The organism is Streptomyces sp. NPDC007872, assembly GCF_042868165.1.
GTDB lineage: Bacteria > Actinomycetota > Actinomycetes > Streptomycetales > Streptomycetaceae > Streptomyces.
Map to the genome: position 1 here is coordinate 57,093 of NZ_JBIAEA010000005.1, position 56,570 is coordinate 113,662.

The 56,570-nt window shown below is 70.3% G+C and carries 51 protein-coding genes, 2 tRNA genes, 1 other RNA gene and 1 pseudogene (1 of these 55 only partly in view); 29 read left to right on the forward strand and 26 right to left on the reverse strand.

The window, feature by feature from the left end; translation table 11 throughout:
- Positions 1-98 precede the first annotated feature (98 nt).
- The 5 genes from ACFYNX_RS18845 (at position 99) to ACFYNX_RS18865 (ending at position 4,004) form a co-directional block, all read left to right on the forward strand.
- Entirely contained in the window at positions 99-1,073 is a 975-nt protein-coding gene (locus ACFYNX_RS18845) for an ABC transporter ATP-binding protein (RefSeq protein WP_365544423.1), read from the forward strand.
- Positions 1,070-1,876 (forward strand): ABC transporter permease, encoded by an 807-nt coding sequence (locus tag ACFYNX_RS18850; RefSeq protein WP_388662654.1) that lies wholly within the window; start codon positions 1,070-1,072, stop codon positions 1,874-1,876. Before ACFYNX_RS18845 ends, ACFYNX_RS18850 begins: the two co-directional genes overlap by 4 nt.
- A 21-nt stretch (positions 1,877-1,897) precedes the next feature.
- A complete protein-coding gene (locus ACFYNX_RS18855; RefSeq protein WP_388662656.1) occupies positions 1,898-3,301 on the forward strand; it encodes a sensor histidine kinase in 1,404 nt (467 codons plus the stop codon).
- Positions 3,298-3,906 (forward strand): response regulator transcription factor, encoded by a 609-nt coding sequence (locus tag ACFYNX_RS18860; protein WP_125660873.1) that lies wholly within the window; start codon positions 3,298-3,300, stop codon positions 3,904-3,906. Before ACFYNX_RS18855 ends, ACFYNX_RS18860 begins: the two co-directional genes overlap by 4 nt.
- 22 nt (positions 3,907-3,928) lie before the next feature.
- Positions 3,929-4,004: transfer RNA gene (locus tag ACFYNX_RS18865), tRNA-Gly, on the forward strand.
- 47 nt (positions 4,005-4,051) lie between these two features.
- Here ACFYNX_RS18865 and ACFYNX_RS18870 read toward each other — a convergent pair.
- From ACFYNX_RS18870 to ffs, 6 genes are all read right to left on the reverse strand, one after another.
- Positions 4,052-4,963, reverse strand: coding sequence for a phosphoribosylaminoimidazolesuccinocarboxamide synthase (locus tag ACFYNX_RS18870; protein WP_365544432.1), 912 nt, complete (start codon positions 4,961-4,963; stop codon positions 4,052-4,054).
- A 118-nt stretch (positions 4,964-5,081) separates the two neighbouring features.
- Complete coding sequence (locus tag ACFYNX_RS18875; RefSeq protein WP_388662659.1) at positions 5,082-6,542, reverse strand: N,N-dimethylformamidase beta subunit family domain-containing protein; 1,461 nt, start codon at positions 6,540-6,542, stop codon at positions 5,082-5,084.
- A gap of 251 nt (positions 6,543-6,793) precedes the next feature.
- A complete protein-coding gene (locus tag ACFYNX_RS18880) occupies positions 6,794-8,719 on the reverse strand; it encodes a hypothetical protein (RefSeq protein ID WP_388662661.1) in 1,926 nt (641 codons plus the stop codon).
- Between the two features lie 251 nt (positions 8,720-8,970).
- Positions 8,971-10,221, reverse strand: coding sequence for a phosphoribosylamine--glycine ligase (gene purD, locus ACFYNX_RS18885; RefSeq protein WP_388662663.1), 1,251 nt, complete (start codon positions 10,219-10,221; stop codon positions 8,971-8,973).
- Positions 10,222-10,282: 61 nt separating this feature from the next.
- Positions 10,283-12,421: a DNA polymerase III subunit gamma and tau gene (locus ACFYNX_RS18890; protein WP_388662665.1), complete on the reverse strand. Its 2,139-nt coding sequence runs from the start codon at positions 12,419-12,421 to the stop codon at positions 10,283-10,285.
- 134 nt (positions 12,422-12,555) lie between these two features.
- Positions 12,556-12,654, reverse strand: an RNA gene (gene ffs / locus ACFYNX_RS18895) — signal recognition particle sRNA small type.
- Positions 12,655-12,772: 118 nt separating this feature from the next.
- Here ffs and ACFYNX_RS18900 point away from each other — a divergent pair.
- A tRNA-Ser gene (locus tag ACFYNX_RS18900) sits at positions 12,773-12,860 on the forward strand.
- 88 nt (positions 12,861-12,948) lie between these two features.
- On the opposite strand, the gene ACFYNX_RS18905 is transcribed toward ACFYNX_RS18900, so the two are convergent.
- The 6 genes from ACFYNX_RS18905 to ACFYNX_RS18930 all read right to left on the reverse strand — a co-directional run bounded on the left by ACFYNX_RS18905 (position 12,949) and on the right by ACFYNX_RS18930 (position 18,140).
- On the reverse strand, positions 12,949-14,211 hold the full coding sequence (locus tag ACFYNX_RS18905) for a hypothetical protein (protein WP_388662666.1): 1,263 nt from the start codon (positions 14,209-14,211) through the stop codon (positions 12,949-12,951).
- Positions 14,212-14,339: 128 nt separating this feature from the next.
- Complete coding sequence (locus tag ACFYNX_RS18910) at positions 14,340-14,516, reverse strand: hypothetical protein (protein ID WP_388662668.1); 177 nt, start codon at positions 14,514-14,516, stop codon at positions 14,340-14,342.
- Positions 14,517-14,615: 99 nt separating this feature from the next.
- Complete coding sequence (locus tag ACFYNX_RS18915; RefSeq protein WP_388662670.1) at positions 14,616-15,266, reverse strand: hypothetical protein; 651 nt, start codon at positions 15,264-15,266, stop codon at positions 14,616-14,618.
- A gap of 129 nt (positions 15,267-15,395) precedes the next feature.
- Positions 15,396-17,162, reverse strand: a complete 1,767-nt coding sequence (locus ACFYNX_RS18920; RefSeq protein WP_388662671.1) for a tyrosine-type recombinase/integrase — start codon at positions 17,160-17,162, stop codon at positions 15,396-15,398.
- The gene (locus ACFYNX_RS18925; protein WP_388662673.1) at positions 17,159-17,455 is read right to left on the reverse strand and encodes a helix-turn-helix domain-containing protein; all 297 of its coding nucleotides are present in this window, start codon (positions 17,453-17,455) and stop codon (positions 17,159-17,161) included. Before ACFYNX_RS18925 ends, ACFYNX_RS18920 begins: the two co-directional genes overlap by 4 nt.
- Before the next feature lie 142 nt (positions 17,456-17,597).
- Positions 17,598-18,140 (reverse strand): helix-turn-helix domain-containing protein, encoded by a 543-nt coding sequence (locus ACFYNX_RS18930; protein WP_388662675.1) that lies wholly within the window; start codon positions 18,138-18,140, stop codon positions 17,598-17,600.
- Positions 18,141-18,414: 274 nt separating this feature from the next.
- On the opposite strand from ACFYNX_RS18930, the gene ACFYNX_RS18935 reads away from it, so the two are divergent.
- The 6 genes from ACFYNX_RS18935 to ACFYNX_RS18960 all read left to right on the forward strand — a co-directional run bounded on the left by ACFYNX_RS18935 (position 18,415) and on the right by ACFYNX_RS18960 (position 25,213).
- On the forward strand, positions 18,415-19,944 hold the full coding sequence (locus ACFYNX_RS18935) for a DnaB-like helicase N-terminal domain-containing protein (protein WP_388662676.1): 1,530 nt from the start codon (positions 18,415-18,417) through the stop codon (positions 19,942-19,944).
- A gap of 249 nt (positions 19,945-20,193) precedes the next feature.
- Positions 20,194-21,516, forward strand: a complete 1,323-nt coding sequence (locus tag ACFYNX_RS18940) for a hypothetical protein (RefSeq protein WP_388662678.1) — start codon at positions 20,194-20,196, stop codon at positions 21,514-21,516.
- Positions 21,517-21,839: 323 nt separating this feature from the next.
- Positions 21,840-22,181: a plasmid mobilization relaxosome protein MobC gene (locus ACFYNX_RS18945; RefSeq protein WP_388662680.1), complete on the forward strand. Its 342-nt coding sequence runs from the start codon at positions 21,840-21,842 to the stop codon at positions 22,179-22,181.
- Positions 22,178-23,896, forward strand: coding sequence for a mobilization protein (locus ACFYNX_RS18950; protein ID WP_388662682.1), 1,719 nt, complete (start codon positions 22,178-22,180; stop codon positions 23,894-23,896). The genes ACFYNX_RS18945 and ACFYNX_RS18950 overlap by 4 nt, the downstream gene beginning before the upstream one ends.
- Before the next feature lie 112 nt (positions 23,897-24,008).
- Positions 24,009-24,374, forward strand: a complete 366-nt coding sequence (locus ACFYNX_RS18955; RefSeq protein ID WP_388662684.1) for a hypothetical protein — start codon at positions 24,009-24,011, stop codon at positions 24,372-24,374.
- A gap of 317 nt (positions 24,375-24,691) precedes the next feature.
- On the forward strand, positions 24,692-25,213 hold the full coding sequence (locus ACFYNX_RS18960) for a hypothetical protein (RefSeq protein ID WP_388662686.1): 522 nt from the start codon (positions 24,692-24,694) through the stop codon (positions 25,211-25,213).
- A gap of 153 nt (positions 25,214-25,366) precedes the next feature.
- On the opposite strand, the gene ACFYNX_RS18965 is transcribed toward ACFYNX_RS18960, so the two are convergent.
- Complete coding sequence (locus ACFYNX_RS18965) at positions 25,367-26,383, reverse strand: hypothetical protein (RefSeq protein WP_388662688.1); 1,017 nt, start codon at positions 26,381-26,383, stop codon at positions 25,367-25,369.
- Entirely contained in the window at positions 26,377-26,748 is a 372-nt protein-coding gene (locus ACFYNX_RS18970; RefSeq protein ID WP_388662690.1) for a hypothetical protein, read from the reverse strand. The genes ACFYNX_RS18965 and ACFYNX_RS18970 overlap by 7 nt, the downstream gene beginning before the upstream one ends.
- Here ACFYNX_RS18970 and ACFYNX_RS18975 point away from each other — a divergent pair.
- Positions 26,749-27,086 (forward strand): annotated as a pseudogene (locus ACFYNX_RS18975) (hypothetical protein); the annotation flags it as partial.
- A 314-nt stretch (positions 27,087-27,400) separates the two neighbouring features.
- Here ACFYNX_RS18975 and serS read toward each other — a convergent pair.
- The 5 genes from serS to ACFYNX_RS19000 are packed head-to-tail and all read right to left on the reverse strand — an operon-like array spanning position 27,401 to position 32,519.
- Positions 27,401-28,693, reverse strand: a complete 1,293-nt coding sequence (serS, locus tag ACFYNX_RS18980) for a serine--tRNA ligase (RefSeq protein ID WP_388662692.1) — start codon at positions 28,691-28,693, stop codon at positions 27,401-27,403.
- Positions 28,686-29,402: a histidine phosphatase family protein gene (locus ACFYNX_RS18985; RefSeq protein WP_388662694.1), complete on the reverse strand. Its 717-nt coding sequence runs from the start codon at positions 29,400-29,402 to the stop codon at positions 28,686-28,688. Before ACFYNX_RS18985 ends, serS begins: the two co-directional genes overlap by 8 nt.
- Positions 29,399-30,325 (reverse strand): phosphotransferase, encoded by a 927-nt coding sequence (locus ACFYNX_RS18990; protein ID WP_388662696.1) that lies wholly within the window; start codon positions 30,323-30,325, stop codon positions 29,399-29,401. Before ACFYNX_RS18990 ends, ACFYNX_RS18985 begins: the two co-directional genes overlap by 4 nt.
- Complete coding sequence (locus tag ACFYNX_RS18995) at positions 30,325-31,575, reverse strand: methionine adenosyltransferase (protein WP_388662697.1); 1,251 nt, start codon at positions 31,573-31,575, stop codon at positions 30,325-30,327. Before ACFYNX_RS18995 ends, ACFYNX_RS18990 begins: the two co-directional genes overlap by 1 nt.
- 50 nt (positions 31,576-31,625) lie before the next feature.
- Positions 31,626-32,519 (reverse strand): phosphotransferase family protein, encoded by an 894-nt coding sequence (locus ACFYNX_RS19000; RefSeq protein WP_388662698.1) that lies wholly within the window; start codon positions 32,517-32,519, stop codon positions 31,626-31,628.
- Between the two features lie 208 nt (positions 32,520-32,727).
- Here ACFYNX_RS19000 and ACFYNX_RS19005 point away from each other — a divergent pair, with 208 nt between their 5' ends.
- The 3 genes from ACFYNX_RS19005 to ACFYNX_RS19015 all read left to right on the forward strand — a co-directional run bounded on the left by ACFYNX_RS19005 (position 32,728) and on the right by ACFYNX_RS19015 (position 36,494).
- Positions 32,728-33,930, forward strand: coding sequence for a hypothetical protein (locus tag ACFYNX_RS19005; protein WP_388662699.1), 1,203 nt, complete (start codon positions 32,728-32,730; stop codon positions 33,928-33,930).
- 26 nt (positions 33,931-33,956) lie between these two features.
- Positions 33,957-34,661 carry a creatininase family protein gene (locus ACFYNX_RS19010; protein ID WP_388663388.1) on the forward strand — a complete coding sequence of 235 codons (705 nt, stop codon included), beginning with the start codon at positions 33,957-33,959 and terminating at the stop codon, positions 34,659-34,661.
- A gap of 156 nt (positions 34,662-34,817) precedes the next feature.
- The gene (locus ACFYNX_RS19015; RefSeq protein ID WP_388662700.1) at positions 34,818-36,494 is read left to right on the forward strand and encodes a PE-PGRS family protein; all 1,677 of its coding nucleotides are present in this window, start codon (positions 34,818-34,820) and stop codon (positions 36,492-36,494) included.
- Here ACFYNX_RS19015 and ACFYNX_RS19020 read toward each other — a convergent pair.
- The 4 genes from ACFYNX_RS19020 to ACFYNX_RS19035 form a co-directional block, all read right to left on the reverse strand.
- The gene (locus ACFYNX_RS19020; RefSeq protein ID WP_388662702.1) at positions 36,424-37,266 is read right to left on the reverse strand and encodes a PE-PGRS family protein; all 843 of its coding nucleotides are present in this window, start codon (positions 37,264-37,266) and stop codon (positions 36,424-36,426) included. The two genes, ACFYNX_RS19015 and ACFYNX_RS19020, sit on opposite strands and share 71 nt — an antisense overlap.
- A 266-nt stretch (positions 37,267-37,532) precedes the next feature.
- Positions 37,533-38,375 (reverse strand): Eco29kI family restriction endonuclease, encoded by an 843-nt coding sequence (locus ACFYNX_RS19025; RefSeq protein ID WP_388662704.1) that lies wholly within the window; start codon positions 38,373-38,375, stop codon positions 37,533-37,535.
- Between the two features lie 118 nt (positions 38,376-38,493).
- Complete coding sequence (locus tag ACFYNX_RS19030; RefSeq protein WP_388662706.1) at positions 38,494-39,144, reverse strand: very short patch repair endonuclease; 651 nt, start codon at positions 39,142-39,144, stop codon at positions 38,494-38,496.
- 140 nt (positions 39,145-39,284) lie between these two features.
- Positions 39,285-40,598 carry a DNA cytosine methyltransferase gene (locus ACFYNX_RS19035; protein WP_274031092.1) on the reverse strand — a complete coding sequence of 438 codons (1,314 nt, stop codon included), beginning with the start codon at positions 40,596-40,598 and terminating at the stop codon, positions 39,285-39,287.
- Positions 40,599-40,714: 116 nt separating this feature from the next.
- On the opposite strand from ACFYNX_RS19035, the gene ACFYNX_RS19040 reads away from it, so the two are divergent.
- The 6 genes from ACFYNX_RS19040 to ACFYNX_RS19065 all read left to right on the forward strand — a co-directional run bounded on the left by ACFYNX_RS19040 (position 40,715) and on the right by ACFYNX_RS19065 (position 46,113).
- The gene (locus ACFYNX_RS19040) at positions 40,715-41,554 is read left to right on the forward strand and encodes a GIY-YIG nuclease family protein (RefSeq protein WP_388662708.1); all 840 of its coding nucleotides are present in this window, start codon (positions 40,715-40,717) and stop codon (positions 41,552-41,554) included.
- A gap of 83 nt (positions 41,555-41,637) precedes the next feature.
- Entirely contained in the window at positions 41,638-41,826 is a 189-nt protein-coding gene (locus tag ACFYNX_RS19045; RefSeq protein WP_388662710.1) for an AbrB/MazE/SpoVT family DNA-binding domain-containing protein, read from the forward strand.
- Between the two features lie 587 nt (positions 41,827-42,413).
- The gene (locus tag ACFYNX_RS19050) at positions 42,414-42,830 is read left to right on the forward strand and encodes a hypothetical protein (RefSeq protein ID WP_388662712.1); all 417 of its coding nucleotides are present in this window, start codon (positions 42,414-42,416) and stop codon (positions 42,828-42,830) included.
- 66 nt (positions 42,831-42,896) lie between these two features.
- Positions 42,897-43,571: an ABC transporter ATP-binding protein gene (locus ACFYNX_RS19055; protein ID WP_125663130.1), complete on the forward strand. Its 675-nt coding sequence runs from the start codon at positions 42,897-42,899 to the stop codon at positions 43,569-43,571.
- Positions 43,568-45,823 (forward strand): FtsX-like permease family protein, encoded by a 2,256-nt coding sequence (locus ACFYNX_RS19060; protein WP_388662714.1) that lies wholly within the window; start codon positions 43,568-43,570, stop codon positions 45,821-45,823. The genes ACFYNX_RS19055 and ACFYNX_RS19060 overlap by 4 nt, the downstream gene beginning before the upstream one ends.
- A gap of 77 nt (positions 45,824-45,900) precedes the next feature.
- Entirely contained in the window at positions 45,901-46,113 is a 213-nt protein-coding gene (locus ACFYNX_RS19065; RefSeq protein WP_388662716.1) for a DUF4287 domain-containing protein, read from the forward strand.
- Positions 46,114-46,117: 4 nt separating this feature from the next.
- On the opposite strand, the gene ACFYNX_RS19070 is transcribed toward ACFYNX_RS19065, so the two are convergent.
- Positions 46,118-47,308, reverse strand: a complete 1,191-nt coding sequence (locus tag ACFYNX_RS19070; RefSeq protein WP_388662718.1) for an MFS transporter — start codon at positions 47,306-47,308, stop codon at positions 46,118-46,120.
- A gap of 150 nt (positions 47,309-47,458) precedes the next feature.
- Between ACFYNX_RS19070 and ACFYNX_RS19075 the strand changes: the two genes are divergently transcribed.
- The gene (locus ACFYNX_RS19075) at positions 47,459-48,436 is read left to right on the forward strand and encodes a DUF5937 family protein (protein ID WP_388662720.1); all 978 of its coding nucleotides are present in this window, start codon (positions 47,459-47,461) and stop codon (positions 48,434-48,436) included.
- A 28-nt stretch (positions 48,437-48,464) separates the two neighbouring features.
- Here the strand turns inward: ACFYNX_RS19075 and ACFYNX_RS19080 are convergent, their stop codons facing one another.
- Complete coding sequence (locus ACFYNX_RS19080) at positions 48,465-49,094, reverse strand: MarC family protein (RefSeq protein ID WP_388662722.1); 630 nt, start codon at positions 49,092-49,094, stop codon at positions 48,465-48,467.
- A gap of 378 nt (positions 49,095-49,472) precedes the next feature.
- Between ACFYNX_RS19080 and ACFYNX_RS19085 the strand changes: the two genes are divergently transcribed.
- The 3 genes from ACFYNX_RS19085 to ACFYNX_RS19095 all read left to right on the forward strand — a co-directional run bounded on the left by ACFYNX_RS19085 (position 49,473) and on the right by ACFYNX_RS19095 (position 53,300).
- Positions 49,473-51,620, forward strand: a complete 2,148-nt coding sequence (locus ACFYNX_RS19085) for a TerD family protein (protein WP_388662724.1) — start codon at positions 49,473-49,475, stop codon at positions 51,618-51,620.
- A gap of 190 nt (positions 51,621-51,810) precedes the next feature.
- Complete coding sequence (locus tag ACFYNX_RS19090) at positions 51,811-52,098, forward strand: metal-sensitive transcriptional regulator (protein WP_125659506.1); 288 nt, start codon at positions 51,811-51,813, stop codon at positions 52,096-52,098.
- A 557-nt stretch (positions 52,099-52,655) separates the two neighbouring features.
- Positions 52,656-53,300 (forward strand): TetR/AcrR family transcriptional regulator, encoded by a 645-nt coding sequence (locus tag ACFYNX_RS19095; protein ID WP_388662726.1) that lies wholly within the window; start codon positions 52,656-52,658, stop codon positions 53,298-53,300.
- Positions 53,301-53,309: 9 nt separating this feature from the next.
- Here ACFYNX_RS19095 and ACFYNX_RS19100 read toward each other — a convergent pair whose 3' ends face one another.
- Complete coding sequence (locus tag ACFYNX_RS19100; RefSeq protein ID WP_388662728.1) at positions 53,310-54,419, reverse strand: erythromycin esterase family protein; 1,110 nt, start codon at positions 54,417-54,419, stop codon at positions 53,310-53,312.
- Positions 54,420-54,470: 51 nt separating this feature from the next.
- Here ACFYNX_RS19100 and ACFYNX_RS19105 point away from each other — a divergent pair, with 51 nt between their 5' ends.
- From ACFYNX_RS19105 to ACFYNX_RS19115, 3 genes are all read left to right on the forward strand, one after another.
- Positions 54,471-55,055: an RBBP9/YdeN family alpha/beta hydrolase gene (locus ACFYNX_RS19105; RefSeq protein ID WP_388662730.1), complete on the forward strand. Its 585-nt coding sequence runs from the start codon at positions 54,471-54,473 to the stop codon at positions 55,053-55,055.
- A 110-nt stretch (positions 55,056-55,165) separates the two neighbouring features.
- Positions 55,166-55,927 carry an alpha/beta fold hydrolase gene (locus tag ACFYNX_RS19110; RefSeq protein WP_388662732.1) on the forward strand — a complete coding sequence of 254 codons (762 nt, stop codon included), beginning with the start codon at positions 55,166-55,168 and terminating at the stop codon, positions 55,925-55,927.
- Positions 55,928-56,086: 159 nt separating this feature from the next.
- Positions 56,087-56,570, forward strand: partial view of a M28 family metallopeptidase gene (locus tag ACFYNX_RS19115; RefSeq protein ID WP_365544550.1) — the start only. It continues 1,070 nt past the right edge of the window; the window shows 484 of its 1,554 coding nt (coding positions 1-484); it begins with the start codon at positions 56,087-56,089; its stop codon lies beyond the right edge, outside the window.

The window sequence follows — 56,570 nt, forward strand, 5'->3', positions numbered from 1 at the left end:
GCTTCCCTTCCACCGCTCCGCTTCCTCATGACATTTGTCAGCAGGGGTCGTGACAGCGCGCACTGCCGACGGGCGGGGACCGCCGGGAGTCTGGACGCATGACACCAGCGATCGAGGCGACCGACCTGCGCCGTACGTACGCCGAGGGATCCGGCCGGGGAGCCGGCGGCGGCTTCGAGGCCGTGCGCGGAATCTCCTTCGCCGTCCCCCGGGGCGAGATCTTCGCCCTCCTCGGGACCAACGGCGCCGGCAAGACCTCCACCGTCGAACTCCTGGAGGGCCTCGCCGCGCCCAGCGCCGGCACCGCCCGCGTCCTCGGCCACGACCCTTTCCGGGAGCGGGCCGCCGTCCGCCCCCGGATCGGCATCATGCTCCAGGAGGGCGGCTTCCCCTCCGACCTCAGCGTGGCCGAGACCGTACGGATGTGGGCGGGCTGCACCAGCGGCGCCCGCCCCGTCGGAGAGGCACTCGCCGCCACCGGCCTCGCCGGGCGCGAGCGCGTCCGGATCAAGCAGCTCTCCGGCGGTGAGCGGCGCAGGCTCGACCTGGCGCTCGCGCTGCTCGGCCGCCCCGAGGTGCTCTTCCTCGACGAGCCCACCACCGGCCTCGACGCCGAGGGCCGCCGCGACACCTGGGAGCTCGTCCGGCGGCTGCGGGACGGCGGCACCACCGTGCTCCTCACCACGCACTACCTGGAGGAGGTCGAAGCCCTCGCCGACCGCCTCGCGATCATGCACCGGGGCGAGATCGTCCTCTCCGGCACACCGGCCGAGGTCACCGCCGCCCGCCCCGCCCGGATCCGCTTCACCCTCCCCGAAGGCGTCCTGGCCGCACACCTCCCGCTGCGCCTGCGGGCCGCGGAGACCGGCGGCCGCGTGGAGATCCGCACCCGTGACCTCCAGGAGGACCTCGCCGTCCTCCTCGCCTGGGCCGGGGACGGCGGCATACGGCTCGACGGACTCGACGCCCGGTCCGCCTCCCTCGAAGAGGCGTTCCTCGACATCGCCTCGCAAGGCGTCCCGCCCCACGGCACCGCAGACCGTACCGACCGGCAGGAGGCCGACGCCCGATGAGCAGCACCACCACGATCACGCCCGGGGACACCGGGCCCGCCTCCACCGTCCGGAGCCGGCTCACCGCTCTCGGCCGGGCCGAACTGACCCTCCTCCTGCGCAACCGGAACAACCTCTTCATCGCGCTGCTCATGCCGCTGCTGATGGTCTTCCTGCTGCGCTCCTCGCTCACCCAGCTCGACGAGGACGCCCTGCCGATGGGCGCCGGGGCGGCCACCCTCATCGGCGGCACCGGCATGGTCCTGCTCCTCGTCGCCTACATGAGCCTCGTCTCCGCGCTCGTCGCCCGCCGCGAGGAGCTCGTCCTCAAGCGGCTGCGGACCGGCGAGGCGAGCGACGCGGAGATACTCACCGGCTGCGCCCTGCCCGCCACCGCCATCACGCTCGTGCAGTGCGCCGTCCTCACGGCCGGCGGGATCGCCGTCCTCGGCGTGCCCGCCCCCGCCCGTCCCGACCTGCTGCTGCTCGGCGTCGTCGCCGCGATCGCCCTGCTCGCCGCGATCGCCGCGCTCACCACCGTGATCACCCGGTCCGTCGAGAGCGCCGGACTGACGACCCTGCCGCTCTTCCTGATCTCCTGCTTCGGCTCGGGCCTCTTCGTACCCCGCGACGCCCTGCCCCCGCTCGCCGCCGACCTCTGTGGACTGCTGCCGCTCAGCGGCGTGATGGAGTTCGTACGGGCGGGCTGGCTCGGGACCGCGCAAGCGGAGAGCCTGCTGGGTGCCGGGCTCAATACAGTGGCCTGGGGCGTCCTGACGGGGTGGGCGGTCCGCCGGTGGTTCCGCTGGGAACCGCGGCGCTAGGGCTCGGAAGGGGGAGGGCTGATGTCCAGGCTGACGGGATGGTGGTCCCGGCGCAGCAGTGCCGGCAAGGTCGAGCTGTACACACGGTGGACCTTCCACCTCTTCGTGCCGATCGAGCTGTTCCTGCTCGGCGGCAGTCCGTTCAGCCACGGCGAACACGGCGACCTGTCCACGGAGGCCGCGGTCGGGCTGGTCCTGTGGGTCGGGGTCCACTCCGTGCTCTGTGCCTTCCTCGCCTCCCGCGCCCTGGACCACGCGACCGGGAAGCGGGAGCGGCCGGTCCGGCTCGCGGCCGCGGTGGTCGGCACCACCTTCTGCGCCGACCTCTTCCTGAACCTCCTCTGGGTGGGCGGAGTGCTGCCCGACCCGGGAGTGAACGTGAGCGTCATCGCGGGGACCTCGATCTTCACGCTCTGCGCGGTCGTCCTCTGCCTCGGCCCGGTCCGGCACATGGCGTACGCGGTGCTCGGCGCCGCCTTCGCCACCGGCGTCCCGATGGCGGTGGCCGGAAACGGGCTGGACGTGGCGGCCGGTTCCGCGGTCGGCATCCTCGTCGGCGGCGTCTTCATCTCCGCAACCAGCGGCTTCTCCTCCTGGCTGCTCCGGATCGTGCAGGAGCTGGAGCGTTCCCGGGACCTCAAGGCCCGGCTGGCCGTCGCCGAGGAGCGGCTCCGCTTCGGACGGGACCTGCACGACGTCATGGGACGGAACCTGTCGGTGATCGCGCTCAAGAGCGAGCTCGCGGTGCAGCTCTCCCGGCGCGGGCGCCCGGAGGCCGTGGACCAGATGGTCGAGGTGCAGCGGATCGCCCAGGAGTCGCAGCGGGAGGTGCGCGAGGTCGTACGCGGCTACCGCGAGGCCGACCTGCGGGTCGAGCTGGAGGGCGCGCGCGGGGTCCTCGGGGCCGCCGGGATCGCGTGTGCCGTGGACGCCCCGGTGCTCGACCTGCCGCCCGAGGTCCAGTCGGCCCTGGGCTGGGTCGTCCGGGAGACCACGACGAACGTCCTGCGCCACGGGGACGCGCGCCGGTGCGCGATCGTGCTCCGGGCCGAGCCGGGGGCGGTGCTGCTCACCGTCGAGAACGACGGGGCGGAGGAGAGGGGCGCCACGGCCGGGGCGACCGACGCCTCGAGCCGGGCCGGGCGTGGGCCCGGGTCCGGTCTCGCCGGGCTGCGGGAACGGCTCGGCGCGGTGGACGGCACCCTGGACGCGGGTCCGTCGGCCCCGCACTCGTTCCGCGTGACCGCCCGCGTCCCGCTGCCCCGCACGGGGCGGACCGGGACCGCGCGGACGCCGGCGGCCCCGGCGCGCGCCTTGCCCGAGAAGCGCGAGCCGGGCGAGACGCGTGAGACGCGTGAAAGCGGCGAGATCTACGAAGGCCATGAGAGCCGCAAGAGCCACGAGAAGGAGGGGACGGTCGCGTGACCGTACGCGTACTGCTCGCCGACGACGAGCACCTGATCCGGGGTGCGCTCGCCGCCCTGCTCGCCCTGGAGGACGACCTCGTGGTCGTCGCCGAGGCCGCGACCGGGCCCGAGGCGCTCGCCATGGCCCGCGCCCACCGTCCCGACGTCGCCGTGCTCGATCTCCAGATGCCGGGCATGGACGGTGTGATGGTCGCCACTGCCCTGCGGGACGAACTCCCCGACTGCCGCGCCATGATCGTGACCAGCCACGGGCGCCCCGGGCATCTGAAGCGGGCCCTCGCGGCGGGCGTCCGCGGCTTCGCGCCGAAGACCGTCAGCGCCCAGCGGCTCGCCGAGCTCATCCGTACCGTGCACGCCGGAAACCGTTACGTGGACCCGGAGTTGGCCGCCGACGCCATAGCGTCCGGGGACTCGCCGCTGACCGTGCGGGAGGCCGAGGTGCTCGAACTCGCCGCCGACGGAGCCCCCGTCGCGGAGATCGCCCGGCGCGCCTCGCTCTCCCCCGGGACCGTCCGGAACTACCTCTCCTCGGCCGCCGCGAAGGTCGGTGCCGAGAACCGTCACGCGGCGGTGCGCCTCGCGCGGGAGAAAGGTTGGGTATAGTGGGCTGCGCGCTACGGCGCATGCGGACGTGGCTCAGTTGGTAGAGCATCACCTTGCCAAGGTGAGGGTCGCGAGTTCGAATCTCGTCGTCCGCTCCACGAAGAAGCCCCCGGTCGAATCGACCGGGGGCTTTCTCGTTCTCCCGCTAGCTCCAGGTGGTGCCGGTGAGGAGCTCGTACGCCTCGATGTACTTGGCGCGGGTCGCGTCCACGACCTCCTGCGGGAGCGCCGGCGGCGGCTGCTCGCTCTTGCGGTCCCAGTGGGAGGCCGGGGAGGTCAGCCAGTCCCGCACGAACTGCTTGTCGTACGAGGGCTGGGCGCGGCCCGGCTGCCACTGGTCGGCCGGCCAGAAGCGCGAGGAGTCCGGCGTGAGGACTTCGTCGGCGAGGACGAGCCGGTCGCCGTCCGGGGTGCTCTCGAAGCCGAACTCGAACTTGGTGTCGGCCAGGATGATCCCGCGCTCGCGGGCGATGTCCCGGGCCCGGGAGTACACGGCGAGGGTCGTCTGGCGCAGCAGCGCGGCCGTCTCGGCGCCGACCTGGCGGGCGACCTCCTCGTACGACACGTTCTCGTCGTGGTCGCCCACGGCGGCCTTGGTGGCCGGGGTGAAGATCGGGGCGGGCAGCTCCGAGCCGTCGCTCAGGCCCTCGGGGAGGGCGAGGCCGCAGACCGTGCGGGACTCGTCGTACTCGACGAGGCCGGAGCCGGTGAGGTAGCCGCGGGCGACGCACTCGACCGGGACCATGTTCAGCGACTTGCAGACCAGGGTGCGGCCCGCCCAGTCGGCGGGGGCGCCGGCCGGCAGCTCGGTGGAGAGGACGTGGTGCGGGACCAGGTCGGAGAGCCGGTCGAACCACCACAGGGAGAGCCGGGTGAGGACCCGGCCCTTGTCGGGGATCTCGGTGGGCAGGACCCAGTCGTACGCGGACATGCGGTCGCTCGCCACCATCACGAGGTCACCGGCCTCGTTCCGGTACAGGTCGCGCACCTTGCCCGTGTGGAGATGGGTGAGGCCCGGGACCTGGACGGGCTCGGGCTTTTCTACGAATCCGGACACGGTTCCTCCGCGTAGGTTGATCCAGGAGCCCTTCGATTCTCTCGCACGGGCGTGGACCACCGGCGGGCGGCCTCTCCGGACGGGGCCCCTTCCTTCCGTACGAGGCCCCCGTACGCGGTCAGTCCCTCTTGCAGATGCGGTCGAGGAGGTTGGCGGTGGCGCGCTGGATGCGGGAGTCCACGTGGCCCGGCCGGTCGAGGGCGGGCGACCAGGCGAAGGTGCCGGAGGCGAAGACCCAGGCGCCGGACGGGGACCGGTAGAGCGAGGTCTCCTGGTGGCGCAGCACCCCGTCGCCGTCCCGGTAGGGCGAGTGGGCGAGCAGGATGCGGCTCTCGTGCTCGGGGAGTACGGTGCGCGGGAAGTACCGGTCGGCCTCGCCCGCGACCAGGCCCGGGATCTCGTCGCCGTCCCCGGCGCCGGTGGCCTCCCAGAGCCAGTGCTCGGCGTTCCGCACGACCAGCGGGTGCGGTTCGGGCACCCGGCCCGCGTACTGGATGCCGAGGAGCTGCTGCTCGGGGCGGTCGACCTCGCGCCAGAGTGCGGGCCGGCCGGGTCCCCGGCGCTTGCGGCAGGTGAGGAGGCGGTCGGGCACGCCGGAGGCCGAGGGGCCCAGCTCCACCTGCCAGTACATGGTGTTGGCGGAGAGGAAGACGAGCGAGGTGCCCAGGTCGCGGGCGCGTTCGGCGGCCCGGCGCATCGGCGCCGACCAGTACTCGTCGTGGCCGGGGAAGATCAGACCCCGGTAGCGGCTCGGATCGACGCGGCCCGCGTGCAGGTCACGGGTCTCGGCGTACGCCAGGTCGTAGCCGTAGCGCTCGGCCCAGCGGATGAAGTCGTAGGCGTGCCCGACGTGCAGCGGCAGCCCCGCGCCCGCGTAGGGGCGGTCGAAGGAGACCGTGACGGCCGCCTCCTCCTCGCCGAGGAGCCGGCCGTTCTCGTCCCAGGCGTGGTAGAGGCTGGCGCCGGTGCGTCCGTCCTCCGGATAGAGGTTGTACGCCTGCCAGGTCACGTCCGGCAGGACGAGGAGCAGGTCCGCCGGGTGGTCGTCGCGGACCGTGAAGGGGATGTGGGAGCGGTGCCCGTCGGTGGTGGTGAGGACGGCGACGTACGCGCCGATCGCCCAGTAGCTGGGGACCTGGAGCCGCCACGACTGCCACCAGTGGTGGCAGGAGACCGTGCGGTCGACGGTGAGCGGGGCGGGCTGGACGATCCCGGAGAGGCGCGGGCTGGTGGTGATCTTCGCGGCGCCGTGACCGCCGTAGTGACCGATCCGGTAGATGTCGACCGAGAACTGCTGCGGCGGGTCCACGGTGATGTGGAAGTCGATCGATCCGCCCGGCGTGACGGCGCCGTCGGACGCGAAGCCCTTGATCTGGCGCCGGACGTCGTCGGCCGTACGGGGGCCGCCGCTGCCGCCCCGGGCCAGGACCTCGTCCGCGTACCAGGGCACCATCTGGCCGGTGTCGTCGAAGTAGTTCTCCGAGCCGCGCAGCCAGGGCAGCGGGCCCTGGCCGAAGGGGTCGGAGACGGCGTGCGCGAGCGCACCCGACTCCCACCGCCTGATCTGATCCGCCCCCATACTGCGCCCCTCCCTCGACTCCCCCGGTCGGCCGGTCAGTGCCTGTGGATTCGTGCCGTGGTTCTTGCTGTGGTTCGTGCCGTTGTTCGTGCTGCGGATTCGCGCTTCTGTCAGTGATGGCCTCCAGCACATCACATAACGCACGCACTCCGTCACCGTTCGTCGCGAATTGACGAGAGTGGAAGTCGCGCCTCCGCATGTGTCGCCGGTCTATGCCGGAGGCGTGCGCCCGGGGGCGCTCCGGCGGTGGGTCAGACGAGCCGTACGGGCTTCTCGGGGCGTACGCCGGTGCGTGCGAGCCAGTCCCGCAGGGGCTCGGGATCGCCGTCCTCGACGAGGGAGAGGACGCGGGGGCCGAGGTCCGTCGCCCGCTCGCCGCCGAGGAGCAGGGCGGGGCCGTCGAGCCAGTCGAGCCCGGGGGCCGCCTCGGCGGTGTCCACGGCCGCGCAGCAGACCATCGCGGTGACGTGGTCGGCGAGCAGGTCGCGGCCGCTGCGGGGCGGCTGGAGCGGGAAGAGCGGCAGGGGGCCGTCGGGGCCGCTGACGCCTCCGTACGCGGCGGCCGGGTCCGCCGCGGAGTCGGCCGGCGTCCGCTCCCGGGCGCTCTCCGCGGCGACCCTGGCCTCCCGCGCGGCCTCCTCACGGGCGAGCAGGGCGCTGAGCGCCCCGGCGAGGGCGTCGGCTGCGGGGTTGGCCGGGGAGTCGTCGCCGAGGTCGTCGAGGCGGTCGAGATGGTCGTGGTCGTCGAGGCGGGCCGGGCCGGGGAGGGCGCCGGGGGTGCCGGAGGCCCTGGAGTCGGGGCTGTCGGGGCCAGTGCCGTCGGTCGTACGGAGGCCCGCGCCGTCACCGATGTCCGTACCGGTATCGGAATCGGCATCGGTACGGGCGTTCGCTTCGGCGCCCGGACCAGGAGTCTGCGCCGTCGTCAGGCGGTCGATCACGCGGGTCAGGGTCGGGCCGTCGGCCGGGGGCGGGGCGCCGGGGGTGGCGGCGGCCGCGTCGATGCCGTCGAGGACCTGGTGGAGACGGGCCGCGTCCGTGCGCCACTTCCGGTCCACGACCTCTTCCGGGTACTGGCTCCACTCCACCGGCGACCAGTCGGGGCCGGGCTCGGCCGGGCCGCCGTGGAAGAGGCGGGCGGCGAGCAGCGAGGCGGCCTCGTCGACCGTGCCCGGCTCCTCCAGGAGGTCGCAGGCGGGCCGCTCGCCGAGGCGGGAGGAGAAGCCGTCCGCGAGCCGGTCGCGGCGGGACAGCTCGGTCAGGGCGGAGACCACGCCCGCGTCGAGCTTGGCGGGCCAGCGGCCCATGCGCCAGGCGGGCAGCGCGACCCGGGTCAGGAGGCGTTCCCAGCCCGCGTACGCCAGGCCGACCTGCTCCTGCGCCACGATCCGTACGCCGTAGTCGACCTCCTGGGCCCGCTCCGAGCCCGCGGCGGCGACCCCGCGCTCCATCTCGGCGGCGTGCCCGCGACAGGCGCGCAGCAGGACGCGGGCGACCTGCCCGACGCCGTGGGCACCGAGGCGGCGGACCGGGCCGAGGCCGGGGTCCCGGGGCACGGCGATCGCGGCGTCCAGGCCGCGGACGAAGCGGCGGGCGGCGGCTATGTCGGGATGGGCGGCCGGCCCGGTGCCGGCCACCACGGGGGCGAGGACCGCCCGCAGTTCGCCGACCCGCATCCACCAGAGGAAGGGCGAGCCTATGACCAGGACGGGAGCGCCGTCGCCACCGGTCCCGGAAGAACGATGGGTGCGGTGGGTCCGGTCCTCCAGCCAACTGTCGCAGTCCGGGGTCAGGGCTATCGCGGCGGGCGCCGGGACGCCGAGCCGGTCGGCCAGGTCCCGCACGAGCCGGTACAGACCGGGGGCGGCGGTCTCGGCCAGTTCCACCGTCGGCGTGGCGGCCGGGCGGGCCCGGGCGACGACGAGGGCGACGGCCGTGGCGGCGAGGAGGACGACGACCGCGAGGGCGGTCACGATCCAGCGGGCCGTGCCCCATCCCGTACCCGAGAAGTGGCCGGTGACCTCGCCCGCGTACAGCACGACGGCCACCGCGGCGGGGAGCACCGCGAGGCCCAGTGCCCTGCCGCGGACACGGAGGACGGCGAGGGCCCGGGAGCGCGCGGCGCGCGCACCCCACTCCTCGCCGACGGCGGAACCGGTGCCGGACACGCCGCTCATCATCCCCTCCTGCCCTGGTCGGGACTGCCTGTGGCGGTGTTGGTCACTCCCCCACTGTGGCACCCGTCACTGACATCGCAATGCCGGTGGGCCAAGTGCCGGAACGCCTGCGCCGCACCCTAGTTGGGGTGGTGGCGGGCGTCATCCGGATGGCTCATCCGTCACTCGATGGAATGGCTTTGGGCAAAGGTGATGGCGCTCGCGCGGCCGTACGGTCCGCCGTACGGCCGCGCGAATCGGTCACGGGGAGATCAGGCCTCGGCGGCCTTGCGCGCGATGTCCGTGCGGTGCTGGGAACCGTCAAGCCGGATGCGGCCGACCGCCGCGTAGGCGCGTTCGCGGGCCTGCGCCAGGTCCGTTCCGGTGGCGGTGACCGAGAGGACGCGGCCGCCCGCGCTCACCACGGCGCCGCCGTCCCGCTTCGTACCGGCGTGCAGTACGTACGCGTGCGGGGCGTCCTGCTCCGCGATCTCCTCCAGGCCCGTGATCGGGTCGCCGGTGCGCGGGGTGTCCGGGTAGTTGTGGGAGGCGACGACCACGGTGACGGCGGCGTCGTCCCGCCAGCGGAGCGGGGCCTGGTCGGCGAGGGTGCCGTTGGCGGCGTTCAGCAGGACGCCGGCGAGCGGGGTCGCGAGCCGGGCCAGGACGACCTGGGTCTCGGGGTCGCCGAAGCGGGCGTTGAACTCGATGACCCGGACGCCGCGGCTCGTGATCGCCAGACCGGCGTACAGCAGGCCGGAGAAGGGGGTGCCGCGGCGGCGCAGCTCGTCGACGGTCGGCTGGAGGACGGTCTCCAGGACCTCGTCGACCAGCTTCGGATCGGCCCAGGGCAGCGGGGAGTAGGCGCCCATGCCGCCGGTGTTGGGGCCCTCGTCGCCGTCGAGCGCGCGCTTGAAGTCCTGCGCGGGCTGGAGCGGCAGGACGGTGGTGCCGTCGGTGATCGCGAAGAGGGAGACCTCGGGGCCGTCCAGGTACTCCTCGATGACCACGCGGTCGCACGCGAGCGCGTGCGTCCGGGCCCGGTCGAGGTCGTCGGTGACGACGACGCCCTTGCCGGCGGCGAGACCGTCGTCCTTCACCACGTACGGGGCGCCGAAGGCGTCGAGGGCCTCGTCGATCTCCTCGGGGGTGGTGCAGACGTAGCTGCGGGCGGTGGGCACGCCGGCGCCGGCCATGACGTCCTTGGCGAAGGCCTTGGAGCCCTCCAGCTCGGCCGCCTCCCGCGAGGGGCCGAAGACGGGGACGCCGGCCGCGCGCACGGCGTCGGCGACGCCGGCGACGAGCGGGGCCTCCGGGCCGACGACGACGAGGTCGGCGCCGAGCTCCGTGGCGAGGCGCGCGACGGCGCCGCCGTCGAGCTGGTCGACGGCGTGCAGCTCGGCGACCTCCGCGATTCCGGCGTTGCCGGGCGCGCAGTGCAGAGCGGTGACGTCGGGATCGAGGGAGAGAGAGCGGCACAGGGCGTGTTCGCGGGCGCCGCCGCCGATGACGAGGACCTTCACGCCAGCCAGGGTAGCCCGCGGGACGGGATGCCCTTCGTACGGGCCACCGAGCGAGACGCCCCTACTCGTTCGTGTATTCCTCCACGACCGTGGCGCCGAGCTCGCGCACGATCAGGTCGTGCCCGGAGAGGGCCGAGTCGACGAGGTCGGGGTCGTCCTCCTCCGGAACGTCGTCCTCCGGCGCCACGGGCTGCGGCGCGGGCGGGGAGTACGCGGGCGCGGACGGGGCCTTCGCGGGCGCGGACGACTGCGCCTGTGCGGGGGTGGGGGCCGACTGCGCGGGCTGTGGCGTGTGCTGTGCGCGCTGCGCCTGCTGCACGGGTGACGGGGACGGGGGCGGAGATGCCTGCTGGAAGGAGGGCGCCGAAGCGGGGGCCACCGGACGGCCGCCGAAGTTGGCGGCGGCGGGCGGCGGGGCGGCACCGCCCGAGGGATCGATGATCGCCTCGATCTTCCACTGGACGTTGAACTGCTCGGCGAGGGCCTGCTTCAGGACGTCCTCGCTGCCGCTGCTGGCGAAGTTGTCCCGGGCGCCGGCGTTGAGGAAGCCGAGCTGGAGGGTGGTGCCGTCGAACCCGGCCACCTGCGCGTTCTGACTGAGCAGGATCCAGGTGAAGCGGCGCCGGTTCTTGACGGCGTCGAGGATCTGCGGCCAGAGGTTCCGCACCTGGGAGGTGTCGCCGCCGGAGGGAGTGGAAGCGGGGGCGGGCGCCTGCGGGGCCGGTGGGGTGTGCGGGGCCTGTGGGGCGGGGGCGGACGTGGCGGCGCCGGGCCAGGCGCCGGGGGCGCTGCCGCCGCCGGGCGCGGCCGCTCCGGGCCAGGCACCGGGCCGGGGCCCGGCGGGCGCCGGGGACTGCGGCTCCACGGGCTGTACGGGGGCGGGCTGGGCCTGCGGGGACTGCTGGGCCTGTGGGGGCTGCTGTACGGGCGGGGGCGGGGCCATGGGGGTGTGGGCGTCGGGACCGGGGACGTACCCCAGGGCGGGCGCGGGGGGCCCGGGAGGCCCGGGGGTGAAGACGGGCGCGGGCGCGGCGGCGGTCGTGACGCCGCGCTCCAGCCGGTCCAGGCGCGCCTGGAGGGAACGCTCGTCGTCGAAGGCGGCGGGCAGCAGGACGCGCGCGCAGATCAGCTCCAACTGGAGCCGGGGCGAGGTGGCGCCCCGCATCTCGGTGAGCCCGGCGTTCACGAGGTCGGCGGCCCGGCTGAGTTCGGCGGCCCCGAAGACGGACGCCTGCGCCTGCATGCGCTCGACCACGTCGACCGGGGCGTCGATGAGGCCCTTCTCGGCGGCGTCCGGCACGGCGGCCAGGATCACCAGGTCGCGCAGCCGCTCCAGGAGGTCGGCGACGAAACGGCGGGGGTCGTTGCCGCCCTCGATGACGCGGTCGACGACCTCGAAGGCGGCGGCGCCGTCACCGGCGGCGAAGGCGTCGACGACGGAGTCGAGCAGCGAGCCGTCGGTGTAGCCGAGGAGGGAGGTGGCCATGGCGTAGGTCACGCCGTCGTCGGCGGCGCCGGCCAGGAGCTGGTCCATGACGGACATGGAGTCACGCACGGACCCGGCGCCGGCGCGCACGACGAGCGGCAGCACGCCGTCCTCGACGGGGATGCCCTCGCGTCCGCAGACCTCGCCGAGGTAGTCCCGGAGGGTGCCGGGGGGGACGAGGCGGAAGGGGTAGTGGTGGGTCCGCGACCGGATGGTCCCGATGACCTTCTCGGGCTCGGTGGTGGCGAAGATGAACTTCAGGTGCTCCGGGGGCTCCTCGACCACCTTCAGGAGGGCGTTGAAGCCCGCCGAGGTGACCATGTGGGCCTCGTCGATGATGTAGATCTTGTACCGGCTGGAGGCGGGCCCGAAGAAGGCCTTCTCCCGCAGGTCACGGGCGTCGTCCACGCCGCCGTGGGAGGCGGCGTCGATCTCGATGACGTCGATCGACCCGGGCCCGTTCCGCGCGAGGTCCCGACAGGACTGGCACTCGCCGCAGGGGGTGGGGGTCGGGCCCTGCTCGCAGTTCAGGCAGCGGGCGAGGATGCGGGCGCTGGTCGTCTTGCCGCAGCCGCGGGGTCCGCTGAACAGGTACGCGTGATTGACCCGGTTGTTCCGCAGGGCCTGCTGCAACGGGTCGGTGACATGCTCCTGCCCGATGACCTCGGCGAAGGACTCGGGGCGATAGCGGCGGTAGAGCGCGAGAGACGACACGTGTACGAGGTTATAGGCGTGCACCGACAACCCGGGAAAAACGGCCGGGGGCGGGACCTCGTGGGCCCTGGGCTCCTGGGCTCCCGGTCGGGGACCGCGCACCGGCTGCGGCCGGCCCGGCCACTGTTCCCGGGAACGCAAGCGCCCCCCACGCACCCGCCAGAGCCGACCTACCCTTGCTGCCTTCCGGCCCTGGGGGAGTTCAGTCAGATAGCGCCGCGTGAGGGGCTCCGCCCAGACTACCCGATGCCGGGGGCGCCGGGGCCCCACGCCCCCCGCTCGGAACCCCCCGCCGACCCCACCCGGGATCGGGTTCGCGAGCACCCCCCTCGGTCATGTAATGTTCCCGGCGGAGGATTCGCCTAGAGGCCTAGGGCGCACGCTTGGAAAGCGTGTTGGGGGCAACCCCTCACGAGTTCGAATCTCGTATCCTCCGCCACGGCTGACCAGCCGAAACGAAGGTCCCGACCGCACAGCGGCCGGGACCTTCGTCGTTGTGCGGTTGCAGTTTTGGTTGCAGTTCCCGTCTACCGCCCGTTGAGGACAGACCGGCACACGTTGCAGTACATGGCGGCGTTCCGCCCGTAGCGCCGCATCAGCTGGCCGCAGCCGGCGCACAGCCCGAGCTCCCATGGCGGGCACCCCAGCGCGGCGGAAGCGGCGGCACGTTCCACGGTGGTGATCCTCATCGGGCCGTGAGAGCGCTGGACCGGCATACGGGGAAGCGTGAAGCCCCCGGTCGGCTGATCGAGATCCCGGACGGGTCGGCCGTCGCTGACGAACCAACCTTCCTCACCCGCTCGGCAGCTACGGTCGAGCTCCTGCTCGGCGAAGGTGATCGGGTCGTCATCCTCTTCGACCGGGGCCGCAGGGAGGGACGCCTTCTCGCCGATGAGCTCCTGCCACAGCGCGCGGTCCTCGGACGACACCCACATATGCCGGCCGGCGCGGCCGCTTCCTCGGCTGGGCACGTAGACCGGGACGCTCTCGCCCGTCGCGCTCTGCAGGACCAGGTCCTCGATGAAGACTGGCTTCTTCTGCGGGAGGCACAGTGCGGGCACGAACCAGTCCGCGTGAATCGCGCCACAGTGTCCGGCGCCCTCGCTGACAAGGCAGTGGCGTTCGCTGCTCGGTACGCACTTCCAGACTTCGAGGTGCCGGTAGCCGCCGCGGATCACCATCTCCTTGCCGTCGGCGATGTCCTTCCACGGCATGTCGTCGACCCGCGCCCACGGCGCGCGGTCGATCAGGGAGGCCGTCCGGTCCTTCGCCACCCAGAGAGGAGTGATGCCGTGCTCCACAGCGTTGACCGAGCGCCGGTGGACGCTGCTGGGACTGAGGTGGTGGTACTGGATCTCCCAGCCGATCCGCAGGCCGCCGGGTCCGACGACGATGGCGTCCGAGATGCTGCGCCGGTTGCCGATGGGAACCTCGGCCTCGGCGTCCAGGCCGTACCGCCCGGCGGTCTCGACGATCCGCTCCTTGGTGGCCTTGTGCTGGGCGCTCTCCGCCGGCGTCGCCTTGTGCGTGATCGGCAGGTGGGAGGCGACGAGCGGTCGCCGGCCGCCGGCGCGCCCCCGGCGGATGAACATCCAGGGCGACTTCCCGCCCGACTCCGACAGGCACTCGCGCTTCTCGTGGTGCGCCAGGCATTCGAGCATTTGCGGATCACGCTCGGAGACGCTGGCGGTGATCTCCTGGAGCAGATCCGGACGGTCCGGGTGACCGAGGTCGGGCAGGGACAGATTGATCTCTATGCCATATCCGGTGTGCCACACCCCATTTGCCATCTCTCCACGATAGAAACGACCACTGACACTCAACAGGGTGCGTGCAGGATCGAACTCCGATAGCAGGCCCCGGAGTTCATCGGGACCGGCTACCAGAAAGAGACTGGATCACCAGTCGCGGAAGGCGGTCAGCGCCGCCACCTTTCCCAGAGCCACCCCATCGCCGTGACTGTCACGAGGCCCAGCACCTGCTGGGCCTCGTTGCCGATACCGGTGGTGTAACCCGCCGCATAACCGACGGCGACGGCCGCGACGAACAGCTCGAACCTGGGCGGTCGCTCGCTTCCGGCCACAGGGACACGCATACTGGACATGGTTCTTCTCCTCGTTCAGATGGGTTGGGCCATCCGCCGGACCCCGGAGATCTGTGGAAGGTGACACGGGATCCGGCGGAAGCTTTTGGGCTAGCTGTCGTCGCCGTGTTCCTCGGCCGCCGGCAGCTCCTCTTCGTACAGCTCAGAGCTCACCAACTCGCCTAGCTTCGCGGCGATCTCATGGCGCTGCTGCTCGGACAGGCTGCGGAAAGCACGCCATGCAAGTTCGGCAGGGGAGCTGGGTCGACGCCCCATGGCAATCCACGCCAGGACGAGTGACTTCTCCGCCTGAGAGAGGTCCTTCAGGCGCTCCCAGACCGCCTCCGGGTCCGGAGCCCGCCGAATTTCAACGTCACGCAGGACGCGCACGTCGCGAACCGGCTCCAGCGATGTCGCGCGGAGAGGGGCCAGCGCATAAGACTCGCGCGAAGCACGGGCGCGGATGCCCGGCTGCCAAATAGGGTCGCCAGCCTGCACGAACCGGGCCTCATGAGCGCTCAGGCCCGGATCGTCACGATTGGTCGCGATAACCCAGCCGTAGCGCCTCAGCTCCCGCACCCGGCGGGCGATGTCCGCGACGTCCGGGAACGCCTCGCTGAGCTGCGCCTGGGTGTAGACGTTCCCTTCACCGACTTCCGTGGCGAGCCACAGGGCTGTCCGCACCTTGGAAGACATCTTCTTGTCGGTCCAGTCCGGCAGCTGAGATCGCGTCACGTGCTCCACCTCCTTCGCCTGCCACATGCCAAGTAAAACATATTCGGCGCACTTCGGCGCCGTTTTGCGGCGCAGTTCGGCGCAAGATCGAGGAAGAACCTAGTAGGGCCCCGACCTGTCCGGTCGGGGCCCTACTAGGTCCATCATGCGCGTCAGCTACCACTCGTCAGTGTCGCCGTACTTTCCTGGGTTCTGAGCACGGTCCACAGCCTGTGCACACGCCTCGGCGAAGGCCGCCTCCACGGCGTCCTGATCCGTGCCTCGCACCTGGGCCTCGACCTCCTGGCCCGTGCCGGGGCGGCGGGCCGTGCGCCAGGCCGAGGCGCGGTCGGTGTAGCGGTCGGTCTCGAACTCCCAAGCCGGCACCGACCACTGCTCCGGGCCCCCGGTCGCTGCGCGTTCGCCGCCAGGAAGGAACAGGGCTCGGGCGTGGAAGACCACGGCCCGCTCCGGCACGCGGTCGCGGATCGCGCTCGCGCCACCAGGGCCCTGCTGTTCCCAGCGCCAGCGGTCCCATTCCTCGACCTCGGCTGCGTGGTCGGGCCAGTCCTCGCTCCACCGTGCGACGACCCCGTCGGCGTGCTCGCGGTGCAGGAAGGGAACTCGCCGCTCGCCGAGGTGTGCGACGTGGATCACCATCTCGGCCGGGACGGGACTCTGGCCTGCCTTCAGCGCAGCACTTCCCGCAGTCTCGTCCGTGCCCCACAGGAGGCCGCCGACCTTGGCGGCGGTGTCCTTGAGGACGCGGCTGGTCAGGTGCTGGTAGCGGCGGCGCATCCGGGCGGACTTGCCAGGCTCCCAGCCCATGATGGCGTCGACGACCGCGTCCGAGATGCCGAGGATGAGCAGGACGGTCGCCGCAGTGTGGCGAGCGTCGTGGAGGCGGGCGTCACGGACGCCGGCGGCCTTCAGGAGCTCCTTCCACTTGTGGTAGTCCGTGTTCGGGTTCAAGGGCTCGCCGGTGGGCGAGGTGAACACGTACCCCTTCTCCGTCCACAGGTCGCGGGCCCGGGCTCGCTCGCGGGCCTGGTCCTCCTTGTGCTGGCGCAGGAGCTGGATGAGCTCGTCGGGGACGCCGATGGGGCGCTGGCCGGCGCGAGACTTGGCGTTCTTCGTCTCGCGGCGGGTGTTGATCTTCTGGGGGCAGAAGCCGGGCTTGCGGCCGCAGCGGTCGCCGCAGCCGTGCTTGTAGCGGGGCCGCAGCCGGCCACGCCGTACGCGGATGACGCCGAGCTCGAAGTCGACGTCGTCCCACTGCATGCCGAGGACCTCGCCCTGACGCAGGCCGAGGGCCAGCGCGATGACCCAGCGGGCGGCGTTCCGGTGCTTGCCCGCTTCGGCGAGGAGGCGCTGGACCTCCTCGACCGTGTACGGCTCGACCTCTTCCTCTTCGACCTTGGGGGCCTTGGCGATGGAGGCCGGGTTCGCGGCAAGGTGCTGGCGGCGCACGGCCTCGTTCAGGGCCGCGCGGACCGTGCGGTGCGCTTGGTGGGCGGTGCCGGCGGCGCTGCCGTTGTCCTGCATCTTCTTGTAGAAGCGCTCCAGGTGCTCGGGATCGAGCTTCTCCAGGCGGTGGGCGCCGAGGCCGGGGATGAGGTGGTGGTAGACGGCGACGCGGTAGCCGTCGATCGTGTTCTCCGAGACGTGTGCGGCGGCGATGTTCTCGACCCAGTGGGTGAGCCACGTCTTTACGGTCCAGGACTGGCCGACCTTACGGACGGCGCCTTTGTCGCGCTGGCGCTCCAGGTCGCGGACGACCTTGGTGACCTCGGGGCGGGTCTTGCGGCTGACGTGGCGCCGGTCCGGGGCGCCGTTGTCCTTGACGCCGACGGTGACGTAGCCGTGCCAACGCCCGTCTTTGCCCTGGAAGATCGAGGAGGCGCCGTTGGGCTGGCGGGACTTGGCGGTACGGGAGTCGGTCACGCGGCAGTCCCGAAGTCCGACGCGCCGAGCTGGCGGGTCAGGAATTCATTCACCGCCTCGGCTGGGATGCGCCGGAGACTGCCGATCTTGACTGAGGCGATCTCGCCGGTGGAGACGTACTCATACAGCTTGGTGCGGCCGATGCCCAGGCGTCGGGCGGCCTCCTCGACCGTGAGCGCGACGAGCGTGGTGTCACCGGCGGGTCGGCGGTTGGCCACGAGGGTGCGCAGGGCGTCCTCGGGGACGTCCAGGAGGCGGGCTATCTGGGCAAGCGGAAGACCATTTTCGGGCAAGGGGAAGTCCTTCTCTGGCCGAGCGTGGGACGGCGAATCCCGTTGCTGGCCACGATCGTTCAGGGATGGGCGGTGTGCGGTGGGACGTACGCGGCGAGGGGCAGCCCCCTGCTGTTCGTAGCAGCGGGGGACGGCGGGCCGGTCAGTCCTTCGGGGTGATGTCCTTGACGTGTTCGCCGAGGTAGCTGATCAGCTTCGACGGCGGGAAGTGGCGATGGAACTCGCCGTTGGAGGCGACTGCGAGCTCGTGCGTCAGGAATCCCTTGACCAGGTCTTCCTGGTTGGGGTTGGCGTCGGTGTACTCCTGCAGCTGCCCCTGGATCCGGCGCATCTCCTTGCGGGCCGCGAGGTGCTGCTTGTAGTGGCCCACGTACTCGGCGATGAGCCTGCGGACGTGAGCGTTGGCGATCTGACCGGGCGGGCTGGTCAGCTCGTCCATGTCTAGGTCGAAGACCTTGCAGAAGCCGATGGCCTCGTCGAGGTTGACACGGCGTCTTGGCTTGCCGCTTTCGATGCGCCAGATGGCGGCCTGGTTGACGGGGTGGCCGGCCTCGGCCATCCGCTCGGACAGCGTGACCGTGCTCCACCCGCGCGCTTCGCGTTCGAGCTTGATCCGCTGGGCGACGTAGTCCTCGGGCAAGGGCCGGTCCGGGCCGGCGCGCGCCGCCCCTTCCTCGCTGCTCATCTCTCCACCTCCTCGGTCAGGCCCAGGGGACACCCGGGGCGATGATCCAAGGAAACACCATTGCGGAGCCGAACGCAACCATTGCGTTGCCGAAAACGTCAGGTAGTGTGGGTCGTCCGCCCCCGCACGGGGGTGAACGCAAAAAGCCCCCGGTGCTACGAACACCGGGGGCCAAGCTCGAACCCTCGTAACCGCCCATCCCTGAACGATCGACCTGCGTGACCTGGGATTCGCCGTCCCATACGGCTCGCAAGTGAGGAGCTCAGTGCCCAGTATGGACGAATCCCGTCCTGCCGCGCCACACCACGACGACCACAGCCGCCCGCGCCCTTTCGACGACTTCACCGCCGTGCCGCCGCACGACGCGGACGCCGAAGCCGCCGTGCTGGGCGCGTGCATGCACGACTCTGCAGTGGTCGACGCCGTACGGAACCTGCTCGACGGGCCGGACTTCTACCGGCCGGCGCACGAGACCGTCTGGCGGACGGTCCTCGCCCTGCGCGGCGAGGACAAACCCACCGACCCGATCATGCTCTGCGACCGACTGCGCGAGCAGGACGACCTGGAGCGAGTCGGCGGCGCCGCCTACGTGCACCGGCTCGCTTCCGCCACGCCCTCGGTCAGCGGCGCCACCCACTACGCGGGGATCGTGCGCCGGATGTCCGACCTGCGGCGCCTGCGCGCCTCGGGCTTGCGCACGGTGCAGCGGGCCATGGAGCCCGGAGCGGACCCCGACGTCATCCGGAGCGAGGTCGAGACCGAGGTCCGGGCTGAACGCGAGCGTGCCCTGGCCTCGGGGCAGGGACGACTCTCGCGGTTCATCACCGACGGGTGGTCGTTCGTCAAAGAGAGCGGCGCGGACACCGAGCCCCTGTGGGGCACCCGCGAGAAGACCGTCTGGGCCTCCGGCGAGAGCCTGATGATCGTCGGCGCTCCGGGCGTCGGCAAGACGACCCTGGCTCATCAGGTGATCTTCGCCCGCATCGGCCTGCAGGAGACCGTCCTGGAGATGCCCGTCGCCCCCAGCAGGCGCGTGCTCTACCTGGCGATGGACCGGCCCAAGCAGATCGCCAAGGCCATGGCCCGCCGCGTCTTCCCCACCGACGAGAAGATCCTGCGCGAGCGGCTCGTGGTCTGGGAAGGTCCGCTGCCCGCCACACTCGACAAGGAGCCCGACCTCCTCGCCGACCTCGCCGCCGCCCACCAGGCCGACACCATCGTGATCGACAGCCTCAAGGACGCGGTCAGCACGATGGTGGACGACAGCCTCGCCGTCGCCTTCCACAACGCCCGCATGCGCGCCATTCGCAACGGCGTGGAGATCATGGAGCTGCACCACCAGCGCAAGGCCACCGCCGACGCGCCGCGCGGCCAGCGCCCCAGCCTCGACCAGGTCTATGGCTCCACCTGGTACACCTCCGGCGCGGGCAGCGTCCTGTTCGTGAGCGGCCGGGCAGGCGACCCCGCGGTCACCCTGCACCACCTCAAGACCTCGACCGGCGAGGTCGGCCCCCTGGACGTCACGCACGACCACGTGCGCGGCACCACCACCGTCGACCCCACCAAGGACCCCGCCGCCCTGCTGCGCAACGCCCCCAACGGGCTGACCGCACGCGACCTGGCGATCATCCTCATCGGCGGCGGTGACCCCGAACGAGCCGACATCGAGAAGGCGCGACGCCACCTCAGCCGCCTCGTCGACAGCGGCCTGGCAACCAAGGCCGACGGTATCGCCGGAGGGGCCGGAGGCGGCCAGCAGGCCCGCTACTACCCCTCCGCCCGCCACCTCACCGCCGTCGGCTGAGCTCCTCACCGACACCCGAAAGCGTTCACGCGGCCGTACACGCAACCCTCGCGCCCGCAGACCGCCGCGAACCGCTCACAGCGCACACGCTCACCGCAAAACCGCAGGTAGAGCGATCACGCGACCGTCCACGCCGTACACGCACCCAAGCGATCACGCGCGGGGCCCCCTTTAGAAGGGGGCCCGCGTGTACGCCCCCTCCGTGAACGCCGTGATCGCCTCCTCACTCTCCCCGGAGTAGCCCCGTACATGCCCCCTGCCATAACCGACATGCTCGCCACCGCTTCGCTCCCGTTCACCGATGATCTGCTGGTGTCCGTGGCTGTTTTGGCCGTCGCCGCCGGCGCACTGCTCGGGGGCCTGAAGGCCGGACGAAGCCAACACCGCACCCGCGATCGAAAGCGGCGTCCCTCGGCCGCCGTTGTCACGGCTACCGTGGCGGCGCTCGTGTGCACCGCCTACAGCGCGGACACCAGCTGGCGGTTCGCCGCCCACTACCTCGACATGCGCAACACGACCGAGCGCACCGCGATGTTCGCCGCCGCCGAGCTCGCCCTGTTCTCGATGGCCCTGATGGCCCGCCAGAACCTGCACGGGCCGAGGCAGGCGGCCGGCCTGCCCGGAGTCCTGGTCTGGGTGATCACCGCCATGCAGACCATCCCCGCCTACGCCGAGGCCGGCCCCGTCGGCGGCACCGTGCGTGCCTTCACCGGCCCGGTGATGGCGGCAGTGCTCTGGCACCTGGCCATGGGCATCGAGTTGCGCCAGCGGACCCCCGACGCCGCATCCCGCGGGCTCGCCGCCGTCCTCACGCGGCAGGCCCGCGAGCGGCTGCTCGCCCGCCTGGGAATCGTCGAGCAGGACCAGGGCGCCGCCCAGATCATCCGCGACCGGGCCACACACCGAGCCGTCGCTCTGGCCGCCCGCCTCGCCGAGATGACACCTGAGCAGCGGGCCGGACGGGTGGGGCGGCGCACCGTTCGCCGCCTGTCCAAGGCCCTCGCCCGCTCAGGCATCGACGCCGACCCGCGCCGCAACGAGCAGCTGCTGCGCCAGCTCGCCACCCGCCGCCAGGCAGCCGCCCTGGCCACCATCGACCTGCCCGGGCGCTGGACTCCGCCCGACGGGCAGCCCGCCAGCCCGCCCGCAGGACAGCCCGACCACTCCCGGGCGGAAGGCGACGGGCGGGCAGATGACCGCGCCCGTCCGCACCCATCAGACCCGGGCGACGAGGGACCCCACCCGGGCGCCCGCCCGAATCCCACCGCCCGCTCCGGCCCGGAATCGACGGCCCGCCCGCAAGAGGCGGCTCCGCCGCCCACGGGCAGCGGCTCGCGAACCCCGCCGGGCAAGCGCGCTACTCCAAGGCCGAAGCGGCCGGGCCGCAAGCCCCGAGCCACGGACGAAATCCTTCGCGACTACGCCCACCGTCTCCACGACGAGCACGGCCGCCTGTCCCGCGACTACCTGGAAGAGGTCGTACGCGGCGACGGATACACCGTCGCCAGCGACGACGCCGGCGTCATCGTCCGCGAGGTCAAGGCCGAACTGAATGCATCCCGCCACGGCTGACGGCCACCTCGCCCAGCCACTCACTTCACAACCCGACACGGAGACCCATGCACGACCCGCACCACGAAATCGCCACGTCCCAGCAGCAGCCGCCCACAACCCCAGACCACAGCGGAGCAAGTTGTCCCGGGAGCAATGCTCCCGGAGTTCCCGCCCCGGGGGTGGCGGGAGAGTCCCGGCGCCAGGGGGCACCGGGCCGGCAGGCAGCGGCCGAGGGCGGACCGCAGCCTGGAGGGGGACGGCAGGCCGAGTCCCTTTCACGGCGGCGTCAGCGTGCCCGTCAGCCGAAGCCTCGCAAGCGCCTGCGTCAGCCCAGCTGCCGCATGAACGACGCCGAGTTCAAGCGCTTCACCGACGCAGCCGCCCAGTGCCAGATGAGCAACGCCGCCTTCCTCGCCTACGCCGTGGACAAAGCGGCCCGCGACCTGACCCGCACCGCCGCCGAGATCGCCACCGAACGCGAAGTCCTCGACGAGATCTTCGCCGCCCGCCGGCATCTGGGCCGCATCCACGGCCTCTTCAACCAGATCGCCAAGGCCCTCAACTCCGGCGCCGACGCACCCCATCTCGACGCCACCGCTCAGGCCGTCCTGGGCGCGGCCCGTCGTATGGAGGACGCCGCCGACGCCCTGCTCGCCCACCGCGAGGGCGGTGCCCCGGCGTGATCCCCCGCATCCACAAGCGGGGCAGCGAGACGATCGGCCTGATCCGCTACCTCTACGGCCCCGGCACCCACGAAGAACACATCGATCCGCACCTGGTAGCCGCCTTCGACCCGCTCACCCCCGACCCCGGCCGCGACCCCAGCGCCACCTACAAGCAGCTGGAGCGCCTGCTCGACCAGCCCGTCAACGCCCTGCCCTCCGGCCGACGCCCCAAGAAGCACGTGTGGCACCTGTCCGTACGCGCCAGCCCGGAGGATCCAGTCCTGTCCGACGACGACTGGGCGGCCATCGCCCGTCGCATGGTCGCCGCCACCGGCATCGCCCCCGACGGCGACGATGCCGCCTGCCGGTGGGCGGCCGTCCGGCACGCCGACGATCACATCCACATCATTGCCACCCTGGTCCGCGACGACGGCCGACGGCCCCGTCTGCACAACGAAGCCCGCCGCGCCCAGGCAGAGGCCCGCCTCATCGAAGCGGACTACGGCCTGCGCCGGATCACGCCTGGGGACGGCACCGCCGCCAAGCGGCCCACCAGCGCCGAGCGCCATAAGGCCGAACGCCGCGGTCGGCAGCGCACCCCGCGCGAGGAGCTGCGGGAGGCGGTCCGCCGCTCGGTGGCCGGCGCGGCGAGCGAGGAGGAGTTCTTCGACCGCCTCGCTGCGGCCGGCCTGCTTATCCGGCGACGTGTCGCGCCGTCGGGCGACATCCTCGGCTACACCGTCGCCCTCCCCGGCGACCGCAACGCCAAGGGCGAGCCCGTCTTCTACTCCGGCTCCAAGCTCGCCCCGGACCTCTCCCTGCCCCGCATCCGCAAACGCTGGACCCAGAACCCGAGCGACCCCACCCAGCAGCCGGTCCTGCCGTCAGTGACCGGGCCCGCGTCCGCACGCCGACGAGCCACCGCCGCCGCCTGGCAGGCCCTGCTCGTCATCGACCACGGCGACGACGGCGTCATCGCCGCGCAGATCGCCGCCACCGGAGAAGTCCTCGACGCCCTCGCCCAGACCTCCGCCGCCCACACCCGCCGCGAACTCCAGGCCGCCGCCACCGCGTTCGAACGCGCCTCCCGCTCCCACGTCCGCGCCGCACGCGGCCACGACCACGCCCTGCGCCAAGCCGCCCATGACCTCGTCCACGGTGGCCCGGCCCTCGGCCGAGGCGAGGACGGCGCCACCGCCGCGATGGCCATCGACATGGTGATCTTCCTGATCACCGCCGCCGCGCACTGGCACGCCAAGAAGCAGCACGCCCAGCAGGCCGAGGCCGCCCACCGAGCCGCCGAACACCTGCGCGCCGCCTACCAGGCCGCCGCCGAGTACCCCATGGCCATGCTCAACCACCGGGGCCGGCGCCTGGCTCCAGCCTGGCAACGCCACCACTCCGCCGCCGTACGCCAAGCCTTGCCCGAGCTGGCCGACCGGATCCTCGCCGAACCCGGTTGGCCGGCCCTCGCAGCCACCCTCGCCGAGGTCCAGGCAGCCGGTCACAGTCCCGCCACCTTGCTCGCCCAGGCTGCCGCACGACGGGAGCTTGGCACGGCGGAACGCGTGAGCGATGTGCTCGTGTGGCGACTACGGCGGATGGCCGACCTCCCCGCTGACCCCGACCACTCCCAGGGCCTGCGCACCCGGGGCAAGTACGCGGTCACCTCGCCGAATCAGGCAGCGCAAACCGGTGCCAGGCTCGCAAATAGTTCGCCGCGGCGACGCTGACCGAAAATCCGAGCCGCGGAACATAGCAGAGAATTCCCGGTTAGGTAAACCGGGAATTCTCCGCAACATAGAAAACGCCGGCACCCAGCCCACCCCCTCAAGGAGAATCCGTATGCCCCAGCCCGAAATCCGCCCCCACGTCATGGCCCTGCTGTTCGACACGAACTTCAACCGACCCCCGGGCACCCGCACCTTCCGCCACCTCGACGGACGCCCTTTCACCGACGAGGAACAGGCCCTCGCAGATGACGCCACCCTCGAAGAGTTCCAGGCCGCCGGCGTCCACGTCCACAACCCCGAGGCTGAAGCCGAGGCCCAAGCAGCCGCACACGAAATGGCCGAGCTTCTGTTCAAGTACGTCATCCCGAACCGTGAAGTCCTCATCCCCTTCATGACGCACGAGGACATGCTCAAGTACGGCCGGCTGGAGACCGTCGTCGCTGCGGGCGCCCGCCGCCTCCGCCCTCGCAAGGACTGAGCACAAGGGCACGGCACCACTGCGAGCACCGGCGGCCGGCGGTCAGGAGGGTTCCCTCCGCCTCTGGCCGCACGCACTGTTTGGTCGACCAGCCACAACGCGGCCCCCTTCCTCGACCAGGTCATGTCGGCGAAGGCCGCTCGCTAGAGGTGAGGCACCGTCCTTTGGCCGTGTGCGACACGCGGCTGATCACTCGCCCCGCCCCTGGGCGGCCAACCCCAATCCACCCGCGAGCCGGCTGCATCAAAACAACCCTGGAATCGATCAGTAACTGTCTGCGCCCCGCCCTCCGATATCAAACCGCTACCGTTCGGAGCATGCGTAGCGTCGAGTACAAGAGCCGTGGCGTGCCGCTTGAGGAATACGAGCTCACCCGTCGGGATCACCGCTGGCAGAAGGACCTGGAAAACATCCACCGAGTCGCCCACGAGCAAGTTGCCGAGCACTTGGCCGAGGTGCACGCGGACCCGGAGCTGACAGCCGCCCACCACGAGCAGCTGCGCAAGGTGTGGAAGCTCATCGAGTCCGCCAAGGCTGCACCCCACGAAATCATGCGCTGGCGAGTTCGGCTCTACTGCGGGCACATTGTCACGACCTCGCGTCATGCGGAGAACGCCGAGCCGACCCTCCATGGGTCTTCTTCGATGACATGTCCCGAGTGTGGCAAAAGCCCTTCCGCGATCGTGGCCTTTGAGCCGATCGGCCTCGCTGGCGAGCCTCCTCGGGCCAGGACCACGACACCGCCAGCGCAGCGGAAGCCCAGCCGAGGGGAGCTGGAACGACGGATCGCCCAATTGGAAGAGGAGAACCGGCGCCTTCGAACTGAACAGCCGACCTAAGACGGTCACGGACTGCGGCCTGTGCGACGATCCCTGCAAGTTGTCCCTGCCCGGAGCGATCAGCACACCGACCAGCCCTGCCCGTTTACGGCTCGACCTACCGGCTTCAGCCGTTTCGACGCTTGGGTCGATAGCGAGCGATGCACACACCTGCTATGCCGCCAAGGTCGAGCAGGCCGCCTTCCCCTCTCCCTCGATGACGCGAGCGATCTCCGGCCACGGAGCGCGCAAGGCACCGAAGAGCGACCAGTAGTCGTAGACGGCTCGAACCACGGCGCTCACGCCGAGGCGGGCGGCTTCGGGATCGATGGCACCTATGACGCGCCGCGTGATTCCGCCAGCACCCCGGGCCGCAGGGGCAATTCCGTGGCCGAGCAGGAGTGTGGCGGTACGGATGGCATCCAGCGTGCGTGGTGTCGCCATCTGCGCGAAGCGCCCAAAGATCAGGGGGTGCCAGCTCGACCTGGTACGCGCCCAGGCCAGGCGTTCCAGCCCAGTGCCGAGGTCAACGGCCATCCGGTCAGGGTGATCCGTGTTCCAGAGTAGGACGACGTCGCCGAGGGTGAGGTCCAGGTGACGGAAGCGCAGCGTGATGCCTTCGACCTGTCGTCGGCGCCACCGCGTGAGCGATCCGTAGATGCTCAGGTGCCGTGCGTGGAAGCCGAGTTGGGAGAGGACGGTCAGCCAGCCGTCGAGGATGGCACCGTACTCGTCCAGGCTCCCTATGGGCTGGACTCGGGAGACGTTGACGAAGGAGGTCAGGAAGCCGTCCATCAACTGACCTTCCGTGTCCCGGTGGCCGGTGAAACGGACGACCGGCTGTGGAATGAATCCGCTCCTATACGTACGGGGTTGGCCGTCCTTGAGGAGGGGATCCAGGGCCTGGATGGCGGAGATCGTCAGTTCGGTCTCCCTCCCCCAGCGGAGCGGGAGGCCAGCATCACGTGGGGCGCCGTCCCGCTCGAATCCGGCTTCCAGGGAGTCGAGGATCTCCCTCCACGTGGGCGACCTGCGTGGCGGCTGGTAGGGGCTTCCCCGATGCGGGTGAAGAATCTCGATGTGGGGGCCTTCGGCGGTGAACTCCCAGTGGGGGCCTAACGCGGCGCTCAGTACGCCCGGTATCCGCTGGGCCAGCTCGTCTCCGACGGAGCCGGTCGCGCGGGTCAGCACGGCCGGGTCGCCATCGCCTGGAAGTGGCGCACCGGGTCGAAGCGCTGCATCCCCACGGCCTGGACGCGGCGGTGGTCGAGGCTCTCTGCCTTCTCGATGGCGACGGCGAGCCTCTGCGCGGCGGTCTCGTCGTCCTCCTCCGGGTCGACGACCGCGACGGCACCTGTCTCGTCGCACAGGGCTGCCTGAGCGCAGGTTCCTTCCCGCCAGGTCAGGGCGGCCATGGGGGTGCCGGCGCGGAGGGATTCTCCGAAGACGGCGGCGCCGGCTTCCACGTAGGGCCGGGCGTACGTGTAGACGAAGACGGACGCCTCGGCGATGGCGGCGGTCTTGGCGGGGCCACCGAGTTCTCCGACCCACTTCACGTGGTCGGCGGTGAGGAGGCGCTCGTGGCGGCGGACGTACGTCTCGTCGAAGACGGGGCCGACGATCTGGATGCGTCGGCCGAGGATCTGCGCGGCGCGGGCGGCGATGTGGGGCGCCTTGTCCTCGTCGATCCGGCCGAGCCAGACGAGATCGGTGCCGGCGACAGCCGGCGGCTCCTCCTCGTCGAGGCCGAGGTGGACGGCGAGCTCGGGGATCGGTTGGTGCTCCGCGTACCGCTCCGTCATCTCGGGCGAGTAGCAGTAGAGCCGCGACCGCCGACCGTCGAAGGCGGTGGGGCTGTGCTGGAAGACCGGCGAGTGCTGGAAGGTGGCCACGTCGCAGTCCAGCTCGCTCCAGGTACGCGTCCAGGCGGGAAGCGACGGGTACTCGTGGCCGACGACCAGGAGGTCGTACCCGCTGTCGCGCAGCTCGCGCTCGGCGAGCGCTCCGGGCGTGAGGTCCTCCAGGCGGACCGGCTTGCGGACCCAGTCGTGTTCCAGGTCCGTGAGCCAGCCCGGTCCGAGGAGGTGTACGTCGGCGCCTGCGGCCCGGGCGCCTACGGCGACCGCCCACAGCCATCGTTCGATCCCGCCGTATCCGGCGGGGGGAAAGGCGTAGCTACCAGGGAAGTCGCAGACGCCGACGAGCACGTTATGCCTCCGGTGTTCCGTCCGCCGAGATACGGCGGAAGCCGAGGTACGGGGAGAGGGATTCGGGCAGGACGATCGAGCCGTCCTGCTGCTGGCACTGCTCGAGGAGCGCGGCCAGGGTGCGGCCGACGGGCAGGCCGGAGCCGTTGAGGGTGGCGGCGAGCTTGGGCTTGCCGTCCTCACCGCGGGTCCGGATGTTCGCCCGGCGGGCCTGGAAGGTGCCGAAGTTGGAGACCGAGGAGATCTCGCGGTATGTGTTCTGGCTCGGGATCCAGACCTCGATGTCGTACGTGAGCTGGGCGGAGAAGCCCGTGTCGCCGGCGGGCAGCTTGATGACCCGGTAGGCGAGGCCGAGCTCCTTGAGGCATGCCTCGGCGTGGCCGACCATCTCCTCCAGCTCGGCGTCCGCCGTCTCCGGGTCGACGATCTTGACCATCTCGACCTTGGCGAACTGGTGCTGGCGGATCAGACCGCGGGTGTCCCGGCCGTACGAGCCGGCCTCCGAGCGGAAGCACGGGGTGTGGGCGGTCATGGCCACCGGCAGCTCGGCCGGCGGGATGATCTCGTCGGCGTAGAGGTTGGTCAGCGGGACCTCGGCCGTCGGGATGAGGAAGAGCTCGCGGTCGGCGACGCCGGTCTTGAACAGGTCCTCCTCGAACTTCGGGAGCTGGCCGGTGCCGGTCATGGTCTTGCGGCTGACCAGGTAGGGAACCGCGTACTCGGTGTACCCGTGGCGGCGGGTGTGAAGGTCGAGGAAGAGCGTGGCCAGCGCCCGCTCCAGGGCGGCGCCGGCGCCACGCGAGACCGCGAAGCGCGGACCGGACAGCTTCGTCGCCCTGCCGAAGTCGAGGATGCCGGTGGCCTCGCCGAGGTCGACGTGGTCCTTCGGCTCGAACGCGAAGGCGGGCGGTGTGCCGACGCGCCGGATCTCGACCGCGAACTCCTCGGAGTCGCCGTCGGGGGCCGAGTCGTCTGGCAGGTTCGGGATGCTCAGGAGCAGGTCACGCAGCTGGGCCTCGATCTCCTCCTGGCCGGCCTCGATCTCGCGGATCTGGTCCTTCAGCTCGCGGGCGCGCTCCTTGAGCTTGCTGATGTCGCCGCCCTGCTTGGCCGTCTGCTGGACCTCGCTCGCCACTCGCTTGGACTCTGCCCGCAGCTCGTCGGCCGAGCGGATGTTCTGGTTGCGCCGAGAGTGGAGGGACTCCAGCTCGGACAGGTCCAGGGTGTAGCCGCGACGAGCGAGCCGACGAACCGCTTCGGCACCCATGTCGATCAGGGCGCGGGCATCATGCATGAGGAAGATCCTTCTGATCTTGCGAGTGGGACGGGGATACGGAATCGACGGTAGCAACCGCCGAGCCGTCCCCGGTCCGGAATATCCCCCAGTCACCGATGGTGCCGGTGCGGTCCTGAACGTCAGTTTCAAGATCGTTCATCAGCGTTCTGATGAATTCCAGCAGCTCCACGTCGGGGATGGCGACGGGCTCGACGTACGGCGCTTCCGGAAAGAACAGGGGCATGGTCTCGCCGACAGCCCTGTCGCGGTGCCAGAGGAGCACGGAGATCAGCAGTCCGTGGGCCACCAGGACACGGGGACCGGGATGCTCCAGGGCCGCGAGCACCCCCGCGAGCATCCTGCGGATGCCCTCGCGCTGCGACTCGCTCCCGCCGGGCGGGCGCTCGTGGGCGCCGTGCCCGTCGAGCCAGACGGCGTATTCCAGGAACGGGCTTCCCTCGAATTCTCCGTAGTCCAGTTCGTTCAGCCGAGGATCGGTGATCAGTTCCGGCCCGGGGACTCCCATCAGGAGACTGGCGGTCTGCTGGGCGCGGGGGAATTCGCTGGCCAACCACGTTTTCACGCTGTGGAGGGGGACGCTGCTCCACCCCTTGTTCAGCGAACGGCGGCCTTCCTCGCTCAGGCGGATGGGCTTGGTCGGATCGCCGTTGACGAGGTAGCGCCGACTGTAGTTCGTCTGCCCGTGGCGGAGGACGTATGTCGTCATGATCGGTTCCTTGAGGTCGGCGCCGACAGCCATGCGAGGACGTCGGCCATCCTCGGGGCGCGAGGATCATCGGTGTCGAGGTAGAAGAGCAGGCCGTCCAGGGCCAGGGCCCTGCACCATGGCCCGAGGACAGGCACGGGGATGCGGGAGATCCGGGCGGCGGCGGCCAGGCGGGCGTCCGTGCCCTGTCCGAGGTCGTAGTACACGGTCCAGAAGGCCCAGTCGAAGGCCGCGTCGCCCACCATCGGGAGGGGATCGATCAGGCGGGGATGGCCCAGCCAGTCAAAGAGGACGTTCTCGCGATAGAGATCCGCGTGCAGGACAGTGGACCGAGCGGAGTCCTCCTCCAGGGACACGAGGGCCGGCAGCGCCGCGTCGACGTGCTCCTCCCACGGGCCGACGTCGACCGACTCCAGGCGGTGCCGCACCCGGGGGCGTACCTCCTGGTGGAGGTACGTGGTCAGGGACGGAAGGTCCTGCGGCCGGCGCCGACGACGGCCGAAGGTGTGGAGGCCCTGGAGGGCGGCTGCCACGGTCGGAAGCTCGCGAGGCGGTCGCTCACCACCACCGGGGCGGCCTCCGATCATCTCCAGGGCCGCCACGGCCAAGTCGTCCGCCGCCTCGACGACGCCCACCGTCGGCCCGCCCGCCCACAGGCGTAAGGCGGTGACCTCGTTGCGGAACCGGGCGGGATCGGCCCACGCCTTGAGAAGCAGCGGACGTTCGTCGAGGGTTCCGGCCGTCACGACCACCGAGGCGTGTCCGGCGTCGTGGTACCTCCCGAGCGAGAGCTTCCAGCGCTCCGCAGCGCGCTCCATCAGCGTGGGCACGGTGTCGAGCCAGCCTGAGACTCCAGGCCCGTAGTGCGTGACCAGCCGCCGTCGGCATTCCTCGGAGACCTCGCCGAGCGTCCGCTTCTCCATCAGCTCAGCACGATCCCGTCCGAAACCAGCTCGTCGGTCAGCGCCGGGAACTCGTCCATGGCCTCCGCCACCAGGGCCTGCACCTTGTCCACCTCGGCGTCCGGGGACGACAGGCGGACGAGGACGCGCCACGGCTGGTCGAGGCGCTGCCCGGTCGTGCTCACCAGGTGGACCTCGGCGTGGCCGTGCGTCGCCTCATGGAGCCGCTCGGCGAGCCGGCGGGCGGCGATGTTGTAGAGCTTGCCCACGTGGTACACGGGGTTCTTGCCGTTGGCGCCCTCCAGGTTCATCGGCCGCAGGGGCGTGATGAGGCCGTTGACGCGGTTGCCGCGACCGACGACGCCCTCGTCGCCGGACTCGATCGAGCTGCCGGTGTACGTGAGGTACAGCTCGTCCTTCTCCGGCACGTCGCGCGCGTTGAGCCGGAAGCGCGCCTGGGCACCAGGCAGCCGGAGGCCGGCCAGCCGGTGGCACTCGGCGAGGACGCTCTCGGTGTTCCGCGTGTACTCCGCGCGGCTGGCGACGAGCCGCGACTTCTGGGGGACGCAGAGGACAACGTCCGCCTGCTCGCCGTCCCAGTAGCCCATGAGCTTCACGTCCGATCCGCACCACGCGTGGGAGAGGGTGAAGTCGCTCTCCCCGGAGAAGTGGTCGACCAGCTCGCGCACGAACGACTCGAAGACGTTCTCCGGTGCCCAGCCCGTTCCCAGGGACGTGTCGTTGGACAGCCGCACCCGCCGCTCGCGCAGGTCCTCGATCGACCGCGGGTTGAACCATCGCGTCCGGTCGGGGACCTCGTCGCCCGTGAGAACGGCGCCGGGGCTGGAGTTGCTGGTGATGTTGTAGGTGATGTCCAGGTGATCCGAGACCTCGGGAAGCCGGTGGGCGAAGAACGCCCTCGCCTCGGCCTCCACGATCTCCTCCACGGGGATCCGCTCGCCGCCGCACATGGGCGCGGCGCGGCCGTTGACCAGCACGCGGACCGGGGCGGTCATCCGGCCGGCGCCGTAGCGGACCTCGCTCGCTCCGCCGAGGAGGGCGAGCTTGTCGAAGTTGTGGTGCAGGACCGCGCCGAAGCGTTCGACGGTGTACCGGCTGTACGCGCGGGACAGCCGCTCAGCGAGGTGGTCGGCGAGGGTGTCAGGGTGGCCGAGGCCCTTGCGCTCGACGATCGTCGTGGCCGGCGGGTGGGCCACTCCGGTGTCGATCACCAGGTGGGTGTTGCCGAGGATCGTGCTCGTTCGGGACATCAGGATCCCTCGTTTCGGGTCGGAAGATAACGGAGCACTGCGAAGGCTTGTCAGCGAGGCACGCCTCGGGCGCGGAGAGACGAGATGGTCTGGGCGAGAAGCGCCCAGGTGGCGGCGGGACGGTTCGGTGCCGCGAGCTGACGGACGAGGTCCGATGGCACCAGCGTGATGTCCTCCGGACGACGTCGGTCGAGCCAGAGGAGGAGGCGCCAGGCCAGGACCGAACCGCTCAGAACGAGTCGGCGAACAACGTCCTCTGGCAGCCGCCGGTGAGGCAGCTCCCCGTAGATCAGGTCGCGGGCCAGGTGGAACGCGACATCGGCGTGATCGGCGACAGCGGGGCCGCGCCCGCTCGCCTCCCAGTCGACGACATGCAGCCGGTCTCCGTCGATCAGGAGGTGCTCGGGCTTGAGATCCCCGTGGATACGGACGACAGGATGGGAATCGATCGGCGCGAGGAGCTCTGCCAGATCCGCCCACCACGGCAGCAGCCGGCACCGGGGAGACATCTGCCGGAGCAGGAACCCCCGGTGTGTGAACGGATCACTGTGGTGAGACACCCAACCCGAACCGAGAGCGAGGCCAGAAGCCGGCCGGTGCAGCTGGTCGGACAGAGCCAGGATCCGGTCGAGATACTCCCGGACCGCCGGGAGGGCCGCGATCGTGCACGGGCGTCCGGGCAGCATCTGGAACACGGTCCAGGCAGAGTCACCCTCGATGCCGGTGCCGAGGACCGCCGGAACCGACAGACCCTGGCGACCCCCACCCCGGATCGCCTCCACCTCGCGACGGCGCCGCCCAGCCGGGTCGATACCGACGTAGACCTTGAGCAGCGACCGGCCGTCCAGTGCCTGGAAGACCCGGGAGTACGGCTTGACCGAAGTCCGGCGGAAGGGGCCGTGCCGAGACTCGATCGCTCGCAGTACCACAGGGGAGTTCAGCACCTCGTCACCTCCAGCCATCGATTCCGTAGGGGAAGCGCTGCCGGAGGAGGTGGCCCACCACCGCGGCGCTGAGGCAAGTAAGCCGGAGACGCGGCCAGCGGTCAGTGGACAGGGTTAACGGATTGCGCCGTTAACTGTTAACTCCCCACGTGCGGCGGGCTCTTGGCCCATCATTGAGCGGGGCACTGCGACGGGCATCGGGGGGACGATGGGGGCGAAGAGCAGACTCCAGCAGGCCAGGCTGGACAGGGGCTGGACGCAGGGCGAGCTGATCGACGCGCTGATGGCAGCGGCCCGGCGCCTGGGAGCGCAGTCACCGGCATCGACGAGCTGGAAGACGCTCATCTCGATGTACGAGAACGGCCGGCGCCCCGTGAGTCCGGACCACCGACCGCTATTCCGGGAGGTGTACGAGGCGACGGACGAGGAGCTCGGCTTCGCATCCACCACCACGAGCGTCGCCACCGCACAGAGCATGCTGCTGCCAACACCGACGCCAGCGGTGAGCCGCATCCCGATGCCGGTGAACCCGGAGATGCTGGGCTACCTCACCTCAGTGCTCCAGCAGCACGCACAGGCCGAGCCCTTCGTCGGCCCGCAGTTCCTCCTGGCCCCGGTGGGCAGCCAGATGCCCCTCATCGAGCAGATGTGTCGCGAGGCGTACGGTCCGCTGCGGCAGGAGGTCCTGCGTGTGGGGGCACGGTACGCGGAGTTCCTCGGCTGGCTTCACCAGGACACCGGCCGCACCGACGACGCCATGCGCTGGACCAGGCTGGCGATGGAGTACGCCCAAGAGCTGGGCGATCCGATGGTGATCGCGTACATGCTCCAGCGCCGCAGCAACATCGCCACGGAGGCGGGCCACGCCGGCCACGGCGCCGGCCTCGCTCTCGCTGCCCTCCGGTACGCCTCCGAGCTCTCGCCTCGCGTCCACGCCGTCGTTCTTCGCCAGCTCGCGAACAGCAAGGCGAGCCTCGGTGAGGCTTCCGAGACCGAGCGGGCCATCGACCAGGCCCTCGTCGCGGCGGATAGAGGCGACGATGACGACCTGGCCTTCTACTGCACGGTCTCGTACATCGAGATGGAGGCGGCTAACTGCCAGGTACGCCTGGAGCGCCCCCAGCAAGCGGTCGTAACCTACGAGAAGAGCCTGCGGAACTGGCCTGCCGTGCAGGAGCGGGACCGAGGGCTGTGTCTTGCCCGGCTCGCCACGGCCAACGCGATCCTGGAGGACGTGGAAGGCGCGCACCGGGCCGCTGAACAAGCCCTCGGCATCGCGCACCGAACGGGCTCCACACGGATCCTCGGCGAGTTGTACCGACTTCAACCGCGTCTTGCGCGCTGGCGCAAACTGGTGGAAGTTTCGGAACTCAACAGGGAGTTAGACCTGACCAAGCAGGTCGCCCCCTAGTCGACCGAGGGAGAGCCGTGAACTTGCTGCCGACCGCCACGAGCACCGATGTCCAGGAGCTGCAGCCCCGCGTCGCCGTGCTCCCAGTCGGCTCCTTCGAGCAGCACGGCACGTACCTCCCATTGATCACCGACACGGCGATCGCGTGCGTCATCGCCCAGGAGATCGCCGCCGCCTATCCCGTCCACCTCCTCCCGCCCATCACCGTCTCGTGCAGCCACGAGCACGCGGCGTTCCCCGGTACCGTCAGCATCAGTGCTAGGACCCTGTACGCCGTGATCGACGACATCCGCGCCTCACTTGCCCGCTCGGGCATCCACAAGCTGGTGATCGTCAACGGCCACGGCGGGAACTACGTTCTGTCGAACGTGGTTCAGGAAGCCAACGTCGACGGCCCCGCAGTCTCCCTCTTCCCTCTCGGCCCCGACTGGGACCGTGCCCGCGAGTACGGCGGCCTCGAATCCGACAGGCACGCGGACATGCACGCCGGCGAGATCGAGACGTCGATCCTGCTCCACGCCGCTCCCGAACTCGTCCGCGAAGGCTACGACGAGTCGGACCACGACAGCCGGCAGCGGCCATTCCTCCTGGTCCAGGGAATGGCCGAGTACACGCAGTCCGGGGTGATCGGCTTCCCCTCGCTCGCCACCGCTGAGAAGGGGAAGGCCGTCCTGGAAAGCCTGCGATCGAGCTTCTCAGCACACTTCGAGGTGCTCTGCCGACTGAGCTGACGCGGGAGGCACGGGCACGGCATGCGGATGGCCGCGTGACCGCCAGCACGGGAGCGTGGGCCAGCCCGTCCGATCCTGGAGACGCTCGGGCAACAGAGTGCGCGAATATCACCATTCTGGTTGTAGGCGCTCGGCGGGACCGGTACGACGGGCACCATGTACCGATGGTCGCCGCTCAACGATCGACAGCTGGCCTTGCTCACTCGCATCGGAGACGGAACGGACCCCGTCACCTCTGCCAACCCTGAACTGGCCGTCACCGCCCGTGCCCTCAAGAGCCGGGGCCTCATCACCATGCCCAAGCAGGGTGGGAAGTGGCAGGCGGAGATGACCGATGACGGTCGCTTCTACCTGAAACACGGCCACCATCCGGACCGGCCTGAACCGACCCCGCGCAAGCAGCGTCAGGTAGCCGCCGAGCCGAAGTCGCAAGCTGCGGCACCGCCCCGTCAGCGGGCGACACCCCCGCCTGAGGCGAAGCCGGCGCCAGCGCGCCCTGCGAAGCCGCCGCGTCAGTCGCCGGCGGAAATCGGCGCGGCCCTGATCGCGGAGGTGCAGAAGGCCGACCGATTCCTTCGGATCCCGGACCCGAGCGACGAGGAGCGGGCCCGCTATCGCCGGGCGTTCGACGCCGCGAGGCAGTGTGCTCCGGATGGCTTCCATTTGAAGTACAGCGGGCGGGCGAAGGGAGACTTCTTCCTCGGCCTGCTGCGGGTGACAGGCGAGGATGACACCGAGTGGAACCGGATCCGCCTGGCCCGCAGCCGAGTGATCACCGACATCGAGGACGTGATCACGGCGGTCACCGCAGACCACAGCGCCTTCGAGATCTCCGACGAAGTACTCCCACGAGTGCTCTCCCTGGTTCGGCTCCTCGCCGAGCAGGCACGGGCACTGCACGGCGACATGGCGGTGTCGAAGAAGCGCAGGCAGCCGAGGCCGCTGCTCAAGCTCCACGGCGGGACATACGAGATCAGCTTCAAGGAACGGCAGAAGCAGGTCCGGTACGTGCCCACGCAGCCGAGCCGGAGAACGTACGACTGGCAGCGGGTCACCCCCGCGCACCGGTTCGAGCCATCCGGCGAGCTGGAACTGCACGTGAGCCAAGGCTCGGGGTATGGCTGGAAGAAGGAGTGGGCCGACAGCGCAAAGAAGCCGCTGGAGGACCAGATCGACACCGTCCTCCGAGCCCTGAAGGCCCACGCGGAGCAAGTGGAGCGGGCCCGGCTGGCGTGGGAGGCGGAACAGCGGCGTCAGCGGGAGGAGCGAGAACGGCAGGAGGAGGAACGCCGCCTCCGAGAGGCCCAGGAAGAAGAGGAACACCGCCGACGGGAGGCTGAGAAGAAGGAGCGCACGCGGCGGGAGTGGGAAGCGGCGGTCAGCGTCGCGACGGTCAAGGCGGTGGACGCCGTACGGGTCGACCGGTTCGGCACCGCTCTGGCGCAATGGCGGGCGGCAGCGGAGATGCGGGCTTTCTGCGCCGCACTCGATGAGGCCGCCTCCGCCTCGGACGACGGCCACGAAGCCGAGCGGCTTCGCGAGTGGTCTACGTGGGGGAAGGCGGAAGCCGACCGGATTGACCCGACCGTGGCCGGCAGGAGCCTGACCGGCCACAGCCTCCACGCGGAACCCACGGGCGACCAGCTAAGGCTCTTCCTCGACGGCTGGCACCCGCAGCGGCCGGAGAAGGAAAAGCCACCGAAGAAGGAACCTAAGGCGGAGGCCGAACCGCCCAAGCCGGAGCCGGAGCGGTGGCGCGGCTTCAGCGACGAACGTCTGGACCAAGGCTGGAGATATGGACCCCAAGGTCGCGCTCAATGGTGGAGGCGATGACACCGTGCCCGCGGTCGCGTAGGGCCTTCACCGATTTCTCCACGAGCTTCCCGAGCCGGACGACCTCCTCGCGCAGGGCGACCAGCTCGTCGTACCGCTCGGCCTTGTCCTGGCCACACCAATCCCGGACGGTCCGCAGGATGGCCGCTTCCGCGTCCAGCTTGCGGTCGTCCCGGCGGCTGTAGGGGTACCAGGAGGACTGCGTGCGCTCCTGATCGATGGCCTGCTGCCTGCGGTCCACCTCCGGAAGGATGTCCTCGGCGAGACGGCCGGCCACACCGCGTGCGATGCGCTCGGTGACCGGCCACCCGGCCAGACAGAGGCCGTCGCGGTTCTCGTAGACCATCGGGTCGCTTCGCAGCTCCGCAGCATCCATACCGACCAGCCGGGCCCCCTCTTCGAGGCGGATCAGTTCCAGGATCCCGGCGTCCGAGACACCTCGGCGCAGTCGCAGCTTGCTCCTCGGACGGACGAATCCGAGGACCATCCGCGCGGCCTCAAAGTCTGCGCTCCCACGCACCTCCCGCGACGCCACGGCCAGCGCGAGCTCACTTGAATCGTCCGCACGAAACGCCTCAACGTCCTCCCAGCGCGCTACAAGACAGTTTGGGTTGACCCACTCCTGCAGCCCCGCGTCATCGCCTTCGAGGAACCGGACGTGAAGCCAACCGGACCTGCCACGCCCACCCACGCGCACGATCTCGACCCTGCGAACCATGCTGCCCAGTTCCTTGGGCCTCGCTCGGAAGCCCCAGTGCTGACCCAACTCCATGTGTCCATTGAGCCAGGTCCGCTGCCCGCACGATGCGGACATCACCGAAAAGGGCTGATGGAACTGCGCTCCTTCCTCCCCTGCCACCCATGCGCGGGTCGCGAGGAAGCCAGTCCGCCTGCCAAGCTGCACGAGCAGGAAGTCTGGCAAGCTAGCAGCTCGGTCCGGCGGGGCATAGCCATGGGGATTCATCGGGGAGCAGGCCCGACCGACCGCTGCACAGCGCCAAGGAGCGGAAAGCCTCGCCAAAACCGGACCCTCAAAATTCATCCCTCGGGAGCGTCAAGAACAGCTTCCTCTACAGTTTTCTGCTCGGGAATGCCAGTTGACTTCCATTCGACATCACTGAGGTCGACCCCGAATCGACTATTTTCTTCCAGGAACACATCCTCACGGAACACCAGAACAGGCTTGGGCCCCTTCCCCGGACCTTTAGCTTCCTTCCAGATGATCTCCGCAGGACGATTCCGGAATTCTTTCAGCTTCGCATCGCGTTGATCACTTGCATCCATCAGCGAGATTTCGATGCCGTCCAGGATGAGCTCCTCCATTTCGACACCGCTGTAACTGCGGTTGCAGAGAAGCCCGGCCGCCCGCTTCCGCCCCGGATGGATCGAGTCCCAGACCGAGCGAGCATTCCTCCGACCCTGACCTGGCGGGTTTCCCCCGAATCCGGTCATCACGGTATTCCAGAGGACCGGACTGTAGGCGCGCAGAAGGGCCCGTTCACCCAAGACGATCCAGATATCATCGAGGGTTAGATACCTGACGTCGAAGTCCGAATCCTGGATATTTGAAGGCTCTTTAATGCTTCTACGGTGATCGCTTATCCGGTCGAACAGTTTACGTTGAGTCAGGCTCGGCGGATCTCCGTAGCTGCTATCACCAGCCGAAGCCTTCCCCACGTAAATGGGGATATCGGTGCCCTTCAGGCCCTTGTAAATCGCAAGGTCGCCCTTGTAGTAGAGCGCATAGAGCCCGGCACCTGGGAACGGCTCTACCTGGTCCAGTGGCACCCGTGGACGACCGTCCATCTCCTCCCGGAGATTACGGCCGAGCAAGTCAAGGCCCAACGGATTGAACTGTGGGGATGCAGGGCTGGGAGCCATGGACGGGATCCTACCCACGGGCGGAGACTCCCCGGCCGCCAGGGATCAACAACCTGTCAGATTCGGGCCCTACGCCGAGCGCCGCCGATCCGGGCAAGCTGTGCACAATAGACGCATATCATCCCGATTCGTGATGACTTATCGGCGAGCCCCGCACGGCACTTATCACCCTCGCGGCTGCCGCGTCAGCGTCCTCGTGCTCCCAGATACGGACGACTGTCCAGCCCGCCTCTCGCAGGAGGCGATCCGTCTCCGCGTCCCTGATTCGGTTGCCCTCGATCTTGCTTCGCCAGAACTCGGCGTTCTTGTGTGACTCCCGAAGGTGGTCCGGGCAGCCGTGCCAAAAGCAGCCGTCGACGAACACCGCGACCTTGGGCCTAGAGAAGATCAGATCGGCGGTGCGGCGCAAGGTGGGCAGCGGACGTGCCGCCACCCGATAGCGAAGCCCCTGCTTGTGCAGCAGGGAACGGAGCCTCAGCTCGGGTCGGGTGTCCTTGCTCCGATTGGCCCGCATCACCGCGCGTACGGACGGCGAGGAAGCCCAAGAGCCTTCCGCCGGCGGTTCCTCGGTGAGAAGGCCCTTCTCCCAGGCCATCTTCCAGCCCTCGGCGAGGTTCGCGGCCCGGGTCTCGTGCTCGACCTGTCCGAGGTAGCGGGCCGGAGACTTGCCGCCATCGGACCAGCGCAGGTACGCGCGGATGCGTCGCGTGTCGGGAAGCACCTTCAACTCCACCGACGCCCGGGCGAACCGCCCCTCGCCAAGATCCACAGAGCGCCTGTGGCGACCACCCGCAGCCCGGTCCTGTTCGGCCGCGATGACAGCCCGGGTCCTACCAGCCCGCCCTTTCCACGCCCGGTCCGGCGGCGAGTCGTGCTTCCAGCCGCTCTGCGCCCTGCTGGTGGGCCCGGTCACTTCTGTCGCTCCTCCGCCTCGTCCAGGACGGTGGCGACCGCCTTCGCGAAGACCTCGCCAAGGGCAACGGGGACGGCATTGCCGAGCTGGCGCATCTTCTCCCCCCGGGGGCCCTTGAGCTCCCACGTGTCGGGGAACGTCATGACGCGCGCGGTTTCGCGGACCGTCATGTACCTGTACTTGTACCGGACGCCGCCCTGAGCGGCCTTGTCGGCCACCAGCTCGTCCAGGAGCATGACTGACTCGCCGCCGGGGACACCGTGAACGCCGGCCTTGACCGTCTTCGCCGGGCGGTCGAGTTCGTTGGGGGTGTGCCCGTCGTAGATCCGGGCACCGGGCCAGCCGATGTGTTCCGTGAACCCGCCGAGGAAGTGCTCGGTACGGTCCAGCCACTCGTCCGGCACATCCGGCAGGGGCTTGTTGTCGCCGATGCCGGCGATCGCGTCACGCAGGGTGTACCAGGGGAGCAGGCCGTCGTCCATCGGCATGGTCTTCGGGAGCCGGGCCATGACCCACTCGCGCACGTGGGTGGGCACATTCGAGTGCCGCTCCCAGTAGCTCCCGTCCTCCATGGACCGAAGGAGAGCAGACTCGGAGTGCGTCGGCTTCACGAGCTCCTTGAACAGCTCAAGGTCGACGTTCAGGTCGCGACGGAAAGCAACGATGATCACGCGGTTGCGGATCTGGGGCACCCCGTAGTCAGCAGCGTTCACCGGCATCATGACGATGTCGTACCGCTTCTTGGGGTCGTCCGGCTCCTTCTCCCGCCGCTCCAGCAGGTACTCGTAGTGCTGCTCCCAGGTACGGTCGCCTCGCTCCTCGAAGGGCAGCTCCAGCTCGCGCTGGATGTAGTCGAAGTAGCGGCGGAACGAGGGCCTGAGCAGGCCGCGCACGTTCTCGCAGATCACGGCCTTCGGCTGGATCTGTTGGACGGCCTTGAACATCTGGGGAAACATGTTCCGCTTGTCCTCGTCGCCCTTGGCGACGCCGCCGAGGCTGAACGGCTGGCAGGGAGGACCTCCGGCGAGCACGTCCACCTGGCCCGCCAGATAGTCCATGTCGAGCTCTTGGACATCGCCCGCGACGAGGGGCACTTTCTCGCCAGGCCCGGGGGCTCGGGTCGGCTTCTGGCCGTCGGGCAGCCGCTGGGCCCCGTTGGCCTCCAGGGTCTCGCATGCCCGCTTGGCGAACTCGTTGAAGAGCAGGGGGCGGAATCCGGCGCGGTGGACAGCCATGGCCAGACCGCCAGCGCCAGCGAAGAGCTCGACGCCCGTGCGGTCCTTCTTTGATCCTTCTTGCAGTTCAGCCATTCCAAAAGCATACCGCGGAGTTGTAGATCTTCAAGCCATTTCGAGGTGAAGGTTCGGCCACGTGTGCAGGCCACCGATAGGGTTTCCGGGATCATGTCGACCAAGGGAGTGGACGAATGGCGCCGGTGGTGGGCTCCGAGGACGGAACGCAGTACCACAAGGACTTCACCCTGAGCATCACCAAGGCGCTCGGCGACCAGTTGGCGTACGCGCTGAAGAAGCTTGGCCGGGCGCCTCTCTCCGAAGAGAGCATCGCGCGACTCAAAGAGAAGCCCGGGGTCTACCAGCTCTACCTGAACGGGAAGTTCGTCTACGTCGGCAAGGCCGACAAGTCGCTGCCGGCCCGCCTCGGCAACCATCTGCGCAAGATCTCTGGGCGTCGCAACATCTCCCTGGATGAGATGGCCTTCTCGTGTCTGTACGTGGCGGAGGACTTCTCCGCCCTCGCCCCCGAGCAGCTGCTCATCACCCACCACAAGGGACAGGGCGACATCCCCTGGAACAACAACGGCTTCGGCAACAAGGATCCGGGCCGTCAGCGAGACAGCACGGTCCTTAAGCGGAATCACTTCGATGTCCTGTTCCCCATTGACCTGGACCGGCCGATCGAGGGTCTGCAGGCTGGGGAGACGACGCTGCATGAACTCCTAGAAGCGATCAAGGCCGGCCTCCCGTACATCTTCAGGTATGGAAAGTCGGCGGAGTTCAAGGCTCGAAGCGTTCACGTGCCATCGGCCGCGATGACCGCCGACGAGGTCTTCCAGCTGATCTCAGCGGAGATACCGGACAAGTGGCAGGTCGCCGCCCTCATGGGTTACGTGATCATGTACGATGACAGTCCCAATACGTACAGGAGCGCGTGGCGGTACTACCGCCACGGCGAGCGCATCAGCGCCGTGCCTGAGGCGGACCCGGCGGGGGTTGTCGAAGCCGAGCCACCGTCGATGGATGACTGACCCAGCTGACACAGACCAGCACCGCAGTCAGCAGCCGAAGCGGTGGGCGTAGATCGCCAAAGTTCCGGTGCCACACTGACGGGATGATCAGGGAACCTGCCGAGACCACCGTCTCCGAAGCCGGCATCGTCGAGATCCCCTTGGGGATACTCGCGGAGGCCGGACTGTCGCCGGGAGCAGCCGTCGTCGTGTACAGCGACGGAGATGGGCGCATCGTGGTCCGTCGGAAGGAAGACGCGATCCGCGACCTGCTGGAGAACGGTTCGCTGTGATCCAACGGTGGCCGCGTGGTTGCAGTTCTGGTTGCATTCACCCTCGTCCGACCCCGTCCGGACGAGGGCGCCTCGAACGCTCCGTCGCAGGTCAGGACACCCACGGCCCCCGCCGGACCCCCGTACGAACATTTGGAAAGCGTGTTGGGGGCAACCCCTCACGAGTTCGAATCTCGTATCCTCCGCCAGTGCCTCACCGGGCACGATGTCGAAGGGCCCCACCGTTCGCGGTGGGGCCCTTCGACGTTCTCAGGGTCTCCAGAGAGTCGGCTGTGCACCTGTGACGTCCACCACGGTCGCCGACGACCTCCCCAGAAACGGTTCCGCATATCGGTCGGTCGCCGATGCGCTTCCCTCTTGTTGACCCAGGCCGTCAACTCTGAATCTTTTCGTCAGCCACCACGCCCCTGCCCCTCCTTGCCCGGACGTACTGAGAACCACTCCTACAGGGTGAGCAGGAGCAGAGAAGTCCTCATTCACTTGATCGAGGGTTTAAGAGCGGAAGACACGTTCCTGCGGCATCAGGCGCGCAATTATGCCGCTACGTTCTGCGAAGGTCAGTCGACACTCGATCAACAGGGGTACTGATGAGGAAGATTACCGCAGCGGTGCTTACCGCCGGATTGTTCTTCGGAGGGGTGGGAGCGGCCGTGGCCGACTCCGCATGGCACAGCACGAAGGACTTCGTGACGGGCGGAGCACGGTTCGAAGAAGCGAAGTACAAGTGGGAAGAGCCGGGACAGATGCACGGCGCATTCCACGTCAAAGGAAGGCTGGTCGACACTGGTTTTAGGGACAACCACAACGTCTATCTGCAAGTGAAGGTTCACGGCTACGGATGGAACCGCTTCAACGGAACGCAGAAGAGGAGCGTCTGGATCGACAAGATCGTCTATGACGGAGCCACTCGATACACGAGGTCCGCCGAGGTCCGTGTGTGCCAGAACCGCGGCTCCCTCCGGCCTGACAACTGCTCCTTCCCGAGGCCTTTCGAACGCCCCTGACAAAACAATTGGTCTCTACGGGAGCCGTCAGCCAGCGGCTCCCGCCCCATAGGAGTACGCATCCCGATGGACGTCATCCTCCGCGCCGAAGGCGTGGATCTCTTCTACGGCACCCAGCAGGCTGTCACCGGTGTCGATTTCACGCTCAAGCGCGGCGAGGTAGCCGCCATCATGGGCAGCAGCGGATCGGGCAAGTCGTCGCTGCTGTACTGCCTCGCCGGGGTCCTGCCGCCCACCAACGGGTCGGTGACCTTCGACGGGGAGCGCCTGTCCTGCCTCCCCGACGGGGAACTCAGCGCGCTGCGGCGCACACGGCTGGGCTTCGTCTTCCAGTACGGGGAGTTACTGCCGGAGCTGACCGTCGAGGAGAACGCCGCGCTTCCTCTTCGCCTCGCCGGGATCAGCAAGGACCACGCCCACGTCATGGCCGGCCAGGTGCTGAAGCGCCTCGGTATGAGCGAGTTGGCTCGGCGCCGGACCTCGAAGCTGTCGGGTGGCCAGAGTCAACGCGTGGCAGTCGCCCGGGCTCTGGTGCATCGGCCGGACGTGGTGTTCGCGGACGAGCCGACCGGGGCGCTCGACAGTGTCAACGCGGCTGCCGTGCTGGATGAATTCCTTCAGCTTGCGCGGAGGCAAAAAACCGCGGTGGTCATCGTCACTCATGACGCTGATGTCGCGGCGAAGGCCGACACGCAGTACACGATGACGGACGGTGTTCTGGCTCAGCGGGTGGCGGTGTGAACCCGTTCCTCCTTGGGATGCGTCTGCTGTGGGGTAGCGGGCGCAGGGGGCGGATCCGCTTTCTGTTGATGTCGCTCGGTTCGGCGTTGGGAGTGGCTTGCCTTGCCGCCACCCTCACCATTCCCACGATCATCGCCGCCAATGACGCGCGTGTGACAAGCCGGGCAGTACATCCGGGCAACAATAAGAATGCCGTGTACCAGGAATTCCTGGACCCCTATGGTTCACAGCGACTGCGTCGGATCTTTATTGGGCGTACGGGAACTGGCCACGTGCCCGCGCCTCCCGGTGTGAAGGAAATTCCTCACGCAGGCGAAGCCGTCATTTCGCCAAAGTTGGCGGAGATCCTGAAGAACAACCCTCGTGCCGCAGGGCTTGTGCCCGGACGCGTGATCGGCACCATCGCGCCGGTGGGGCTGGGTGGGCCTGATGAGCTGTATGCCTACATCGGTGTGCCTCCCACTGAACTCAACGAAGCCAGACCTCTGGGTTACTTCGGGTCCACGTATACGGAACACGAGCTCATCGATCCCTCAACCATCGACATCTTGCGGTTCACTCTCGGGTGCATTGTCCTGCTCCCCCTCGTCATCTTCCTTTCCGTCTGCGCACGACTGTCGGGTGAGTCCCGTGCGCGCCGGCTCGCCGCTCTCCGGCTCGTCGGGCTCAGCACGAAGGACACACTTCGGGTCAATGCCGGAGAGAGCGTGGCGGCTGTGTTCCTGGGGGCCGTGCTGGGGCTTCTGGGATACCTCGGCGTGAACGAAGTCATGGCACGCATCGGACTTCCCGGGCTGCGGTGGTATCCGGAAGACGGACGTCCCGAGGTGATCACATTGATCGCATGCCTGCTGGGCTGTCCGGCCCTCGCCGCCCTCGTGAGTCGGGTCGGCGCTCAGCAGGCCGCCTTGTCGCCCATCAGCGTGCGCCGAACCGGAGAACGCAAGCCGCCCAAGAAGTACGGGACGGTGTTGCTGATTCCAGGTCTCGGGATCACCGGCGGCTACTGCGTGCTCAGCGTCATGGGGAAGGACCCGTCGGGTGGCCCGGCCAGCGCCATGCTGGTCCCTGGCGCCGTCCTGCTGACCGGCGCGGGGCTTGCACTCGGCCTGGCGCCGATCACTGCATGGCTGTCACAACGCCTTGCGAAAAGGTCGGAGTCCCTCGCGTTGACGCTGGCCATGCGCCGGACGGAAGTCGAACCGGGAAGCGCGCTTCGAGTGGCAACCGGCCTCGTGCTGCTTGTATTCGGCGCATCGCTCACTCAGGGCGTACTCATCGAGCTGGACCAGGTCAGCCGACGTACGGCTCCCGTTCAGGAGTACAGCCTCCCTCTTGCCGAGCTGAGTACCCAACAACACTCGCAAGCGATCAACCTGAGTGGTGTAAAGGCTCACGTTCTGTCTGCCGATTCATGGCAAGGGAGCTCAGAAGAGGACCGTCCGCGCGTGAGCGGCGTCGTCGCCACGTGCACCCAGTTGGCGGCTTTCAGCAAGTCCATTCGCGGCTGCGTCGACGGCAAAGTAATGCTTCTTAGAGATCCGGACTACTTTTTTGATGAGGATGCACAGCCCGGAAGCAACTTCCCGTTCCTGTTGAGCGACGGGCGAAAGATGAATGTCGCCGTGCCTCAAGCCACCATCACAGCTCAGTTCTACGATCCCTCAAAGGTCAATGGCCCGAGTCTCCTCATTCCGCCCTCAATGATCCCTCGGGGCACTCATATCGAAAACGCCAGCCTCGTACTGGTCAGCTCTTCCGACCCCACCACCATCCGCTCCGTCCTGGACGGCATCGGTGCCATCGCCCCCACCGTGTCCGTGGAGCCCGTCGGTATCGTGATCGATTCGCTTGCTCAGTTGACCGTGATTCGGAGTCTGCTCGTCGTCGGGATGGTGCTCGGGTTGGTGATCGGGGTGGCCGCGTTCGTCGTGTCCGTGGCCGATCGGGCCATGGAGCGGCGGGGGCAGGTGACCGCGCTCGCGTTGTTGGGGGCTCGGGCCGGGACGTTGCGGGTGGTGCAGGTCGTGCAGGTGGTGTTGCCGTTGGTGGTGGGGCTGGGGGCGGCGATCGTGGCCGGGTGGCTTGCCGAGTCCAGTTATCTGATCACCGGGGGCGGGGCGGTGCACTGGGACTGGGAGGGGCTGCCCCTGCTGTTCCTCTGTGCGCTGGGCGTGGTGCTCGCGGCCGCGCTCGCCTCCGTGCCCATGGTGCGGCGGCACATCGATCCCGAGCACATCCGGCGGGATTGAGGCCGGTCGGAGCGATGAGTTCTCGGCGGGGTGGGGGTCTGCATCGGTGACCGTCCCTTCCAGACCAGGAGATCGTCGTGGCCGAGAACGTCGCCAAGGGTCCCGCCAGTTACTTCCCCTCCATCGAGAAGAAGTACGGGCGGCCGGTCGGTGAGTGGCTGGAGATCGTCCGGTCCTCGCCGCTCACCAAGCACATGGAGCTGGTCTCCTGGCTGAAGGCCGAGCACGGCCTCGGCCACGGGCACGCGAACGCGCTCGTGGCCCATGTCCGGGCGGCCGGCAAGGAGTAGGGCCTCAGGCCGCCAGCGTGTGGACCGTGCGGCGTTCGATCCTGGACCTCAGGGCCAGGGTCGCCGCCGCCGCGGCCGTGCCCGCCGCCAGGGCCGTCCACCACAGCACCGCCGGGCCCAGGGTCGTGTAGACGGTGACGCCCAGGGTCAGGGCCGCGAAGCGGGCCGTGCCCCACGTCCAGCCGAAGGCCCCCTGGTAGCGGCCGCGGGCGTGCGCCGGGGCCAGGTCGGCGACGACGCTCGCCGCGATGCCGGCCACCACCACCTCCCCGAGCGACCAGACCACGACCGACACCGCGTAGCCGACGATCCCGTCCGCGAGGCCGGTGAGCGCCACGCCCGCCGCGATCAGCGCGCTGCCCGCGCTCTGCACCGCCATCTGCGGCAGCTTCGCCAGCCACACCGTCACGAACGGCTGGAGCGCCACCACCAGGACCGCGTTGACCGCCGCCATCGACCCGTACACCGCCGGGGAGAGGCCGCTGTCGCGGATCGCGAGCGGCAGGGCCACCTCGGTGAGCGAGTACACGAAGAGCTGGATCCCGAAGAGGGGGAGGGCGAGGAGGGCCAGGCGGTCTCGGACGACCACTCCGTAGCCGATTCCCTTCTTCTCCCGTGCGGTTTCCGCCGGGCGCTCCGGGGCCTTCAGACGGACCGTCACCACCAGTGCGTACAGGAGCATCGAGCCCGCGTCCACCGCGAAGAGGAGCCAGTAGCCGTGGGCCGCGAGGTAGCCGCCCAGGACTCCCCCGACCGCCGTTCCGATGTTCACGCCCCAGCCGAAGAGGGCGTACGCGCGCCGGCGCCGTTCGCTGTCCACCGCGTCCGCGAGCAGCGCGTACGCGGCCGGTGAGACGGTGCTGCCCGCCGCGCTGATCAGGAACGCGGCCGCCGCCATCGTCCAGACGCCGGGCGCGAGGAACAGTGCCCCCTGCGCCGCCGCCGCGCCGATCAGGCCGATGAGCATGGTGGGGCGGCGGCCGATGCGGTCGGCGAGGACGCCTCCGACGGCGGGGCCGAGGAGGTTGCCCGCGCCCAGGGCGCCGAGGACGTACGAGGTGTCGGAGCCGGTCACTCCCCGCGAGGCGAGGAAGAACACCAGGAACGGGGTGACGAGGTAGCCGAGGCGGTTGACGATCGTTCCGGCGAAGAGCGTCCAGACGGCGGGCGGGAGGTCACGGAAGGTGGTGGGCATGGGGGGAGGTTGCTCCCGCCGCGCCCCTTCCCTCCAATGATTAAGGTGGGAGCGAATCCATTGGGTGCTTGGGTGTTGCTTCGTCGCTTCGCTGCTTCCTCACTTCCTCACTTCGTCACTTCGTCACTTCGTCGCTTCGGGGGCTCTCGCGTGGAATACGAACTCAGCTTCTCCGCCGCCGACCTCGCCCAGACCCGCTTCGCCGTCTCCCCCCTCTGGGAGGTCGTCACCAGCTTCCGCGTCCTCGCCCAGCGGTCCGCCTCCGCCCCGCACCAGCGCTGGGCCGCCCAGGTCCGGCCCCGGATCGTGCGCGCCGGGCTCGACCGCGGGCGGCTCGCCGCGCTCGTGCCCGCCGACGGATACCTCGCGGACTTCCTCAACCCCACCCCCGCCGGGCCCTTCCCCACCCTCGGCGCCGAACTCGACGCCATCCGCCGCACCCCCGCCGGGCAGGTGCGCGAGGACCTGCGGAAGCTGGCCGCGGAGAGGGGCGACGGCGGGCGGCTCCAGTCCCTGCACGACGATCCCGAGGCCGTCCTGCCGAAGGTCACCGACGAGATCGAGACCTACTGGGAGCTCGCCCTCGCCCCCTACTGGGCCCGCATCCAGAAGGTCCTGGAGGCCGACGTCTTCCACCGGGCCCGGCAGGTCGCCGAGCACGGTTCGGCCCGAGTCCTGGGCGAACTCCACGAGACCGTACGGTGGGACGCCGGCACCCTGCGCCTCGTACGGCGCCACTGCGCGCTCACCCGCGGCCAGGCGGGGTCCGGGCTGCTGCTCGTCCCCTCCGTCTTCGCCTGGCCCCGGGTCCTCACCCGTTCCGTCCACCCCGACCCGCCCCAACTCGCCTATCCGGCCCGCGGTTTCGGTGCCGTGTGGGAACCCCGCACCACCGCCGCCACGGACGCCGTCGCCGCCGTCCTCGGCCGTTCCCGGACCCTGCTCCTCGCCGCGCTCGACACCCCGGCCTCCACCACCCAGCTCGCCACGCACTCCGGGCTCTCCGCCGCCGGGGTCTCCCAGCACCTCACCGCCCTGCGGAACGCCGGTCTCGTCACCTCCCACCGCAGCGGACGCTCCGTCCTCTACGCCCGCACCTCCGTCGCCGATCAGCTCCTCAACCCCTGACCGTCCCCGCCGTCGCGACCGGACGTCCCTAGTGCCGGGCGTCCAGGCCCGGCACTCCCAGGTCGGAGAGGCCGTCGAGGACCAGGTCGACGCCGACGGCGGCGAGCAGGAGGCCCAGGAGGCGGCCGAGGAGCTCGATCGTGGCGTGGTGGGTGTGGAGCAGGACCCGGGTGAGGAGCAGGACGCAGATCAGGTCGAGGGCGATGACCGTCACGTACGCCCCGACCACCGTCGAACGCCAACTGAAGGTGTCGCGCGCGGCCGCCTCGATGAGGACCGCCGTCATGGCGAGCGGGCTCACGACGTACGGCATGAGCAGTTCGCGCACCCCGCTGAGCAGGTCGGGGGCGTCCTGGTGGGCGCTGTCGGAGCCGAGGTGGAGGCCGAGGACGAGACCGACGGCGTAGAGGAAGAAGATGAGGCCGCCCGCGAGCTGGAGGGCGGGGGTGCTGATGTGGAAGAGGTCGAGCAGCCAGGGGGCCGTGATGCCGGCGAGGAGGCCGACGAGGACGGCCGCGGCCGAGGAGATGAGGGCGATGGTCCGCAGTTGGCGGGCGGGGTGGACCTGGGCAAGGCCGGCGAAGGAGAGGAGCACCTTCGGCGGACCGACGACGGAGAAGAAGGTGATGAAGGCGGCGGAGAAGGTGAATGCGTTCACGTCTGCATCATGAAGCGGGCGAGTGATTTATCCCGTTCTTCGAGCGCGCTTCCGCGCGGTGTCGGGAACGCCGGCCCGGCTCCGGTTGTGCTGCGGGGAGCGGTGCGCGCCGGACATGCTGCGGGGAGCGGTGCGCGCCGGACGTGCTGCGGGGAGCGGTGCGCGCCGGACGGTACACGTGCGTACGTACGCCTATCGGCGGGACGCGTGCCGGACGAAGCGGGGTCGAGCCTGCGCTGATCTCCGTTTCACGTGAAACCGCGCACCCCGGATCTTCCTCCTCTTGGTCAAAGTTTCACCTTGTCCACTCGATCTCCCGTTGTGGACGTTACGGTTCCCGTGAGGCGCAGATCACATCACGAGGGTCCGGGGGGACGCATGCGCGAGATGCTCAAGGGAGCCAACATCGGGCTGGCCGCCCTCAGTGAGGACACCGGTGCGGTCGTCGTCGGGCTGAGCTGGAGCAGCACGGCGGGCGACGGTGACGCCGACGTCTCGTTGCTGCTCCTCGACGGCGGCGGCAAGGTCCGCGGCGACGCCGACTTCTACTTCTACAACCACCCCGCGGCCGAGGACGGCAGCGTGCAGCTCCTGGGCAAGGTGCCGACGGAGAACGGCAGTGAGGACCGGATCAGTCTGGACCTCACGGCGATCCCCGAGGACGTCGTCCGGATCGTGGTGGCCGCGAGCCAGGACGGCGGCGCCCGCTTCGGCGACCTGGACGACCTGCGCATGACGGTCACGGACCGGTCGGGCGAGCCGCTGCTCGGCTTCTCCATCACGGACGCCACGGTCGAGACGGCCTTCATCTTCGGCGAGCTCTACCGGCGGAACGAGGAGTGGAAGTTCCGTGCCGTCGGCCAGGGGTACGAGACCGGACTCGCCGGGCTCGCCACCGACTTCGGCATCACCGTCGAAGAGGACGACGACGAGCAGGGAGCCCGCCAAGAGCACGGTGAGCACGGTGAGGGCGGCGAGGGCGTCGGCGGCAGGGAGGAGGCCGGCGTCGCCGCGGTGATTCCGGCGCCCCGGGCGCCCGTCACGGACGTGGCCTCCCTCGCCGGTGCCGCTCCCGTCAGCGGTGCCGCTCCCGTGAGCGATGCGGCGCCCGTGAGCGATGCGGCGCCCGTCAGCAGTGCGGCGTCCGGGACCGACGGGGCGGACGAGGTCGTCGGGCGGCGTGGCACGCGTACGGCCAAGAAGAAGGTCACGCTCCCGAAGGCCGCGAGGAAGTCACTGGCGGAGAACGACTCCTGGAGGCCCGCCCGGCTCTTCCCCGTCCCCTCCTACAAGAGCGACCGGGAGCGCGAGGTGCGCGCCACGTCGGTGCTGCTCTCCGTGATGGCGGAGGTCCCGGAGTTCGGGCGGCGGCTCACCGCCGGGTTCGGGGCGCCCGCCGGCCGGATGCAGACCTTCACCGAGGTGTCGCTCCCCCACGGGGACAGTCCGAAGCGCCCGGACGGCGTCATCCGTACGGAACGGGCCGGGAAGCTCTGGACCGCGCTCGTCGAGACCAAGACCAACGGCAACCCGCTGAAGTCCGAGCAGGTCCAGAACTACATGGACATCGCCGCGCGGCGCGGCTACGAGGCCGTCATCACCCTCTCCAACGACGTGGCCCTGGAGGGCAGTCCCCTCGTCGAGGTCAAGACGGACGGACGGCGCAAGCACAAGGTGTCGCTGTGGCACCTCTCGTGGGCCGAGGTCGCCCACCAGGCCCAGATGCTGATCCGGCACGAGGGCGTCGGGAACGCGGCGCACGCCTGGCTCCTCCAGGAGCTGCTCCACTACCTCCAGCACGAGAACTCCGGCTGCCACGGCTTCCAGAACATGGGGCCGGCCTGGGTGCCCGTGCGCAACGGCATCGACACCGAGACCCTGTGCCAGGGCGACCCCCGCGCCGTGGAGGTCGTGGAGAGCTGGGAGCGCCTGATCCGCCAGGTCTGCCTCCGGCTCGGCGGCGAACTCGGGCAGAAGGCGCTGCCCGTGCAGCGGGCCAGGCGCGGCACCGACCCGACGTCCCGCCGCGCGGAGCTGGCCGACCGGCTCTGCGAGGAGGGGAGGCTGTCCGCGGAGGTACGGGTCGACGGCGCCCGGAGCATCCTGTCCGTGACGGCCGACCTCCGCACCGGGAAGATCCGCACGTCCATGGACGTCCCCGCCCCGGACGGCGCCTATCCGCTCTCGGTCGCGAAGCGCCTCCTGCGCGTCCTGGAGGAGGCTCCGGCCGACCTGCACGTGGAGACCCTGCTCGACGGGCGGAACGGGCCGCGCGGGACGCTGGAGAGGCTGCGGCCGGAGCCGGGCGACCTGCTGCCGAGGGACGGTGCCGCCATCACCGGCTTCCGGCTCTCGCTCTTCAAGGGGATGGGCAGCGGCCGGGGCGGCGCGGAGACGGGGTTCATCCGCAGCGTCGACGACGCCGTCGACCGTTTCTACGGATCGGTCGTCACCCACCTGGGACAGTTCGAGCAGCGCCGGCCCGCCCGGGCGCGGCAGACGGCCGAGCCCTCCGTCGTCGGCTGAGCCCGGGAGGCCTTGAGGGTCGGGCGGGCCGGGAACCCGGAAGGCCGGGAGCCGGGGCCCGGAGCCCGAGACGCCTCCGGCCGCCTGTCGTCCGCCGTCGGTGTGGTGTTCCAGGTGTCATCCTTGGACCACGACGGAGCCCCGGGCCGGGGAGTAAATTACCCCCTGGGGTATCTGTGGAGGAGACGTTGTGGAACTCGATCTCGCGGGCGCGGAGCTCAAGGCCGTACTGAACCGGCTGCGCCGGGCTCAGGGGCAGATCTCCGGGGTGATCCGGATGATCGAGGAGGGCCGGGACTGCGAGGAGGTCGTGACCCAGCTCGCCGCCGCCTCCCGGGCCCTCGACCGGGCCGGCTTCGCGATCATCGCGACCGGCCTCCAGCAGTGCCTGACCGAGGCCGAGGACGGCCGGAAGGACGGCGAGGACCGCGACGCCATGCGGGCCCGCCTGGAGAAGCTCTTCCTCTCCCTGGCCTGACCCGTCCGGGGGCGCCGCGAGGTCTCAGGCGTCCGCGAGGCCCTTCGGGCGCTTCGCGATCCGAGTGGGGCGCTCGCCCCGGCAACGGCGAGGACGTTCTCGTCGGGTTCGCCGTGCGCGTCGGGGTGGGCGGTCCCTTAGGGGTTCGCCGCCCGCCGCGTGCACCGGCGGGTCGGCGAAGCCGGGCGAGACGTCGAGCGTGGCGACCTCCACGTCGCCGGTGGCGTCCACGGGGGCCGCCAGGCCGGGTTCGCTTCGATCGCGGCGTCCGGGGGAGGCAGGGCGGCCCGGGCGAGGCGGTGGGCGGTAACGGTGGCCGAGCAGTGGATGACGGCGGCCTTGACGGACATGACGGACTCTCCTCGATCTCTTCCGCGGTGTCATCCACGGCGTTTCCGTGGCGCCTTCCCGTACGGGGACGACTCGACCCGAAGAAATGGATCGGCATCCGCTTCTCCGGCCGAGCCTAAACGGATCGCTATCCGCTTCACGAAGGGGGCAGGTATGCTCGATCCCAGGGGCAGGGCCGCAGGGCAGAAGGGCAGGAGTCCGCAGAGATGAGCACCGAGAACCCGCGGGCCGGGGAGCGCGCGACCGCTCCCCCGCTCGGTCTGCTCCCCACCCTCGACGCCCCCGCCCCCGAGCGCGCCGACGCGGCCCGCAACCGGCGCAGGATCCTCGACGCGGCCGCCCGGATCGTCGCCGAGCAGGGCCCCGACGCCGTCACCATGAACCAGGTCGCCCACGCCAGCGGCATCGGCGTCGGCACCGTCTACCGGCGCTTCGGCGACGTCTCCCAGCTCCTGTGGGCGCTCCTCGACGACCGCGAGCGCCAGTTCCAGGAGGCGTACATGAGCGGCCCGCCGCCACTCGGGCCCGGCGCCCCGACCGCCGAACGGCTCGACGCCTTCCTCGACGCGCTCGTCGACCGGGTCGCCGAGCAGCGCGCGATCCTGCTCGCCGCGCACTCCGCCGCACCCCGCGCCCGGTACCACAGCGGCGCGTACCGGGTGATGCACACGCACGTCGCCCTGCTCATCGGGCGGCTCAGGCCGGGGTCGGACGGCGCGCTCCTCGCGCACCTGCTGCTCGCGCCCTTCTCCCCCGACGTCATGCACCACCTGACCGTCGAACAGGAGCTCTCGGGCGAGCGCCTCAAGGCGGGCGTACGGGAACTCCTCACCCTGCGCGAGAACCCCTGATCAGAGGGGTCAGAGCGGTCGCGACGGAGTCGAGACCGGTACGTACGCCAGACCGTCGTACTCCTCCCCCGGCACCACCGGCATCACGTTCCGGCGGTAGACGAACCGCGTCACGTACGCCCCGTGCGTGCGCGTCGGGTACGTCCGCCGCGTCCACTCCTCGTGCGCGCGGGAGCGCAGGTCCACCAGCCGCGCGTCCGCGGACCCCGGGGAGGCCGCGAGCAGCGCCTCCAGGGTGTCCGGGCCCGCCGGGCCGATCCGGTTCACCGCCACCCGCGACGGCCGTTTCGTACGAGGCCCCCACGGGCCCGGCCACGTCCGCCGGGCCCGGAAGGCGCCCTCGCCGAAGAAGAGACCGAGCGCGTAGTACGCGAGGCCGTACCGTTCCCGCAGCCGGGCGCCGAGCGCCGCGCCCCGGACGCCCACGTGCCCGTTGTGCGCCCACACGGCGACCCCGGCGCCGCCCGCCGCGGCCACCGCCTCGTCGACCGCGTCCGCCATGTGCCCGTCCCTGACCCGCCACAGCCGCTCGCCGGGCTCGGCCGTGGCCACGTCCGCCGCCCGCGCCAGGACGCGGGCGTGCCACCGGTCCGCGTCGCCCGAGGCACCCGAGGCACCCGAGGCACCCGAGACACCCGCCTCCAGCGCCTCCGCCGCCGCGAGGAGTTCCGCCCTGCGCTCCGGAAGCCGGCCCGGCTGGGCGTCCGCCAGTACGGAGAGGGCCCCCGCGCGCTCCGGACCGAAGTGCGCCACCGACGCCCCGCTCCGCTGCGGGTCGATCCCCGCGAAGCCGACCCGGTCCGCACGGGGCCGCCCCCGGTTGTAGGAGCGCGTCCACTCCAGGAGGCCCAGGACCTCCCGCGTCCGCCAGGTCCAGAACCCGAGGCCGGTCAGGGCGGTCTCCGCGTCGCCGGCCCCGTCCCTGACGTACGCGTCGACCGCGGGCCCCGCCGAGGCGCTCGCCTCCATCACGAGCGTACGGAAGCCGTGCTCGGTCACCAGGTGTTCGAACAGGCGGTGCTTGAGGCGGAAGAACTCCGCCGTCCCGTGCGTGGACTCGCCCAGACCGACGACCCGCACCCCGCCCAGCGCCGCCCCGAACTCCTCCAGACCGTCCACACCCCGGAACCTATCTGGACCTCCGGGCGTCCCGGAACGCACGATCACGCCATGACGACCGAGAACGACACCGCCGCCAAGACCTTCCTGATCCTGCACGGCTTCCAGAACCACCGGCCGCCCGGCCACTGGCAGCACTGGCTCGCCGAGCGACTGCGGGAGCGCGGGCACGAGGTCCGCTACCCGCAACTTCCCTCGCCGGACGCGCCCGTGCTCGCGGAGTGGCTCGACGCCCTGGAGGAGTACGGGAAGCGGCCCGCCCGGGGCGAGTTCGTGGTCCTCGCGCACAGCCTGTCCGTACTGCTGTGGCTGCGCGCCGGCGCGCGCCGGCCGGACGCCGACCGGGTGCTGCTCGTCGCCCCGCCCTCGCCGTCGGTGACCGCCTCGATCCCCGAGATCACCGCCTTCGCCGACGGGCTCGACCTCGCGGAGACCGGCCTCGGGGCGCGGCTCGTGTACGGGGGCGGCGACCCGTACTGCCCCGAGGGCGCCGACCTGCACTACGGCCGTCCGCTCGGCCTCGACCTCGACCTCGTACCGGACGGCGGACACCTCAGCCCCGCCCACGGGTACGGGGACTGGCCCTCGGTCCTGGAGTGGTGCGAGGACCCGTCGGTGCGGGTGAAGGGCCGGTAGGCATCCCTCAGGGGCCACCGGGAACCCCGAGGCAGTGGCCGCCCGGAACCCCGACAGGGGCCCTCGGAAACCCCGACAGGGGCCGTCGGCGCCCCGGTAGGGTCGGCCGGATGCACCCGGAGACCGCGCCGTACGACCAGGGCCTGCTCGACGTGGGCGACGGCAACCTCGTCCACTGGGAGGTCTCCGGCAACCCGGAGGGCAAGCCCGCGCTCGTCGTCCACGGCGGGCCGGGCTCCGGCTCCTCCCCGCGCTCCCGGCGCTTCTTCGACCCGGCGGCGTACCGGGTCGTCCTCTTGGACCAGCGGGGCTGCGGCCGCTCCGTCCCGCACGCGAGCGACCCGGCCGCCGACCTGTCCGTCAACACCACCGCGCACCTGGTCGCGGACATGGAACGGCTGCGCGAGCACCTCGGGATCGAGAAGTGGCCGCTCCACGGAGGCTCCTGGGGCTCCACGCTGATCCTGGCGTACGCGGAGGCCCACCCCGAGCGCGTCACGGAGATCGTGATCGCCGCCGTCACCACCACCCGCCGCTCCGAGACCGCCTGGCTCTACGAGGGCGTCGGCCGCTTCTTCCCCGAGGCCCACGAGCGCTTCCGGGCGGGGGCCGGGACCGCCGACGGGGCCGGGGCGGAAGAGCTCGTCGGGGCGTACGCCGCCCTGATCCGCGACGCGCACCGGCTCGCCGGCGTCCCCGGCGTCCTGGTCCACGGCCGGCTCGACATGGGCGGACCGCTCACCACCGCTCGGGAGCTGGTCCGCGCCTGGCCGGACGCCGAGCTGCACGTGGTCGAGCGGGCCGGGCACCTGGGCGGCGAGGAGACCGGCCGCCCGGTCCTCGCGGCCCTCGACCGCTTCGCGAGGAACTGAACCCGGCAAAGACGGCGAAAGCCGTCCAGTCGTAAGGGAATTGAGAATTCCAGATTTCACTCCTGCTAGACCCGGCAGGAATTGTGGCGAATCTGTTCACAGAACACCCCCGAGATCGCTAACTTCCCCTCAACCTCGTCCGTACCGGGAAGGACTTCTGTGAACGCATCCCAGCGCAGAGCCGCGGCCATCCTCGCCGCCGCCGCCCTCGCCGCCCCGCTGGTCCTCGCCTCCCCCGCCACCGCGGGACAGGACCCCACGGCCGCACCCGCCCGCGATGCCGCCAAGCTGGCGAAGAAGCTGGTCCGCGACACCACCGCCAAGGACGCCTACAAGCACCTGCAGAAGTTCCAGGCGATAGCCGACTCGGCCGGCGGCCACCGCGCGGCCGGTTCGCTCGGGCACGACGCCTCGGCCGCGTACGTGTACACGCAGCTCAAGAAGGCCGGCTACGACGTCCGGTACCAGAAGTTCGACTTCGCGTACACGGAGACGCTCGCCGAGAAGGCCTCCGTCGTCTCCCCCGCGCCCCGCGCGTTCGACATCAAGGCCATGACGTACACCAAGTCCACCCCGGTCGGCGGCGTCAGGGCCGAACTGGTGGCCGCGCCCGTCGACGCCGACGCCACCAGCGGCTGCGAGC

Excerpts from the sequence above, each read along its gene's own strand:
- serS (WP_388662692.1), bottom strand. The coding sequence starts at position 28,693 with ATGCATGATGCCCGCGCCCTGATCGACATGGGTGCCGAAGCGGTTCGT.
- ACFYNX_RS19025 (WP_388662704.1), bottom strand. The coding sequence starts at position 38,375 with ATGGCTCCCAGCCCTGCATCCCCACAGTTCAATCCGTTGGGCCTTGAC.
- ACFYNX_RS18875 (WP_388662659.1), bottom strand. The coding sequence starts at position 6,542 with ATGGGGGCGGATCAGATCAGGCGGTGGGAGTCGGGTGCGCTCGCGCAC.
- ACFYNX_RS19070 (WP_388662718.1), bottom strand. The coding sequence starts at position 47,308 with ATGCCCACCACCTTCCGTGACCTCCCGCCCGCCGTCTGGACGCTCTTC.
- ACFYNX_RS19095 (WP_388662726.1), top strand. The coding sequence starts at position 52,656 with ATGAGCACCGAGAACCCGCGGGCCGGGGAGCGCGCGACCGCTCCCCCG.
- ACFYNX_RS18995 (WP_388662697.1), bottom strand. The coding sequence starts at position 31,575 with ATGTCCCGAACGAGCACGATCCTCGGCAACACCCACCTGGTGATCGAC.
- ACFYNX_RS18880 (WP_388662661.1), bottom strand. The coding sequence starts at position 8,719 with ATGAGCGGCGTGTCCGGCACCGGTTCCGCCGTCGGCGAGGAGTGGGGT.
- ACFYNX_RS19035 (WP_274031092.1), bottom strand. The coding sequence starts at position 40,598 with ATGGCTGAACTGCAAGAAGGATCAAAGAAGGACCGCACGGGCGTCGAG.
- ACFYNX_RS19015 (WP_388662700.1), top strand. The coding sequence starts at position 34,818 with ATGTACCGATGGTCGCCGCTCAACGATCGACAGCTGGCCTTGCTCACT.
- ACFYNX_RS19020 (WP_388662702.1), bottom strand. The coding sequence starts at position 37,266 with ATGGAGTTGGGTCAGCACTGGGGCTTCCGAGCGAGGCCCAAGGAACTG.
- ACFYNX_RS19110 (WP_388662732.1), top strand. The coding sequence starts at position 55,166 with ATGCACCCGGAGACCGCGCCGTACGACCAGGGCCTGCTCGACGTGGGC.
- ACFYNX_RS19005 (WP_388662699.1), top strand. The coding sequence starts at position 32,728 with ATGGGGGCGAAGAGCAGACTCCAGCAGGCCAGGCTGGACAGGGGCTGG.
- ACFYNX_RS18935 (WP_388662676.1), top strand. The coding sequence starts at position 18,415 with ATGGACGAATCCCGTCCTGCCGCGCCACACCACGACGACCACAGCCGC.
- ACFYNX_RS18915 (WP_388662670.1), bottom strand. The coding sequence starts at position 15,266 with ATGTGGCAGGCGAAGGAGGTGGAGCACGTGACGCGATCTCAGCTGCCG.
- ACFYNX_RS19085 (WP_388662724.1), top strand. The coding sequence starts at position 49,473 with ATGCGCGAGATGCTCAAGGGAGCCAACATCGGGCTGGCCGCCCTCAGT.
- ACFYNX_RS19105 (WP_388662730.1), top strand. The coding sequence starts at position 54,471 with ATGACGACCGAGAACGACACCGCCGCCAAGACCTTCCTGATCCTGCAC.
- ACFYNX_RS18930 (WP_388662675.1), bottom strand. The coding sequence starts at position 18,140 with ATGAGCAGCGAGGAAGGGGCGGCGCGCGCCGGCCCGGACCGGCCCTTG.
- ACFYNX_RS18990 (WP_388662696.1), bottom strand. The coding sequence starts at position 30,325 with ATGGAGAAGCGGACGCTCGGCGAGGTCTCCGAGGAATGCCGACGGCGG.
- ACFYNX_RS18985 (WP_388662694.1), bottom strand. The coding sequence starts at position 29,402 with ATGACGACATACGTCCTCCGCCACGGGCAGACGAACTACAGTCGGCGC.
- ACFYNX_RS19040 (WP_388662708.1), top strand. The coding sequence starts at position 40,715 with ATGGCGCCGGTGGTGGGCTCCGAGGACGGAACGCAGTACCACAAGGAC.
- ACFYNX_RS18845 (WP_365544423.1), top strand. The coding sequence starts at position 99 with ATGACACCAGCGATCGAGGCGACCGACCTGCGCCGTACGTACGCCGAG.
- ACFYNX_RS18955 (WP_388662684.1), top strand. The coding sequence starts at position 24,009 with ATGCCCCAGCCCGAAATCCGCCCCCACGTCATGGCCCTGCTGTTCGAC.
- ACFYNX_RS18910 (WP_388662668.1), bottom strand. The coding sequence starts at position 14,516 with ATGCGTGTCCCTGTGGCCGGAAGCGAGCGACCGCCCAGGTTCGAGCTG.
- ACFYNX_RS18940 (WP_388662678.1), top strand. The coding sequence starts at position 20,194 with ATGCCCCCTGCCATAACCGACATGCTCGCCACCGCTTCGCTCCCGTTC.
- ACFYNX_RS19050 (WP_388662712.1), top strand. The coding sequence starts at position 42,414 with ATGAGGAAGATTACCGCAGCGGTGCTTACCGCCGGATTGTTCTTCGGA.
- ACFYNX_RS19055 (WP_125663130.1), top strand. The coding sequence starts at position 42,897 with ATGGACGTCATCCTCCGCGCCGAAGGCGTGGATCTCTTCTACGGCACC.
- ACFYNX_RS18945 (WP_388662680.1), top strand. The coding sequence starts at position 21,840 with ATGAACGACGCCGAGTTCAAGCGCTTCACCGACGCAGCCGCCCAGTGC.
- ACFYNX_RS18905 (WP_388662666.1), bottom strand. The coding sequence starts at position 14,211 with ATGGCAAATGGGGTGTGGCACACCGGATATGGCATAGAGATCAATCTG.
- ACFYNX_RS18855 (WP_388662656.1), top strand. The coding sequence starts at position 1,898 with ATGTCCAGGCTGACGGGATGGTGGTCCCGGCGCAGCAGTGCCGGCAAG.
- ACFYNX_RS19045 (WP_388662710.1), top strand. The coding sequence starts at position 41,638 with ATGATCAGGGAACCTGCCGAGACCACCGTCTCCGAAGCCGGCATCGTC.
- ACFYNX_RS18850 (WP_388662654.1), top strand. The coding sequence starts at position 1,070 with ATGAGCAGCACCACCACGATCACGCCCGGGGACACCGGGCCCGCCTCC.
- ACFYNX_RS18960 (WP_388662686.1), top strand. The coding sequence starts at position 24,692 with ATGCGTAGCGTCGAGTACAAGAGCCGTGGCGTGCCGCTTGAGGAATAC.